The sequence below is a fragment of the Acidimicrobiales bacterium genome (genome assembly GCA_035316325.1).
Classification (GTDB): domain Bacteria; phylum Actinomycetota; class Acidimicrobiia; order Acidimicrobiales; family VFJN01; genus DASXTK01.
In genome coordinates, this window is record DATHJB010000229.1 from 1 (window position 1) to 49,134 (window position 49,134).

General features: G+C 72.9%; 48 protein-coding genes and 1 tRNA gene. 29 read left to right on the forward strand and 20 right to left on the reverse strand.

All coding sequences use genetic code 11. From position 1 onward, the window contains the following. Positions 1-270, forward strand: a 270-nt coding sequence (locus VK611_29675; GenBank protein ID HMG45540.1) for a hypothetical protein, incomplete at its 5' end; no start/stop codon positions are given. A 333-nt stretch (positions 271-603) separates the two neighbouring features. Here the strand turns inward: VK611_29675 and VK611_29680 are convergent. The 6 genes from VK611_29680 to VK611_29705 all read right to left on the reverse strand — a co-directional run bounded on the left by VK611_29680 (position 604) and on the right by VK611_29705 (position 4,467). Then, the gene (locus VK611_29680) at positions 604-1,404 is read right to left on the reverse strand and encodes a DUF2637 domain-containing protein (GenBank protein HMG45541.1); all 801 of its coding nucleotides are present in this window, start codon (positions 1,402-1,404) and stop codon (positions 604-606) included. After that, a complete protein-coding gene (locus VK611_29685; GenBank protein ID HMG45542.1) occupies positions 1,401-2,651 on the reverse strand; it encodes a tyrosine-type recombinase/integrase in 1,251 nt (416 codons plus the stop codon). The genes VK611_29680 and VK611_29685 overlap by 4 nt, the downstream gene beginning before the upstream one ends. Beyond that, entirely contained in the window at positions 2,648-2,908 is a 261-nt protein-coding gene (locus VK611_29690; GenBank protein ID HMG45543.1) for a hypothetical protein, read from the reverse strand. The genes VK611_29685 and VK611_29690 overlap by 4 nt, the downstream gene beginning before the upstream one ends. After that, entirely contained in the window at positions 2,905-3,303 is a 399-nt protein-coding gene (locus VK611_29695; GenBank protein ID HMG45544.1) for a hypothetical protein, read from the reverse strand. The genes VK611_29690 and VK611_29695 overlap by 4 nt, the downstream gene beginning before the upstream one ends. Before the next feature lie 163 nt (positions 3,304-3,466). Continuing rightward, positions 3,467-3,551, reverse strand: a tRNA-Leu gene (locus VK611_29700). A 34-nt stretch (positions 3,552-3,585) separates the two neighbouring features. Beyond that, on the reverse strand, positions 3,586-4,467 hold the full coding sequence (locus VK611_29705; protein HMG45545.1) for an EamA family transporter: 882 nt from the start codon (positions 4,465-4,467) through the stop codon (positions 3,586-3,588). Between the two features lie 29 nt (positions 4,468-4,496). On the opposite strand from VK611_29705, the gene VK611_29710 reads away from it, so the two are divergent. Both VK611_29710 and VK611_29715 read left to right on the forward strand, forming a co-directional pair. After that, positions 4,497-5,003 (forward strand): MarR family transcriptional regulator, encoded by a 507-nt coding sequence (locus tag VK611_29710; GenBank protein HMG45546.1) that lies wholly within the window; start codon positions 4,497-4,499, stop codon positions 5,001-5,003. A gap of 41 nt (positions 5,004-5,044) precedes the next feature. Then, positions 5,045-5,266, forward strand: coding sequence for an EF-hand domain-containing protein (locus VK611_29715; GenBank protein ID HMG45547.1), 222 nt, complete (start codon positions 5,045-5,047; stop codon positions 5,264-5,266). A gap of 3 nt (positions 5,267-5,269) precedes the next feature. Here the strand turns inward: VK611_29715 and VK611_29720 are convergent, their stop codons facing one another. Next, the gene (locus VK611_29720) at positions 5,270-6,220 is read right to left on the reverse strand and encodes an expansin EXLX1 family cellulose-binding protein (GenBank protein ID HMG45548.1); all 951 of its coding nucleotides are present in this window, start codon (positions 6,218-6,220) and stop codon (positions 5,270-5,272) included. A gap of 102 nt (positions 6,221-6,322) precedes the next feature. Here VK611_29720 and upp point away from each other — a divergent pair, with 102 nt between their 5' ends. Beyond that, the gene (gene upp / locus VK611_29725; protein HMG45549.1) at positions 6,323-6,946 is read left to right on the forward strand and encodes a uracil phosphoribosyltransferase; all 624 of its coding nucleotides are present in this window, start codon (positions 6,323-6,325) and stop codon (positions 6,944-6,946) included. 85 nt (positions 6,947-7,031) lie between these two features. On the opposite strand, the gene VK611_29730 is transcribed toward upp, so the two are convergent. After that, positions 7,032-8,699, reverse strand: coding sequence for a phospho-sugar mutase (locus VK611_29730; protein HMG45550.1), 1,668 nt, complete (start codon positions 8,697-8,699; stop codon positions 7,032-7,034). Next, entirely contained in the window at positions 8,696-9,529 is an 834-nt protein-coding gene (locus tag VK611_29735) for a purine-nucleoside phosphorylase (GenBank protein ID HMG45551.1), read from the reverse strand. Before VK611_29735 ends, VK611_29730 begins: the two co-directional genes overlap by 4 nt. A 225-nt stretch (positions 9,530-9,754) precedes the next feature. Here VK611_29735 and VK611_29740 point away from each other — a divergent pair, with 225 nt between their 5' ends. From VK611_29740 to VK611_29790, 11 genes are all read left to right on the forward strand, one after another. Further along, positions 9,755-10,912, forward strand: a complete 1,158-nt coding sequence (locus tag VK611_29740; protein ID HMG45552.1) for a BMP family ABC transporter substrate-binding protein — start codon at positions 9,755-9,757, stop codon at positions 10,910-10,912. Between the two features lie 167 nt (positions 10,913-11,079). Further along, positions 11,080-12,669, forward strand: coding sequence for an ABC transporter ATP-binding protein (locus VK611_29745; protein HMG45553.1), 1,590 nt, complete (start codon positions 11,080-11,082; stop codon positions 12,667-12,669). After that, the gene (locus VK611_29750; GenBank protein ID HMG45554.1) at positions 12,666-13,835 is read left to right on the forward strand and encodes an ABC transporter permease; all 1,170 of its coding nucleotides are present in this window, start codon (positions 12,666-12,668) and stop codon (positions 13,833-13,835) included. The genes VK611_29745 and VK611_29750 overlap by 4 nt, the downstream gene beginning before the upstream one ends. Further along, positions 13,832-15,145, forward strand: coding sequence for an ABC transporter permease (locus tag VK611_29755; GenBank protein ID HMG45555.1), 1,314 nt, complete (start codon positions 13,832-13,834; stop codon positions 15,143-15,145). Before VK611_29750 ends, VK611_29755 begins: the two co-directional genes overlap by 4 nt. Positions 15,146-15,205: 60 nt before the next feature. After that, on the forward strand, positions 15,206-15,577 hold the full coding sequence (locus tag VK611_29760; protein ID HMG45556.1) for a cytidine deaminase: 372 nt from the start codon (positions 15,206-15,208) through the stop codon (positions 15,575-15,577). Continuing rightward, on the forward strand, positions 15,577-16,866 hold the full coding sequence (locus tag VK611_29765) for a thymidine phosphorylase (protein ID HMG45557.1): 1,290 nt from the start codon (positions 15,577-15,579) through the stop codon (positions 16,864-16,866). The genes VK611_29760 and VK611_29765 overlap by 1 nt, the downstream gene beginning before the upstream one ends. Positions 16,867-16,933: 67 nt before the next feature. Continuing rightward, positions 16,934-18,013: an adenosine deaminase gene (locus VK611_29770; GenBank protein HMG45558.1), complete on the forward strand. Its 1,080-nt coding sequence runs from the start codon at positions 16,934-16,936 to the stop codon at positions 18,011-18,013. 19 nt (positions 18,014-18,032) lie between these two features. Next, positions 18,033-19,082, forward strand: a complete 1,050-nt coding sequence (locus tag VK611_29775; protein ID HMG45559.1) for a histone deacetylase family protein — start codon at positions 18,033-18,035, stop codon at positions 19,080-19,082. Positions 19,083-19,163: 81 nt separating this feature from the next. Further along, positions 19,164-20,090 carry a deoxyribose-phosphate aldolase gene (gene deoC / locus VK611_29780; GenBank protein ID HMG45560.1) on the forward strand — a complete coding sequence of 309 codons (927 nt, stop codon included), beginning with the start codon at positions 19,164-19,166 and terminating at the stop codon, positions 20,088-20,090. Positions 20,091-20,108: 18 nt separating this feature from the next. Further along, positions 20,109-21,548, forward strand: a complete 1,440-nt coding sequence (locus VK611_29785; GenBank protein ID HMG45561.1) for an aldehyde dehydrogenase family protein — start codon at positions 20,109-20,111, stop codon at positions 21,546-21,548. Continuing rightward, positions 21,541-22,431, forward strand: a complete 891-nt coding sequence (locus tag VK611_29790; protein HMG45562.1) for an aldehyde dehydrogenase family protein — start codon at positions 21,541-21,543, stop codon at positions 22,429-22,431. Before VK611_29785 ends, VK611_29790 begins: the two co-directional genes overlap by 8 nt. 78 nt (positions 22,432-22,509) lie before the next feature. On the opposite strand, the gene VK611_29795 is transcribed toward VK611_29790, so the two are convergent. From VK611_29795 to VK611_29810, 4 genes are read right to left on the reverse strand one after another with little or no spacing between them, the layout of a single operon-like run. Continuing rightward, complete coding sequence (locus VK611_29795; GenBank protein HMG45563.1) at positions 22,510-23,355, reverse strand: class I SAM-dependent methyltransferase; 846 nt, start codon at positions 23,353-23,355, stop codon at positions 22,510-22,512. A 41-nt stretch (positions 23,356-23,396) separates the two neighbouring features. Beyond that, a complete protein-coding gene (locus VK611_29800) occupies positions 23,397-23,840 on the reverse strand; it encodes a hypothetical protein (GenBank protein ID HMG45564.1) in 444 nt (147 codons plus the stop codon). 18 nt (positions 23,841-23,858) lie between these two features. Beyond that, entirely contained in the window at positions 23,859-25,016 is a 1,158-nt protein-coding gene (locus VK611_29805; protein ID HMG45565.1) for a hypothetical protein, read from the reverse strand. Between the two features lie 11 nt (positions 25,017-25,027). Beyond that, positions 25,028-26,068, reverse strand: coding sequence for an aminotransferase class V-fold PLP-dependent enzyme (locus tag VK611_29810; GenBank protein HMG45566.1), 1,041 nt, complete (start codon positions 26,066-26,068; stop codon positions 25,028-25,030). 98 nt (positions 26,069-26,166) lie between these two features. Here VK611_29810 and VK611_29815 point away from each other — a divergent pair, with 98 nt between their 5' ends. The 3 genes from VK611_29815 (at position 26,167) to VK611_29825 (ending at position 27,954) form a co-directional block, all read left to right on the forward strand. Beyond that, a complete protein-coding gene (locus tag VK611_29815; GenBank protein HMG45567.1) occupies positions 26,167-27,066 on the forward strand; it encodes a LysR substrate-binding domain-containing protein in 900 nt (299 codons plus the stop codon). Positions 27,067-27,100: 34 nt separating this feature from the next. Next, positions 27,101-27,277, forward strand: a complete 177-nt coding sequence (locus VK611_29820; protein ID HMG45568.1) for a CsbD family protein — start codon at positions 27,101-27,103, stop codon at positions 27,275-27,277. Between the two features lie 188 nt (positions 27,278-27,465). Beyond that, the gene (locus VK611_29825; protein HMG45569.1) at positions 27,466-27,954 is read left to right on the forward strand and encodes a 2,4'-dihydroxyacetophenone dioxygenase family protein; all 489 of its coding nucleotides are present in this window, start codon (positions 27,466-27,468) and stop codon (positions 27,952-27,954) included. 61 nt (positions 27,955-28,015) lie between these two features. On the opposite strand, the gene VK611_29830 is transcribed toward VK611_29825, so the two are convergent. Then, the gene (locus tag VK611_29830) at positions 28,016-29,185 is read right to left on the reverse strand and encodes a pyridoxal phosphate-dependent aminotransferase (GenBank protein HMG45570.1); all 1,170 of its coding nucleotides are present in this window, start codon (positions 29,183-29,185) and stop codon (positions 28,016-28,018) included. Then, on the reverse strand, positions 29,182-30,375 hold the full coding sequence (locus tag VK611_29835; protein ID HMG45571.1) for an amidase: 1,194 nt from the start codon (positions 30,373-30,375) through the stop codon (positions 29,182-29,184). The genes VK611_29830 and VK611_29835 overlap by 4 nt, the downstream gene beginning before the upstream one ends. 140 nt (positions 30,376-30,515) lie before the next feature. Between VK611_29835 and VK611_29840 the strand changes: the two genes are divergently transcribed. The 6 genes from VK611_29840 to VK611_29865 all read left to right on the forward strand — a co-directional run bounded on the left by VK611_29840 (position 30,516) and on the right by VK611_29865 (position 36,879). Beyond that, on the forward strand, positions 30,516-32,318 hold the full coding sequence (locus tag VK611_29840; protein HMG45572.1) for a carboxyl transferase domain-containing protein: 1,803 nt from the start codon (positions 30,516-30,518) through the stop codon (positions 32,316-32,318). 49 nt (positions 32,319-32,367) lie between these two features. Then, positions 32,368-33,360: an LPXTG cell wall anchor domain-containing protein gene (locus VK611_29845; GenBank protein HMG45573.1), complete on the forward strand. Its 993-nt coding sequence runs from the start codon at positions 32,368-32,370 to the stop codon at positions 33,358-33,360. A 44-nt stretch (positions 33,361-33,404) separates the two neighbouring features. Continuing rightward, positions 33,405-33,983, forward strand: a complete 579-nt coding sequence (locus VK611_29850) for an RDD family protein (protein ID HMG45574.1) — start codon at positions 33,405-33,407, stop codon at positions 33,981-33,983. 183 nt (positions 33,984-34,166) lie between these two features. Further along, a complete protein-coding gene (locus tag VK611_29855; GenBank protein HMG45575.1) occupies positions 34,167-34,751 on the forward strand; it encodes a hypothetical protein in 585 nt (194 codons plus the stop codon). Next, a complete protein-coding gene (locus tag VK611_29860; protein HMG45576.1) occupies positions 34,751-35,095 on the forward strand; it encodes a hypothetical protein in 345 nt (114 codons plus the stop codon). The genes VK611_29855 and VK611_29860 overlap by 1 nt, the downstream gene beginning before the upstream one ends. A 77-nt stretch (positions 35,096-35,172) precedes the next feature. Continuing rightward, the gene (locus VK611_29865) at positions 35,173-36,879 is read left to right on the forward strand and encodes a glycosyltransferase family 39 protein (protein HMG45577.1); all 1,707 of its coding nucleotides are present in this window, start codon (positions 35,173-35,175) and stop codon (positions 36,877-36,879) included. A 132-nt stretch (positions 36,880-37,011) separates the two neighbouring features. Here the strand turns inward: VK611_29865 and VK611_29870 are convergent, their stop codons facing one another. The 3 genes from VK611_29870 to VK611_29880 form a co-directional block, all read right to left on the reverse strand. Further along, a complete protein-coding gene (locus VK611_29870; protein ID HMG45578.1) occupies positions 37,012-38,943 on the reverse strand; it encodes an ATP-binding protein in 1,932 nt (643 codons plus the stop codon). Between the two features lie 95 nt (positions 38,944-39,038). Beyond that, on the reverse strand, positions 39,039-40,403 hold the full coding sequence (locus tag VK611_29875) for an aspartate aminotransferase family protein (GenBank protein ID HMG45579.1): 1,365 nt from the start codon (positions 40,401-40,403) through the stop codon (positions 39,039-39,041). Beyond that, positions 40,400-41,017 (reverse strand): TetR family transcriptional regulator, encoded by a 618-nt coding sequence (locus tag VK611_29880; protein ID HMG45580.1) that lies wholly within the window; start codon positions 41,015-41,017, stop codon positions 40,400-40,402. The genes VK611_29875 and VK611_29880 overlap by 4 nt, the downstream gene beginning before the upstream one ends. 85 nt (positions 41,018-41,102) lie before the next feature. On the opposite strand from VK611_29880, the gene VK611_29885 reads away from it, so the two are divergent. Together VK611_29885 and VK611_29890 are read left to right on the forward strand one after the other, a co-directional pair. Further along, the gene (locus VK611_29885; protein HMG45581.1) at positions 41,103-43,316 is read left to right on the forward strand and encodes an MMPL family transporter; all 2,214 of its coding nucleotides are present in this window, start codon (positions 41,103-41,105) and stop codon (positions 43,314-43,316) included. A gap of 18 nt (positions 43,317-43,334) precedes the next feature. Then, entirely contained in the window at positions 43,335-44,474 is a 1,140-nt protein-coding gene (locus tag VK611_29890; protein HMG45582.1) for a hypothetical protein, read from the forward strand. Positions 44,475-44,523: 49 nt separating this feature from the next. On the opposite strand, the gene VK611_29895 is transcribed toward VK611_29890, so the two are convergent. Both VK611_29895 and VK611_29900 read right to left on the reverse strand, forming a co-directional pair. Then, complete coding sequence (locus VK611_29895) at positions 44,524-45,060, reverse strand: 2OG-Fe(II) oxygenase family protein (GenBank protein HMG45583.1); 537 nt, start codon at positions 45,058-45,060, stop codon at positions 44,524-44,526. A 296-nt stretch (positions 45,061-45,356) separates the two neighbouring features. Further along, complete coding sequence (locus tag VK611_29900; GenBank protein ID HMG45584.1) at positions 45,357-46,178, reverse strand: VOC family protein; 822 nt, start codon at positions 46,176-46,178, stop codon at positions 45,357-45,359. Between the two features lie 105 nt (positions 46,179-46,283). Between VK611_29900 and VK611_29905 the strand changes: the two genes are divergently transcribed. The 3 genes from VK611_29905 to VK611_29915 all read left to right on the forward strand — a co-directional run. Continuing rightward, a complete protein-coding gene (locus tag VK611_29905) occupies positions 46,284-47,168 on the forward strand; it encodes a (2Fe-2S)-binding protein (protein HMG45585.1) in 885 nt (294 codons plus the stop codon). Then, positions 47,165-48,166, forward strand: a complete 1,002-nt coding sequence (locus VK611_29910) for an iron chelate uptake ABC transporter family permease subunit (protein ID HMG45586.1) — start codon at positions 47,165-47,167, stop codon at positions 48,164-48,166. Before VK611_29905 ends, VK611_29910 begins: the two co-directional genes overlap by 4 nt. Then, positions 48,163-49,134: iron chelate uptake ABC transporter family permease subunit (locus tag VK611_29915; GenBank protein HMG45587.1), on the forward strand; the 972-nt coding region annotated here is incomplete at its 3' end. The genes VK611_29910 and VK611_29915, both read left to right, overlap by 4 nt.

Consider the following 49,134-nt stretch of genomic DNA (forward strand, 5'->3'; position numbering starts at 1 on the left):
GATGTTGAGGTCTATGAGCAACCGTTAGTCAGCTCTGGTGGCGTCGCTCTATTGCTTGCAGGATTGGCGTATCTGCTACTGGTGAGACCGAATGGAGGTTGGCGCGCGCTCAATCACCAGCGAAAGAGTGGCCGGGTCTCAGAAGGGTCACGATGGCTCGATTTGACGACGCTCGAGAGAACCTGGTTCTACCTCGTACCGGGACTTGCCGCGGTCGGCCTGGTAGCGATACTGCTTGGTGTGTTCGCGCTCATCGTCGGCATCGAGTAGCAGCAGGCGGGAACGAAGGAGCGCCTCTCTGGCTCTGCCATTCACAGGGCAGGGCTAGCCCGGTGATGCCGCCGAAGACGGCGACAAGGCGCGACCGCGCCGGTCGGTCTCGATGTGATCTCCAGTGGGTCTCCTCCGGTCAGCGGACTTCGAGTACGCCTTTCATGCCCGCCTCGAAGTGTCCTGACAGGGGCAGAAGAACGCGTAGCGGCCGGGATCGAGGGTGACGTGGCCCGTCACCGTGCGCTGCTCGAAGGTCTTCACGCTCGACAACGGCGTCGGCTCAGCCGCAGCTCCTGATCCCTGGCATGTGTGAGGCGCAGGGTCGAGCGTCTATGTCCGGCGCTCTTCCGGGCTCGGGCGGTGGGGGAGTTGTTGCATGAGGAGCTCGTAGGAGACGGCGAGGCAGATGGGGGACCAGGCGGCGACGAGGCGGCCGATCAAGGTGGGTGGGGCGGCGGCGATGTTGGCGGCCAGGGAGGCGGTAGCGCCGAGCAGGAGAGCGGTCCACGTGAGGCTGCCGGCGGGGTGGCCGTCCCAGCGTCGGACGAGCATGTTGAGCGAGGCGACGAGCATCATGCCGTCGACCGACAGGGGCAGATACCAGGCGGCCTCGGGGTTGCCCGCCATCTCCACGACCGTGCGTTGGTGCTCGTAGGACGACCGGGCGGCACAGGCGGCGACAACGATGACGGCGGTAGTGGTGATCCAGCGGATGATCCGCCGGCTCCGCATCTCCTCCGGCATCCCCGTGGCAGCCGTCAGGCTCTCGCCGTTGCCGGGCGGCACTGCCGTGGCTGCCACATGGCTGCCATTGGGCTCGCCGTCGACGGAAGTGGCAGCGTCGTGGCTGCCGTTGCTGCCGGGCGGCGCTGCGGGCGCTGCGAGGGTGCTGCGGTCGTCGGCGGGTAGCGCTGCGATCGCTGCAGAGGCTTTGCCGTTGTCGGTCGAGCGGCATTCGGCGATGCGGTCGCGGCCCCAGCGGCCGGAACGACCGAACCAGCGGCCGAGCTCGGCGCCGGTGGGTGGCGTCCCGGTCGCGGCGGCCTGGCGGTAGGCATCGCGGGCGGCGGCCTGCAGCTCGGCCGGCGTCGCCTCGGCAGGGTCGAGGTCGAGCACCTCTTGCGCGATCACGCCGATGCCTCCTTGGGGTCATGGGCGATGACGTGGGCTTCGTGGTCGGCGATGGCTTCGGCCTTCTGCTCCATCGTCACGTGGACGTAGAAGTCGGTGGCCGACCGCCGGGAGGTGTGGCCGAGGACGGCACGGGTGACGGCCCGGCCGTAGCGGGCGTCGACGAAGGTGCCGAGGGCGTGGCGGTAGGAGTGCAATGAGACGTCGCCCTTGGCGAAGACCTGCGGTGCCGTGGCCCGGAGCCTCTCGAAGAGGTCCTCGATGCGCCGGCGCCCCGCCGCCCGGCCCAGCGGGTGCGCCGGGGTCGGCCGGGACCGCAGCAGGCCCTCCTCGCTGGTCAGCCATTCCGCCGACGACAGGTGCCCGGGACGCCGGTCCTCGACGTAGATAGCGAGGAGCGCGGCAAGCCCGGGCGGCAGCGGCATGGTGCGGGGCTTGTCGCCCTTGCCCCACACCTCGAGCTCGTTCCGTTCCAGGTCGAGGTCGCAGAGCCGGAGCCGGCACAGCTCGATCCGGCGCAGGCCGAGCCGCTCGGGGAGGGTGAGGGTGATCTCGTCGAGCAGCGGGTCCCGGCCGGTCGCCTTCGCCAGGTGGCGCAGCAGGACGGCCTCGTCTGGCTGTATCGGCCGGCGGTTCGGCTCCGCCCGCCCGGGCTTGGCGAGCCGCAGGGCGACGTTCTCGTCCGCCCAGCCCTTCTCCACGAAGTAGCCCCACAGGCTGCGGAACGCCCCAACCGCGTTCTCCTCCGCCGACCGCCCCGAGCGACGGCGCTCGTCTTCCCGGCGACCGGCGAGCACGTGCTTCGCGATGAGGTCCTTCAAGTCACCGGCCGTCAACACCCCGGGTGAGTCGTCCGCGTGGGCGGCGGCGAGGCGCCGGGTCCAGGTCTTGTAGGTGCGGCCGGTGCCTGCGGACATCAACGCCAGCGGCCCAGCCTCGTAGCTGGCGATGGCATCGGCCAGCGTGACCGACGGCAGCCGGAACTCGGGTGACCCGACGACGGCGGCGCAGCCTTCCCGGGAACGGAGGTAGTCGAGCACCCGGCCCACCAGCGCCGGGTCGACACCCGGCTCGGCGGTCAACACGTCGATCGCGAACCCCGGGTCCACAAGCGCGTCAGCGCCGCGGCCGCCGCCGGCCCGCTCGACCACACCCAAGGTGGCGACCAGGGCAGCGCCGAGATCGCCGAGGCTGGCCAGCTCCGGGCGGACCCGCTCGCAGACCGCAGCGAGGGTCGTGGTGCTCATAGCCCCACCCCCGGGCCCTCGCGCCGGCCGGCCCGGCGGGCTGCGGCGAGCAGATCGACGACACCGTCGACGGTCGGGTCGTCGGTCTCGGCCAGCCATGCCAGGATGCGACGGCCCTGCCGGGGCAGCTCTTCCGAGTCGATACCGCCGGCGTCCGACATGCGCCCCCGGGCCTCGGCCGCGAACGCAGCCAGAAGGGCGCGTCGCTCCTCCTCGGCCCGCGCCCAGAACTGCGCTGCCGGTCGGTCCGCGGTCATGGAGTCACCGCCTCGATGCGGCGGGCGTAGTCCTCGACCGGGACCACCACCACGCCGGCCGGGCGGGCCATCGGCATGGCCACCGCCTCGAACGACGCCGGGTCGTCGACGGCCAGCCACGCACGGGAGCGGCGGTCCAACACCACGCGGCCCCGGCGGTCGACCGTGGCGGTCGAGCGGTAGACGTGGCGGCCCAGGTCGGGCGGCTGGTCACCCGGTGCGCCCAGCCATGCCGCGGTCCCGAAGCCGGCGACCACGACGACCGGGCCGTCGAGGGGCAGCCAGTGCCGGATCCGGCCCAGGTGCAGGCGTCCCTGCCGTACCGGCATCCCCGCGGGCACCAACCCCGAGGCGTCCGGGGCCGGGGCCGACACGATCGTCGCCGCGGCGCTCACGAGAAGCTCCGCGAGACGCGCCGGAGGTACCGGCGAAGGGTCAACTGAACGGGATCCGGGCGCACGCATGGCACCCGGTGAACGTGCGAAGCGGCCCAAAGCTTGGGACACCGCTTCGACACGGGATTCTTGGGTTTCGACCCGCAACGACCCGAATACCCAGTGTCGGAGGGGGGACTTGAACCCCCACGTCCTTAACGGACACTAGGCCCTCAACCTAGCGCGTCTGCCAATTCCGCCACTCCGACGTGGCACCGGGATCTCCCGGAGGGAGTTGACACCCTAGCGCAGGGTGTCGGGGGCCCAATCATCGTTCGGGAGGGTGGCGCCGTAGGCGATGGCGGACAGGGCGAGGACGAAGCCGGTGAGCTGGAGGGGCGTCAGGGCCTCGTCGAGGACGAGCCAGCCGAGCACCGCACCGGTGACCGGGGCGGCCAGGCCCAGCAGCGGGGGAGCAGCGGCGGGCAGGCGGCGGACCCCCTGGAGCCACAGCACGTACGCCAGCCCGGTCCCCACCAGGCTGAGGTAGGCGAAGCCGGCGACGCTGCGTCCCGTGAACGCCGGCGGGGTTCCCTCCACCGCCAACGCCAACGGCACCAGCAGCAACCCGCCCAGCAGCAGCTGCCACGCCGTGGCGGCGAGGCGGTCGGCCGGCGCCGGAAAGCGCTTGGTCAGCACGATGGCCAGAGCGAACGACAGGTTGGCCCCACCCGCGGCCAGGAGTCCGACGGCGTCGAGCCCCGCACCGGGCTGCAGCACCACCAGCCCGACGCCCACGGCCGCGGCGACACCGACCGCCACGTCGAGAGGTCGCGGCCGCCGTTTGCTGATCAGCCACGACAGCGCCCCCACCAGCAGCGGCTGCAGCCCGCCGAACGCCGCCGCCACGCCCCCGGGCAGCCGGTACACGCCGACGATCAGCAGCGGGAAGAAGAGGCCGAAGTTGAACAGCGCCAGCAGTCCGGTCCGCACCCACTCGTCGCTACGGGGGCGCCGCCAGCCCGACGTCACGGTCCCTACCAGCAGCAGCACCAGCCCAGCCGGCACGACCCGCATCGCCGCCACCAGCAGGGGGCGGTCGTCGGGGAGCAGCTCGGTGACGATGACGTAGGTCGTGCCCCAGGAGATGGGGGCCAGGACGGTGGCTCCCGCGGTCCGCTTCACGTCGAATATCTTAACGTTAAGATATCTGCGTGCCACAGTCGCAACGACAACACGACGCCGTCGACCGGATCACGAGCCAGTGGCGCGACGTCCGACCCGACCTCGACCACTCGCCGGTCGAGGTGATCGGGCGGGTGTCCCGGCTGTCGAGGCTCGTCGATCGGCGCCTCGGTCAGAACTTCGCCCGCTTCGGCCTCCAGGACTGGATGTACGACGTGCTGGCCACGCTGCGCCGCTCCGGCGAGCCCTACGCCCTGACTGCCGGCGACCTGGTGCGCCAGACCATGGTCACCACCGGTGCCGTCACCCACCGCATCGACCGGCTCGAGGAGCGGGGTCTCGTGGAGCGCACGCAGACCGGCGACGACCGGCGCAAGGTCCTGGTCCGCCTCACCACCGAGGGGTTCGATCTGGTCGAGGCGGTGGTCGAGGCCCACCTGGCGACCGAGCGGGAGATCCTCACCGGGCTCGGCGTCCGACGGCAGCAGGAGCTGGCAGGGACGTTGCGCGACCTGCTGCTCGGGATGGGCGACTAGACCTTGGAGGCCTTGGAGCACGCCGGACAGGGAGGCTGGGAATGACCGACACCGAGAAGTACGCGGCCACGTTCGCGCTCGTCGACGGCGACAGCGACGGGCTGGTCAGCGTCGACGAGCTGCACCGGCTCATGCAGGTGCTGGGCCAGGAGGTCAGCGAGGAGAAGGCGGCCGCCATCCTGGCCGAGCTCGACGTCGACGGCGACGGCCGGGTCTCGCTCGAAGAGTTCGCGGCGTTCCTGGAGAGCGGGAGCCAGACCTAAGGGCTAGCGCGGCCAGGCCTGGCGGAGGCGGTCGAGGGGTCGCAACCGGCCGGGGCGGCGGCGACGGGTGTAGATCCGGGCGGCCACCGCGAGCGCGGCGAGGACGACGAACACCGAGGCCAGAGGACCGTCGTCGCTGCTCCGGCCCGCGGGTCGAGGCGGCGACGCGGGCGGGGCGGCGGCCGACTCCGAGGGCGGGGTCGTCGTGGTCGACGTCGACACCGAGGTGGACGTCGTGGAGGTCGTGGAGGTAGACGACGTCGAGCTCGGGGCAGGTGCCGGGACCGACGGCTGGTAGAGGCGGGCGACGGTGTGCCGGGTCGCGCCGGGCGCGAGAGGGACGTCGTAGACCGTCACCGACTGGTCGTAGACATCGGTGATGCGGAGGGTGAACGGACCGTCGCCGGGGCCCGGGCTCGACGCCTGCCACCAGTTGTCGGCCGTGTGGGTGAGCGACCGCCAGTCGCCCGAGCCCGACGTCGACAGCTCGACCGACCGCAACGGGTTGCCGTGGTCGAGCACCTGGAGCTGGAACCACCAGCGGGTCGCGCCCTCGCTGATCCGGATCGAGATCGGGTTCCGCAGCGCGGGGTTCCGCACGACCCGGTACGACACCGAGGCCCGCCCCGCCGACACGTCGGCGATCTGGGCGAACGCCTTGCGGGTCACGTCGACCAGCCCCTCCGAGCAGCGCCGGCAGTGGTCGGTGACCTTGACCCGCACCGACCCCTGGGGCCCAACGACGTCGAGGTAGGCACCGCACACGTCCGCGGTGCCGAACTCCGCCGACGAGATGCCCACGTGCAGGTTGTCGGGCGGTTCGCCGGGGAACGAGCAGGCGCCGCCGCCGGTCAGGTCGGTGAACGTGGCCGTCCCCTCCCGAGGGGAGATGTCGGCCGCCACCGCGCACGCGAGCAGCAAGAGGACGAGCAGACAGGTTCTCCGCCGAGACACGCGCGGACGGTAGTCAGCCCGGCCACTCCCCGAGGCCGAGTGGGGGCGATTTCTGGGGCGTACCTGTCCCGGTGGCCATGATCCGCGAGACTGCCGGGCCGTATGGACGTCACGATCGTCGACCACCCGCTGGCCGCCCGCCTGCTCACCCGCCTGCGAGACGAGAGCACCGACCGGGCCGCGTTCCGGCTCGCCGTCGACGAGCTGGCCGGCATGCTGGTCTACGAGGCCTGCCGCACCCTGCCGACCGAGCCGGTGGAGGTGCAGACGCCGCTCGGACCGGCGAGCGGGGTGCGCATCATCGAGCCGCCGCTGGTGGTGCCGGTGTTGCGCGCCGGCCTCGGCCTCCACGGCGCGGTGCTGCGGCTGCTGCCCGAGACCGACACGGCGTTCGTCGGGCTGTCCCGCAACGAGGAGACCTTCGAGCCGGAGCCCTACATGAACTCCGTGCCCGCCGACCTGGCCGGCCGCCCGGTGCTGCTGCTCGACCCCATGGTGGCGACCGGCGGCTCCCTGGCCCACGCCTGCCAGCTGCTCCGCGACCGGGGCGCCGGCCCGATGACCGGCGTCTGCGTGCTGGCGGCGCCCGAGGGCCTGCGCCACATGGAGGCGTCCGGCCTGGTGGAGCGCATCGTGACCGCCGCCGTCGACGACCACCTCAACGACCGGGCCTTCATCGTCCCCGGCCTGGGCGACGCCGGCGACCGCCTCTTCGGCACCGCGTAGCCGAAGCCGAAGCCGTAGCCGTCGGCGTCATCCGGCGAGGGCGTCGGCGTCGGACAGCGGGGGAGCGGCACCCGGACTTCAGCTGTCAACCGACCAGGGTGGCGGCCTCGGTCAGCAGGGTGTCGACGGTGGCGGTGGCCTGGGCGCGGGCGGTGGGGAGGTCGGTCGAGGGGTCGACGGGGACCACGGCTTCGGCGTAGCACTTGAGCTTCGGCTCGGTGCCGGACGGGCGGATGATGAGGCGGGCGCCGTCGGCTCGCAGGACCACGCCGTCGGTCGGGGGGAGGCGGTCGCCGCGCCGGAGGTCCTCCACCGCGGTGACGGGGCGGCCGGCGATCGTGGACGGTGGCGAGTCCGCCAGCCGGTCGACCACGTCGGCCCCCACGCCCGGGATCGAGCGCTGGCGGGTGGCGTGGACGCCCAGCTCGCGGGCCAGGTCGTCGAGCCGGTCGAGGACGCTGCGGCCCCGGACCCGCTCGTTGGCGACCAGCTCGGCGAACGCCAGGGCGGCGGTGATGCCGTCCTTGTCGCGCACCAGCGTCCCGACGCACGACCCCAGCGCCTCCTCGTAGCCGTACACGAACTGGAGGTTCGGCTGGGACAGCGCGGCTCGGGCGATCCACTTGAAGCCGGTCAGCGTCTCGGCGTGGTGGACGCCCCGGGCCTCGGCCAGCCGCCCGAGCTGCGACGACGAGACGATGGACGTCGCCACCAGCCGGTCCGGCCCCTCGCCCTGCCGCAGCAGCCAGTCGGCCAGCAGCACGCCGATCTCGTCGCCGGTGAGCGCCCGCCACCCGTCCCCCGCGTCCTGCGAGAGAGGGAGAGGAACGGCGACGGCGAGGCGGTCGGCGTCGGGGTCGTTGGCCAGGACGACGTCGGCGTCCTCGGCCCGGGCCAGGGCGAGCGCCAGGTCCAGCGCCCCGGGCTCCTCGGGGTTGGGGAAGGCGACGGTGGGGAAGTCCGGGTCGGGCTCGGCCTGCTCGGCCACCACGGCCGGCGCCGGGAACCCGGCCCGTTCGAACGCCGCCAGCACCACGTCCCGGCCGACCCCGTGCATCGGCGTGTAGACGACCCGCACGTCGCGAGCCCCGACCGGCACCCGCAGCGCCGTGGCCACCGCCCGCTCGACGTACACCGCTTGTAATTGCGACAGAACCGACCCGTTTCGGGCCTCTCCGGTCGCAATTTCGGTGAGAGGGCCGACGGCGGCGATGTGGGCGGCGATCTCGGCATCGGCCGGCGGCACGATCTGGGCCCCGTCGCCCAGGTACACCTTGTAGCCGTTGTCCCGGGGCGGGTTGTGGCTGGCGGTCACCTGGATGCCGGCGCAGCAGCCCAGGTGCAGGACCCCGAAGGCGACCAGCGGCGTCGGCACCGGCCGCTCGCACAGGAGCACCCGGAACCCGGCCCCCGCCAGCACCGATGCGGCCGCGGCGGCGAACGACGACGACTTGTGCCGGGCGTCGAACCCCACGATCACCGGCTCGCCCCCGTGCCCGGAGTCGACCAGGTAGGCCGCGAGCCCGGCGGTCGCCCGCAACACCACGGCCTCGTTCATCCGGCTGGGCCCGGCCCCCATCTCGCCCCGCAGCCCGGCCGTCCCGAACTCGAGCGGCCCGGAGAACCGGTCCCGCAGCTCCACGAGAGCGACGTCACCCGCAGCCAGCAACCCGTCCAGCTCGGCCCGCGTGTCGGCGTCGGGGTCCTCGTCCCGCCAGGCCCGGACGGCGGTGAGCAGCGACTCGTCGCTCACAGCCGGTCGACGATCTGGGCGAGGAGCGTCCCCATGCGTTCGGCGGCCGCCTTGCCCGCCTCGATCACTTCCTGGTGCGACAGGGGGGAACCGGAGAGGCCGGCGGCCAGGTTGGTGACCAGCGACAGGCCCAGCACCTCGAGGCCGAGGTGGCGGGCGGCGATCGTCTCCCACACCGTCGACATCCCCACCAGGTCGGCGCCCATGCCCCGCAGCATGCGGATCTCGGCCGGCGTCTCGTAGTGCGGTCCTGGCAGGGCGCCGTACACCCCCTCCTCCAGCGACGGGTCGACCGAGCGGGCCAGCGACCGCAACCGGGGCGAGTAGGCCTCGGTGAGGTCGACGAAGCGCGACGGCACGTCGTCGGGCAGCATCCCCGACAGCGGCGACGAGCCGGTGAGGTTGAGGTGGTCGGCGATCAGCACCGGCTGGCCCACCGCCAGGCCCTCCCGGATGCCGCCGGCGGCGTTGGTCAGCACCACGGTCCGGCACCCGGCGGCGGCGGCAGTCCGCACGGCGTGGACGACCGCCGAGGGCTTGTGCCCCTCGTAACCGTGCACCCGCCCGACGAACGCCAGCACCCGCATGCCGCCCGGCGACACGATCGAGCGCACCCCGCCGCCGTGGCCGGCGACGGTGGACGGCAGGAAGCCGGGGAGGCCGTCGGTGGCGATCTCGGCCGCCACCGAGCCGAGCCGGTCGGCGGCCGGCCGCCAGCCCGAGCCGAGCACCACCGCCACGTCGTGGCCCGTCACCCCGGTGGCGGCAGCGAGGGCCTTGGCGGCCTCGGCGGCCTGGGCGAACGGGTCGGTCGGCGGCGGAGACGTCACCAGGTGGAACCTACCGTCGGCCACTCGGGGCCCGCAGCGACCACTGCCGTCCTGACCGTTCTGACCGTTCTGCGGGCATACGGCCGCGTTCGGTGACGAATCGGTTACGGCGATGTCACAAGTGTGACCGTCTGGGCAGGCATTCCCTCGATCGACTGGGAAAAATGACTATGGTGCGCCGATGACTTCCCAGGTCATACGTTCCACGACAGGAGCTACGGACGGATGATTCTTCAACGGCGGTTCAAGGCGCTGGCCATCGTGCTGGCGCTCGCTGTCGTTGCTGCGGGATGCGGCGACGACGACGACGAGGCCAGCGACAGTGGCAGCGACACCACGGAGGACAGCGGCGGTTCGAGCGGGGAGGTGGAGGGCCCGCCGGCGGTCACGCTCGACGACGAGTGCGAGGCGGCGAAGGCTGACGGCGTCGAGGCCCCCGATGGCTTCCGCGTCAACCTCGTGACCGACATCGGCCGCGTCGACGACGGCACCTTCAACCAGTTCGCCTTCGAGGCGATGGAGGCGGCCAAGGACTGCTTCGGCTTCGAGACCAGCTACATCGAGACGGTCTCCGAGGCCGACTACGCCACGAACATCGCCACGACGCTCGACGCGTCGCCGAACGTGGTCATCACCAACGGCTTCCTGATCGCCACCGACACGCTGGCGGCGGCCGAGGCGAACCCCGACGTCGACTTCCTCGGCGTCGACCAGTTCCAGGAGGAGTTCCCCGAGAACTACATCGGGGTCCAGTTCCGTGAGGACCAGGGCGGCTACATGGCCGGTGTGCTGGCGGCCTCGCTCAGCGAGAGCGGCGTGATCGGCGTGGTCGGCGGCCGTGAGGACGTGCCCCCGGTCGTCCGCTTCGTGAACGCCTACGAGACCGGTGCGCAGTCGGTGAACCCCGACATCCGTGTGCTGTCGGTCTTCAACGAGTCGTTCACCACTCCCGACAAGGGCGCCTCCGACGCTGCCCAGTTCATCGGCGAGGGCGCCGACGTCATCTTCGGTGCCGGCGGCCAGACCGGCTCCGGTGGCATCGCCGCCGCTGCCGAGCAGGGCGTGTGGGCCATCGGCGTCGACCAGGACGAGTACTTCACCACCTTCAACGGTGGCGACGCTCCCGGGTCCGAGTTCCTGGCCACCTCGGCGGTGAAGCGGGTCGACCTGGCGGTCTTCCGCAACATCGTCGCCTCGATGACCGACGAGTTCGCCGGCGGCCTCTACACCCTCGAGGCTGCGAACGACGGCATCACCTACGCACCCTTCCACGACGCCGAGCTGCCCGAAGAGGCCGTCGCGGCGCTGGAGGAGGCCCGGGCCGGACTGTCGGACGGGTCGATCGACACGGGCGTCGACCCGGTCACCGGCCTGCCCCTCTGACGGCTACAGCCACGAAGGCGAAGTGACGTGACGGTGCGGGCCCGCGACGCTGCTCAGCAGCTCCGGGCCCGCGCCTCCGTCGCGTCACCGGTCGTCGCCACCGGCTCGGCCGCACCGGACGCGGCCGCCATGGGTGTCGGCGCCCGCGGTACGAGCGGGAGCCCCCCATGACCAGCCTCGCCACCGACCCGCCCGCCGCCGAGGTCGCCGACGTCGTCCTCGAGGCGCGGGGCGTCACCAAGCGCTTCCCCGGGGTGCTCGCCAACGACGCCGTCGACCTGACGCTGCGCCGGGGCGAGGTCCACTGCCTGCTCGGCGAGAACGGCGCCGGCAAGTCGACGCTGATGAACGTGATCTTCGGGCTCTACCAGCCCGATGCCGGCGAGCTGCTGGTCGAGGGCGAGCCGGTGCGGTTCCGCAGCTCCGCCGACGCCATCGCCCACGGCATCGGCATGGTCCACCAGCACTTCCAGCTGGTGCAGGCCTTCACCGTGGCCGAGAACGTGATCCTGGGCGAGGAGCTGCGCCGGGGGCCGCTGCTCGACCTCGACGAGGCCCGCAAGCGCATCGCCGCCCTGAGCACCGACTTCGGCATCTCGGTCGACCCCGGCGCCAAGGTCGAGGACCTCTCGGTCGGCCAGCAGCAGCGGGTCGAGCTGCTCAAGGCGCTGTACCGGGACGCCTCGATCCTCATCCTCGACGAGCCCACCGCCGTCCTGACACCGGGCGAGGTCGACGAGTTCTTCGGTGTCGTGCGGAGCCTCACCGAGCAGGGCAAGTCGATCATCTTCATCACGCACAAGCTGCGTGAGGTGCTGGCGGTGGCCGACCGGATCACCGTGATCCGCCGCGGCAAGGTCGTCGGCTCGGCCGACCCCGACGAGGCGACGCCGGCCACGCTGGCCTCCCTGATGGTCGGCCGCGAGATCATCCTGTCGATCGACAAGGAGCCGGCCACCCCGGGCGACGCCACGCTGCAGATCCGGAACCTCGACGTCGCCGACGACCGCGGTTACACGGCCGTCACCGACCTCTCCTTCGACGTGCGGGCCGGCGAGATCTTCGGCGTCGCCGGCGTGGAGGGCAACGGTCAGCGGGAGCTGGTCGAGGCCATCACCGGCATGCGGCCCAAGCTGGGCGGGACGGTGGAGCTCGACGGCGTCGACATCACCGGCGCCAGCCCCCGCCAGGTCGACGAGCTCGGGGTCGGCCACGTGCCCGAGGACCGCAACAAGCACGGTGTCGTCGACTCGTTCACCATCGCCGACAACCTGGTGCTCAACACGTTCGGGCGCAAGCCGTTCGCCCGTCGCTTCATCCGCCAGACCCGCAAGATCGACGAGCAGGCCCGCGACCTGGTCGAGCGCTACGACGTGCGGACGCCGGGCATCCACGTACCGGTGGGGACGCTGTCGGGCGGCAACCAGCAGAAGGTGATCATCGCCCGCGAGCTGTCGGGCGAGCCGCGCCTGCTGGTGGTCGCGCAGCCGACCCGGGGGCTCGACGTCGGGTCGATCGAGTTCATCCACAACCGCATCGTCGAGATGCGCGACGCGGGCGCCGCCGTGCTCCTCGTGTCGGCCGAGCTCGACGAGATCTTCACCTTGTCCGACCGCATCGGCGTGCTGTTCCGCGGGCGCCTGGTGGGCGACTTCCCGCGGGCCGAGGCCTCGCGCGACACAGTGGGGTACCTGATGGCCAGCGGTCACGACGACGCCCAGGGGCCGGACGAAGCCGACGGGGCGGGGGAGTCGTGACGACCACCACGACCGAGACCCCTCCGAGGCCGCCGGGCCGCTCGGCGGTCGACTTCCTGCGTGGCTACTTCAGCCTGCAGCCGATCCTCGTCCCCATCTGCGCCATCCTCCTGGCGGTGCTGGTCGGCGGGGTGATCATCCTGCTGGTCGGCGAGAACCCGTTCACCGCCTACTGGGCGCTGCTGCGGGGCATGTTCGGCAGCGGCGACCGGGTGGCCGCCTCGCTCGGGCGCTCGACGCCGTTCATCGGCGCCGCCCTGGCCGTCGCCTTCGCCTTCCGGGCCGGCCTGTTCAACATCGGGGTGGAGGGCCAGCTGCTCGTGGGGGCGACGGTGGCCGCCTGGGTCGGCACCTGGGACGTGGTGCACGACCTGCCCGGGCTCCTCGCCATCCTGGCCGTGCTGGTGGCCGGGGCCGTGGGCGGCGGGCTCTACGGGCTGATCCCCGGCCTCCTCAAGGTGCGGACGGGCGCCCACGAGGTGATCACCACGATCATGCTCAACAACATCGCCCTCCTGCTGATCCGCTGGATCGTCAACTCGACCGACCCGGTGATCCTGCGTGACCAGGGGGCGTCGGTCGCCCGCAGCGCCACCATCGCCGAGGGCGCCCGCCTGCCCCGGCTGGTCGACAGCCAGCCGCCGCTCCACGTCGGGTTCCTGATCATGCTGGGGCTGTGCGTGTTCGTGTGGTTCGTGCTGCAGCGCACCACCAACGGGTTCGAGATCCGGATGGTGGGAGCCAACCCGCACGCCGCCCACTACGCCGGCGTCGGGGTCAGCCTCGTGATCGTCTCGGTGATGGCGACGGCCGGTGGGTTCGCCGGGCTCGCCGGGGCCGGTGAGATCAGCGGCACGTCGCACTTCCTCAGCCCCGGGGTGTTCCTCGCCATCGGCTTCGACTCCATCGCCATCGCCCTGCTGGCCCGGGCCAACCCGTTCGCCGTGGTCCCGGCCGCCGTGCTCTGGGGGTCGATGCTGGCGGGCGCCCCGCTCATGCAGCAGGAGACCGGGCTGTCGATCGACATCGTGCGCATCGTCCAGGCGCTGGTGCTGCTGTTCGTGGCGGCCGACGTGATCGTGCGCACGGTCTTCCGCATCCGCTCCAAGGTCGAGGGCGGCTTCGACGAGCCGACGCTCGGCACCCAGTGGGGCGGCGTGGCATGAGCGCCGTGACGCTGGCACCGGCGGTGCGGCGCCGCACTCGGGGACTCGACCGGTTCCAGACCATCGCCGTCCTGTTCGGGCTGCTGGGCGTGGTGCTCGTCGGCTACGTCACACCGAACCTCGAGCGGACCAGCAAGGCCTTCACGCTGGAGATGCCGCCCGACCCGGCGCAGGTGTCGTTCTCGCCGCGCACGATCATCGCCGCCATCGGCACGTACTACGTGCTGGCCGCGGTGGCGACCCTGGTGCTCGGGCGCTCGGCCCGGTGGGAGCGCTACACCCGGGCGGCGCTGGGCGTCGCCGCGGTGCTGGTGGCGCCGCTCGTCGTCATCCTGTCGCTGGCGCTGTCCGAGGCGCCGTCGACCAACCTGGTGCAGCTCGTCGTCGAGTCGCTGCGGCTCGGCACGCCGATCGCCCTCGGGGCCATGGCGGGGCTGTGGTGCGAGCGCTCCGGCGTCGTCAACATCGGCATCGAGGGGATGATGCTGGGGGCTGCCGGCGTCGGCTTCACGGTGTACGCCGTGCTCGGCGACGCCCAGGACTCGACCTGGCTGTGGATCGGCATCCTCGCCGCCGTGCTGACCGGGGGCCTGATCGCGGCGTTGCACGCCCTGGTGTCGGTCACGTTCCGGGTCGACCAGATCATCTCCGGTGTGGTGATCAACCTGCTGGCCCTGGGGCTCACCAGCTTCCTGCGCTCCCAGGTGATCGTGCCCAAGGGCATCTCGACCGGCATCAGCACGTCGGAGCTGTCGATCCCGCTGCTGTCGGAGATCCCGATCGTCGGCGACCAGCTCTTCACCAACAAGCCCATCTTCTTCTCGATGTTCGTGATCGTGGCGGCGACGTGGTTCGTGATGTTCCGGACGCCCTGGGGGCTGCGGGTGCGGTCGGTCGGCGAGAACCCCCACGCCGCCGAGACGCTGGGCATCGACGTCATCAAGATCCGCTACCAGGCGGTGATCCTGGGCGGCCTGATCGCCGGGCTCGCCGGGGCGTGGTTCTCGATGGAGGGCCAGGGCGGCTTCCAGGACAACATGACCAACGGGGCCGGCTTCATCGCCCTGGCGGCTTTGATCTTCGGGCGCTGGCGGCCGTGGAGCGCCTTCGCCGGGGCCATGCTGTTCGGCTTCACCCGGGCGCTGGGCACCCGCCTGCAGATCCTCGACGTCTCCGTCGGCGACTTCTCGATCCCGAGCGAGTTCTGGCAGGCGCTGCCCTACGTGGTGACGATCATCGTCGTCGCGGGCGCCGTGGGTCGGTCGGTCGCTCCCGCCGCGGTGGGCCAGCCGTACGAACGCCCCCGATGACCGTCGTTCTGTCTTCGCTGGTCCGGCTATTCCGGGCTCAGCGAAGACAGAATGCAGCGCATGCCGTGGGATGAGCTGTTGGCGGCCGCCGTCGAGGTGCGGGATCGGGCCTATGCGCCCTACTCGGGGTTCCGGGTGGGGGCCGCCGGGCTGGTGGACGACGGGCGGGTCGTGGTGGGGTGCAACGTGGAGAACGCCTCCTACGGGGTGACGCTCTGCGCCGAGTGCGGGCTGGTGTCGGCACTGCACGCGTCGGGCGGGGGACGGCTGGTCGCCCTGGCCTGCTGCGGGCCCGACGGCGAGTACCTGGCGCCGTGCGGGCGCTGCCGGCAGGTGCTGTTCGAGGCCGGTGGTGCGGGTCTGCTGGTGAACGAGCGGCCGATGTCCGAATGGCTGCCGGACGCCTTCGGGCCGTCGAACCTGGAGGACTGATGGCGACCGACGTGCTCGACGTGATCCGCACCAAGCGCGACGGCGGCGTGCTCAGCGACGAGCAGATCCGCTTCTTCGTGGAGGGCTACACGGTCGGGACGATCGCCGACGAGCAGGCCGCGGCGCTGTGCATGGCGATCCTGCTGCGCGACATGGAGCCGACCGAGCTGGCCGTGTGGACGCAGGCGATGATCGACTCCGGCGACCGGCTCGACCTCTCGTCGGTCGACCGGCCGACCGTCGACAAGCACTCGACCGGGGGCGTGGGCGACAAGGTGTCGCTGGTGCTGGCGCCGCTGGTGGCGGCGTGCGGGGCGGCGGTGCCGCAGCTGTCGGGCCGGGGGCTGGGCCACACGGGCGGCACGCTCGACAAGCTGGAGGCGATCCCCGGGTGGCGGGCGACGCTGTCGAACGCGGAGGTGGTCGCCCAGCTGGGGTCGGTGGGGGCCGTGATCTGCGCCGCCAGCGACACGCTGTGCCCGGCCGACCGCAAGCTCTACGCCCTGCGCGACGTGACCGCCACCGTCGAGGCGATCCCGCTGATCGCGTCGTCGATCATGTCGAAGAAGATCGCCGAGGGCACCTCCGCGCTGGTGCTGGACGTGAAGGTCGGCTCGGGGGCGTTCCTGCCGGAGATCGACCGGGCCCGGCGGCTGGCGGAGACGATGGTGGGGTTGGGTCAGGCCCACGGGGTCCGCACGGTGGCGTTGATCACCGACATGGACACGCCTCTCGGTCTCGCGTGCGGGCACGGCCTGGAGGTCACGGAGTCGGTGGCGACGCTGCGGGGCGGGGGTCCGTCCGACCTCGTGGAGGTGACGCTGGCCATGGCCCGGGAGATGCTGTCGCTGTCGGGCCTCTCCGGTGCGGTCGACGCGGTCGATCCGGCGGAGGTGCTGGCGTCGGGTGCGGCGCTGCCGGTGTGGGACGCCATGATCCGGGCCCAGGACGGCGACCCGGACGCCGAGCTGCCGGTCGCCGCGGTGCAGCACGAGGTCGTCGCTCCGGCGTCGGGGTACCTGCGACGGCTCGACGCCCGGGCCGTCGGCGTCGCCGCCTGGCGCCTGGGCGCAGGGCGGTCCCGCAAGGAGGACCCGGTGTCGCCGACGGCCGGCGCCGTCTGCCTCCACAAGCCCGGCGACCGGGTCGAGGCGGGGGAGCCGCTGCTGGTGCTCCACGCCGACGACGCCGACCGCCTCCCGGCCGCGCTCGCCGCCCTGGAAGGCGGGGTCGAGATCGGTCCCGAACCGCCCACTCAGCGTCCCCTGGTGGTGGAACGCATCGGTTAGCCCGTACCAACCACCCCGCCGCCGCCCCAAGCGGTCTCGGCTGCGCCGAGGCGAGCTATTTTATGCCATGGCTACTCGTCCCACCTCTGAGCAGATCCTGCGGGCGCCGAAGGTGCTGCTGCACGACCACCTCGACGGGGGCCTGAGGGTGGGCACGGTGATCGAGTTGGCGCGGGAGGCCGGCCACACCCTGCCGACGAGCGACCCCGACGACCTGGCCGCCTGGTTCACTGCGGGCGCCTACCGCCACGACCTCGACCTCTACCTGGAGACGTTCGAGCACACCGTCGGCGTGATGCAGACCAAGGACGCCCTGGTGCGGACCGCCGCCGAGTGCGCCGAGGACCTGGCCGCCGACGGTGTCGTCTACGCCGAGGTGCGCTTCGCCCCCGAGCTCCACCTCGACGGCGGCCTGTCGCTCGACGAGGTGGTCGACGCCGTGCAGGAGGGGTTCCGGCAGGGGAGCGCCGGGCGGCCGATCACCGTCGGCACCCTGCTCACGGCCATGCGCCACGCCGCCAACTCCATCGAGATCGCCCACCTGGCCCTGCGGCACCGGGAGGTGGGCGTCGTCGGGTTCGACATCGCCGGCTCGGAGGCCGGGAACCCGCCCACCCGGCACCTGGCGGCGTTCCAGGAGATCGCCAAGGCCAGCCACCACATCACGATCCACGCCGGCGAGGCGTTCGGGCTGCCGTCGATCTGGGAGGCCCTGCACCTGTGCGGTGCCGAGCGGTTGGGGCACGGGGTGCGCATCGTCGACGACATCACGATCGGCGACGACGGCCGGGCTCACCTCGGCCACCTGGCCAGCTTCGTGCGCGACCGGCGGGTGCCGCTGGAGATGTGCCCCACGTCGAACGTCCACACCGGGGTGGCCGACTCCGTGGCCGAGCACCCCATCGGCCTCCTCACCCGCCTCCGCTTCCGGGTGACGGTCAACACCGACAACCGCCTCATGTCGAACATCACCCTCAGCGAGGAGTTCGAGAAGCTGGTCGACGCGTTCGGCTACGGCTGGGACGAGATCGAGTGGCTCACCCTCAACGCGATGAAGTCCGCCTTCTGGCCTTTCGAAGACCGCCTCCGCCTCATCAACGGCCAGATAAAGCCCGGCTACGCGGCGTTGCGCGCCGAAGCCCTGTAGTCGGCCGGAGGTCCTGACGGTGCGGACGTGGTGGTCGCCGGTGCACCGTGAGCACCGCCCTGACGTCGAGGTGAGCGACGGGCACGTGGTGGCCCACCCGGAGGTGCCGGCACGGGCCGACGCCGTGCTGGCCGCGGTGCGCGCCGCCGGCTTGGGGCCGGTCGAGGAGGTGGCGGTCGACGAGGCGGAGGTGCGGGCCGCGGCGGCCGGGGTGCACGACCCGGAGCTGGTCGACTTCCTGGCCGGGGCGTGGGCAGCCTGGCAGGCGGCGGGGCGCGACTGGCAGGCACTGCCGATCGTGTGGCCCGTCGCCGGCCTTGCCTTCGGCGACGGGAGCCCGCGGCCCCGCAGCGTCGACGGCCTCCTCGCCTCCTGGTGCTTCGACGCCGCGACGCCGGTCGGGCACGGCACCTGGCCCGCCGCCGTGGCGTCGGCGGCATGCGCCCTGGCCGCGGCCGACACCGTGGCGGGCGACACCGGAAGCCCGGCCTTCGCGCTTTGCCGCCCACCCGGCCACCACGCCGCGCCCGGTGCGTTCGGCGGCTACTGCTACCTGAACAACGCCGCGCTCGCCGCCCAGCGGCTGCGTCTGCGGGGCGCCGCCCGGGTCGCGGTGCTCGACGTCGACTACCACCACGGCAACGGCACCCAGGCCGTCTTCTGGGAGCGGTCCGACGTGCTCACCGTGTCGCTCCACGCCGACCCGCGCGACGAGTACCCCTACTTCAGCGGCCATGCGGCCGAGACCGGTGCCGGCCCGGGGGAGGGCACCAACGTCAACCTGCCGCTCGCACTGGGCACGGACTGGAACGCGTGGTCCGCCGCCCTCGACGCCGGCCTGGCCGCGGTGACCGCCCATCGGGCGGAGGCGCTGGTCGTCGCGCTGGGCGTCGACACCTACGAGGGCGACCCCATCTCCCAGTTCCGCCTGGCGTCGCGCCACTACCCGCGGATCGGCGCCCGCATCGCCGCCCTGGGGCTCCCCACGGTGGTGGTGCTGGAGGGCGGCTACGCGGTCGACGCCATCGGCGCCAACGTGGTCGGCGTGCTCACGGGGTTGTCGGGCTGACCACCGGGGTGGCGGGCCGGACCCGGTACGGGGTCAGGTTGGGGTCAGTAGCCTGCGGGGGTGGTTGTGACCCTGGGAGCGGTGGCTGACGTGACCTCGACGAACGAGGCGTTGCGGAGGTTCCTGCACGGGTTGCCGGGGGTGGATCAGGTGGGGGCGGACGCCCGGGCAGCGGGCTTGGGGACCCGGTCGATCAAGTCCACGGCCAAGGCGTTCGCGCTCGATCTGGCGGTGCGGATGGTGGATCTCACCACCCTGGAGGGGGCCGACACGGCGGGCAAGGTCCGGGCGCTCTGTGCCAAGGCGCGGCGGCCCGATCCGAGCGATCCCGGCTGCCCGAGCGTGGCGGCGGTGTGCGTCTACGGGGATCTGGCGCCCATCGCGGTGGAGAGCCTGAGGGGATCGGGCGTCGCGACAGCGGCGGTGGCGACGGCGTTCCCCTCCGGGAGGGCGTCGCTGGAGGTGAAGCTGGCGGACACGAAGGCGGCGGTGGCGGCGGGCGTGCAGGAGATCGACATGGTGATCGACCGGGGGGCCTTCCTCTCGGGCCGGTACCTCGACGTGCACGACGAGATCGTCGCCGTGAAGGAGGCCTGCGGGCCCGCCCACCTCAAGGTCATCCTCGAGACCGGCGAGCTGGTCACCTACGACAACGTCCGCCGGGCGTCCTGGCTGGCGATGCTGGCCGGCGCCGACTTCGTCAAGACGTCCACCGGCAAGGTCCAGCCGGCCGCCACCCTCCCCGTCACGCTGGTGATGCTGGAGGCCGTGCGAGACTTCCACGCCACCACCGGCCGTGCCGTCGGGGTGAAGGCCGCCGGCGGCATCCGCTCCGCCAAGGACGCCATCCGCTACCTGGTGGTGGTCAACGAGACCGTCGGCGACGACTGGCTCACCCCCGAGCGCTTCCGGTTCGGCGCCTCCACCCTGCTCAACGACCTGCTCATGCAACGCCAGAAGCTGGCCACCGGCCACTACGCCGGCCCCGACTACTTCACGCTCGACTGAAGACTGAAGCCGACCGCCATGCCCGCCATGTTCGAGTACGCACCCGCCCCCGAGTCCCGGGCCGTCGTCGACATCAAGCCCGCCTACGGGCTGTTCATCGACGGCGAGCTCGTCGACTCGCTCGACGGCACCCCCTTCAAGTCCGTCAACCCCGCCACCGAAGAGGTGCTGACCGAGGTCGTCGCGGCTGGTCCCCAGGACGTCGACCGGGCCGTCGCCGCCGCCCGCCGCGCCTACGACGACGTGTGGTCGCAGCTGCCCGGCCGGGAACGGGCCAAGTACCTGTTCCGCATCGCCCGCCTCGTCCAGGAGCGCAGCCGGGAGCTGGCGGTCCTCGAGAGCATCGACAACGGCAAGCCGATCCGGGAGAGCCGCGACGTCGACCTCCCCCTGGTGGCGGCCCACTTCTTCTACTACGCCGGCTGGGCCGACAAGCTGGGCTACGCCGGCTTCGGCGTCGATCCCAAGCCGCTGGGCGTCGCCGGCCAGGTGATCCCCTGGAACTTCCCGCTGCTGATGCTGGCGTGGAAGATCGCCCCCGCCCTGGCCACCGGGAACACCGTGGTCCTCAAGCCGGCCGAGACCACGCCCCTCACGGCCCTGGCGTTCGCGGAGATCTGCCAGCAGGCCGACCTGCCGCCCGGCGTCGTCAACATCATCACCGGCGCCGGCGACACCGGGAGGGCCCTGGTGGAGCACGCCGGGGTCGACAAGGTGGCCTTCACCGGGTCGACCGAGGTGGGCCGGGCCATCGCCAAGTCGGTCGCCGGCACCCGCAAGAAGCTGACCCTGGAGCTGGGCGGCAAGGCGGCCAACGTCGTCTTCGAGGACGCCCCGCTCGACCAGGCCGTCGAGGGCATCGTCAACGGCATCTTCTTCAACCAGGGTCACGTGTGCTGCGCCGGGAGCCGCCTGCTGGTGCAGGAGTCGGTGGCCGACGAGGTGCTCGCCAGCCTCAAGCGCCGCCTCGGCACCCTCCGCCTGGGCGACCCGCTCGACAAGAACACCGACATCGGCGCCATCAACAGCGCCGAGCAGCTGGCCAAGATCCGCATGCTCTCGGAGGTCGGCGAGCAGGAGGGCGCCGAGCGCTGGACGGCGCCGTGCGAGCTGCCCGACCGGGGCTTCTGGTTCCCGCCCACGGTGTTCACCGGCGTGACGCAGGCCCACCGCATCGCCCGGGAGGAGGTGTTCGGCCCGGTGCTGTCGGTCCTGACCTTCCGCACCCCGGCCGAGGCGGTCGAGAAGGCCAACAACACCCCGTACGGCCTGTCCGCAGGCGTGTGGACCGAGAAGGGCAGCCGCATCCTCTGGATGGCCCAGAAGCTCCGGGCCGGGGTGGTGTGGGCCAACACCTTCAACCGCTTCGACCCGACGAGCCCGTTCGGCGGCTACAAGGAGTCCGGCTACGGCCGCGAGGGCGGGCGCCACGGCCTGGGGGGCTACCTCGATGTCTGATCCCACGCCCACGCCCACCGCCCGCAGCGAGATCCGCAAGACCTACAAGCTCTACGTGGGCGGGGCGTTCCCCCGGTCGGAGTCGGGGCGGACCTACGAGGTGCGCTCGGCCGACGGCTCCCGGTTCCTGGCCAACGCCGCCCTCGCCTCCCGGAAGGACGCCCGCGACGCCGTGGTCGCCGCCCGCAAGGCCTTCGGCGGCTGGTCGGGCGCGACGGCCTACAACCGGGGCCAGGTGCTCTACCGGGTGGCCGAGATGCTGGAGGGGCGGCGGGCCCAGTTCGTCGCCGAGGTGGTCGACGCGGAGGGCGTGAAGAAGTCGGCGGCCGGCGCCCAGGTGGACGCCGCGATCGACCGCTGGGTCTGGTACGCCGGCTGGAGCGACAAGCTCGCCCAGGTGGCGGGCTCGTCCAACCCGGTCGCCGGGCCCTACTTCGACTTCTCCGTGCCCGAGCCGACGGGCGTCGTCGCCGTGGTGGCGCCGCCGACGTCGAGCCTCCTGGGCCTGGTGTCGGTGGTGGCGCCGGTGATCGTGGGCGGCAACACCTGCGTGGTGCTGGCGTCGGAGGACAAGCCGTTGCCGGCGGTGACGTTGGGCGAGGTGATGGCCACGTCCGACCTGCCCGGGGGCGTCGTCAACCTGCTGACCGGCAACGTGGCCGAGGTCGCCCCGTGGCTGGCGTCGCACATGGACGTCAACGGGCTCGACCTCGGCGGCGTCGCCGACACCCGGCTGGCGACCGACCTCGAGGTCGCCGCCGCCGAGAACCTCAAGCGGGTCCGCCGCCCGGTCGCCGACCCCGACTGGTCCGCCGACCCCGGCCTCGCCCCCATGCTCGCCTTCCTGGAGACCAAGACCGTCTGGCACCCGGTCGGCCTCTGACCGTCACCCCAGCCGAAATCTCGACAGAGACGGCGCCATAGCGACCGTTCCTGTCGAAATTTCGCTGTGATCGGCGGGTCAGCTTGCCTTCACCACGTCCCACACCAGCACCGCGGGGAGGTCGACGTAGGCCGCCAGGGTCGCCGAGGGGATGTGGCGGAAGGCCCGGCGCTTGTGCTCCACGTCGGTGGCGGTGAGCTCCGGCTCGACGCAGTCGTGCACCTGCAGGCCCGCGGCCCGGAACGCCCGCAGGTAGTCGGCGTGCGTATGGGCGTGCTCCCGGACGAACCCCCGGGCACCCGAGGCGTCCGAGAACGGCGCGTGCCACCCCAGGTGGGCCTGGAACGGGTGCAGCATCGACAACACGGCGTGCCCGCCCGGCCGCAGCACCCGGCCGATCTCCCCGACAGGCTCCGCCAGCGACGGCGGGTGGGCCAGGGCCAGGCCGCACACCACCAGGTCGACCGCGGCGTCGCCCAGCGGCAGCGCCCGCAGGTCGCCCTCCAGGAACCGGGCCTTGGGCACCCGGTCCCGCGCCGCCCGCAGCATCCCCGGGCTCAGGTCCACACCCACCACGTCGTGGCCCAGCTCGACCAGCCGCCGGGCGTGGCGACCGGTGCCGCACGCGGCGTCGAGGGCAGGCCCGGGCGGCAGATCCTCCACCAGCGACCAGACCACCGGCTCCTCGATCCCGATCACGAGGTTGCCGGGCTCGTCGTAGACCTCGGCCCAGGCGTCGTAGCCGGTGCGGACGTCGGACTCGGTTGTGGCCTCGCCGCCGTCGACGGCGGGATCGTCGAGCAGCCGCCGCACCTCGGCCAACCGGTCGTCGGCGGCCGAGTCGTCGCCGTCGTAGAGGTGCCGCAGCAGCGCCAGCCCCTCCACACCCACCAGCAGCTCCCTCAACCGCACATGTCGAGTCACCCGGGCGACGCTACCCAGGCCCCGGGAGCGTCCCGGGGGATTTACGAGAGCGAGACCGGGGCGCCGGACGCGTCGACCGCGGTGACCTCCCGCACGTCGGTGGGGGAGCCGCCGAGCGACACCACCGCCAGCAGCTCGAACGCCGCCTCCGAGGCGGCGGTGCCCGGCGGGACCCGGAAGGTGGCGCCGTCGCCGTCCTCGTCGAGGTCCCAGCCCCGCCCGGTCAGCGCCCTGGCGACGTTGTGCCGCCGCGACCGGGTGAGCTCCGAGTAGCGGAGGCTCAGCACCGTGTGCCCACTCTGCCGGCCGGTCACCACCACCCGGTGCCAGCCCTCGGGGGCCGAGACGGTGGCGGCCACGTCGCCGCCCGACTCGATCGCATGGTGCCGCACGGCGTCCACCACGTCGGCCGCGATGCCGACCGCGTCGAAATCACTCAGGTCGAGGGCAACAGGCGTCGGCTCGGTGGGCTCGGTGGCGGACATGGACGCGAGCCTGCCACGTCATTCCAAGGTCGAGTTGACGACCGCCGGGTCGGACGCCCCAAGGAAGAAGATCCCGGGGAAGGTCTCGAACCCGTCGCTGGGATTGCGGCGCAGCACCGACCCCTCGATCCGCATGGTGCCGCTGCGGTCGTTGCTCACGAAGAAGACCGCCCCGCCGCCCTCGTTGGCGTGGTTGTCCTCGATGCGAGTCCCCACCAGGTCCACCGTGAAGAGGTTGCCGTCGAGGTAGATGGCGCCGCCGCTGCCGCCTCCCGGAGTTCCACCCCGGGCCGGGTTGGCGCCCGAGCCCACGGCGTCGTTGCCGGTGAAGACCGAGTCGTAGACCTCCCACGACACGCCGATCGAGCTGAGCGCCCCGCCGTTGGAGCACACGCCGCCCTCGAACGTGCTGCTCGTGACGTACACCGGCAGCCCCTGCGACTGGCTGAGCACCCGGACGGCGGCACCGCCCAGGTCGGGGCCGGTCTCGTCGCAGCGGTTGCCGACGAACCGCGAGCCCACGATCTTCAGCCGCCCACCCCGCACGAGGATGGCGCCGCCGCCCCCGCCCTCGATCGCATCGCCTGTGGAGCTCCCGTCGGCGAACGTGAGGTTCTGGACGGTGAGGCGGGGGTGGTCCTGGTCCTGGCAGTGCGAGGTGGTCCACACCTGGGCCTCGTCGCAGGTGTTCATGTAGAGGATCCGACGCTGGCCGCCGCCGCTGAGCGTCACCCGGCCACCGCCGTCGAGCACGATCTCCGGCCCGGCGTCGTTGCGGACCTTGGCGGTGGCATCCATGGTGATCGTCACCGGGTCGGGGCCGCAGTCGAACGTGACGATCCCGCCGGCGGCAACGGCGTCGACCACGGCGGTCGACGTGCAGCCGGCCGCCGAACCGTCGCCGATCACGCGGTCGGGATTCGAGGTGTCGACCGCCAGGGCCGCGACGGGGATGCCGATGCGGCTGCCGTTGCCCGTCGGCGCCGGCGGTGGGGGAGGCGGGGCGGTGGTCGTGGTCGGCGGGGCCGCGGTCGTCGTGATGGTCGGGGCGACGGTGGCCGTGGTGGAGGTCGGCCTGGTCAGGGCCGCCCGTCCCCGGGCCTCGGAGGACGACGACGAGCACGCGGCGGCCAGCAACGCCACGCCGACGACGATCGTCTTCCCCCAGCTCCCCACCGAGGGGCAGGCTACGCCGCCCGCGAGGCCGCCGACGTGAGGACCTCGAGCGCCCGGTCGACGTCGGCGTCGTCGTTGTGGAGGTGGCACGACAAGCGCAGCCGCCCGGCCCGGACCGAGGCGATGACGCCGGCCGCCTGCAGCCGCTCGGCCACCGACAGCGGCTGGTCGACGGCGAGGATCGCAGAGGGCCCCGGCGGTAGTCCCAGGCCGGCCCGCAGCCGGTCGGCCAGGCGGACGTCGTGGGCGTGGATCACGTCGATCCCCACGTCGGTCAGCAGCTCCAGCGCCAGCGCCTGCCCCAGCCACGCCGCCCACGCGGGCGACACGTCGAAGCGCCGGGCGTCCGGCGCCAGCCGCAGTGGGCCGCCGTAGCACGACTCCCACGGCGAGTCACCGGCGAACCAGCCCGCCGCCGTCGGTCGCAGCAGTCCGAGCGCCTCCTCGGTCCCGGTCAGGAACGCCGTGCCCCGCGACGCCAGCAGCCACTTGTAGCCGCCGCACACCAGCCAGTCGGCGTCGTGACACCCCTCGAGCGGCAGCCAGCCGGCGGCCTGGGTGGCGTCGAGCAGCACCCGCGCCCCGACCGAGTGGGCGGCGTCGAGCAGCCGCCGGGGGTCGGTCACCGCCCCGTCCGCCGACTGCACCACCGAGGTGGCCACCAGGTCGACCCCGGGCTCGACCGAGTCGATCAGCCGGTCGAGCGGCACCAGCCGCACGTCGAGGTCACCGCGGGCCAGGAAGGGCCACAGGACCGACGTGAACTCGCCCTCGGGGGCCAGCACCGTGGTCCGGGGAGGGACTGCGGTGGCGACGAGGCCCACGAGCTGCGACACCTGCCCGCCGACGGCCACCCGCCCGGCCGGCACGCCCACCAGGCGGCCGAACAGCTCGCGGGACCGGGCGATGGCGGCGTCGACCTCGTAGGGGTCGAACCGGCCCTCGAGCCGGGCCTGCTCGGCGGCGATGGTCCGCTCGGCGACGACCCGGGGTGCGAGGCCGTAGGTGGCGGTGTTGAGGTAGGTGGTGGCAGGGGCGAACAGGGATCTCACGTCGTCCAGCGTGCAGCCGGAAGGACCACAAGACAAGACCTGGATGTTCTTGGCATCCCCCAAAGAACCTTTGGGTCACCGCGCTATCGTCCATCACCATGATCGGCACCAACCGGCTGCGGGTGCTCCAGCAGGTGGCCCGCACGGGCTCGCTGGCGGGCGCGGCCCGGGAGCTCTCGTACACGCAGCCGGCGGTGGCCCACCACGTCGCCGAGCTGGAGCGGGAGATGGGCACGCCGCTGGTGGTGCGCCACGGCCGCGGCGTGCGGCTCACCGAGGCGGGCCGGGCGCTGGCCGCCCACGCCGACGCCGTGCTGTCGCGCCTCGCCGCCGCCCAGGAGGAGGTCGCCGCCATCGCCGGGCTGCGGGCCGGGCGGGTGCGGGTCGCCGCCTACCCCACCGCGGCGGCGACGCTCGTGCCCCGGGGCCTGGCCGCCCTCCGCCAGGAGTTCCCCCAGGTGGAGGCCTCGCTCCTAGAGCTGGAGCCGCCAGAGGCCCTGGCTGCGCTGCGGGCCGGCGACGTCGACCTGGCGATCACCTTCCGCTACACCGAGTCGAACCCCGAGCCCGAGCGGGATCTCGTGGCCACCTCCCTGGGCGACGACCCGATCGACGTCGTCGTGCCCGCCGGACATCGGGCTGCGGGCCGCAAGCGCCACCGCCTCCGGGACCTGGCCGAGGAGACGTGGGTCGCCGGCTGCGACCGCTGCCGCGCCCACCTCGTCGACACCTGCGAACGGGCCGGCTTCACCCCCGCCATCGCGTTCACCACCGACGACTTCGTCACCCAGCAGGCCCTCGTCGCCGCCGGGCTGGCGGTGGCCGCCATGCCCCGGTCGACGCTCGGCGCCCACGCCGACCCGGGTCTGCGGGCGGCCCCGTGCCCCGAGCTGCGCCGGCGTCGGATGGAGGTGGTGGTGGCGGGCGACCCCATCCCTCCCGCCGTCGCCGCCCTGCGCGACCGGCTGCGACGGATCGGCGTCGACGACGACGGGTAGACGTGTCGTACACCCGAACGATGGGAGCTCTGCCATGGGACAAGGCGACGCTGACGAGCTGAAGGGCCGGGCGAAGGAAGCCCTCGGCGACCTGACGGACGACGAGGGCCTCGAGCGCGAGGGCAAGGTCGACCGGGCCACCGGCGGCATCAAGGAGAAGATCGGCGATCTCGTCGACAAGGTGCGCGACCTCGTCCAGCGCCGGTCGTAGCGACCTGACGCAAACGTCACCCAAGCCGGCAGGGTCGTCCGACGACTACGGTGGGCGGTAGTCGTAGGGATCGCAGAACGGCGACCGACGCACGGGGGAGTACACGAGTGGTCGGCCGTTCAGCGGGCCGCTTGCTGCCGGGGGCCAGCGGCCCGCCTTCGCTCGTTCACCCCCGGAGGAGGGCCGCTGTGACCACGACCGAGACGACCGACACCGCCCCGACCGCCATCCACCGCGGCGAGAAGGAGCTCCCGTTCGTCGACCTCGGCGACGGCTCCACCCTGCAGCTCCTGCGGGTCGACCTGGCCAACGGCGTCTGGGTGATCCGCAACCAGTTCGTCCCCGGCACCACCGTCGCCACCCACAAGCACACCGGACACGTCGACGCCTTCACCCAGTCGGGCGCGTGGCACTACCTGGAGAGCCCCGAGGCGGTGAACGTGGCGGGGTCGTACCTCTACGAGCCGGCCGGGTCGGTGCACACGCTGCACGTCCCCGAAGCCAACACCGAGCCCACCGACGTCTGGTTCACCATCCACGGCGCCAACCTCAACCTCGACGCAGACGGCAACGTCGAGATGGTCATCGACGCCCACCTGATCCTGCCCTTCTACCAGGCCATGTGCGCCGCCCAGCACGGCATCGACGACCCGCCCGTCGTGGTCATCCGGTCCTGACCCACCGAAACCTCGACACAGCTGGCGCCCTGGCGACCACTCCTGTCGAGGTTTCGGTCGGTCAGGTGAGCCCCGCCAGGCGCTCGGCGGCCTCGGTGAGCACCTCGAGGCGCTTGCAGAAGGCGAAGCGCACGAGGTGCCGGCCCCGCTCCTGGTCGGCGTAGAACACCTGGTTGGGCACGGCGACCACCCCGCAGCGCTCCGGCAGCGCGCGGCAGAACGCCATGCCGTCGTCACTGCCCAGCGGGCGGATGTCGGCGGTCACGAAGTAGGTGCCGCCCGGCGGGTGGACGGTGAACCCGGCCTCCCGGAGGCCCGCGCACAGCACGTCGCGCTTGGCCTGGAGGTCGGCGGCGAGGCCCGCGAAGGCGGCGTCGTCGAGGCCTAGGCCGGTGACGACCGCATGCTGGAACGGCGCCGCGTTCACGTAGGTGAGGAACTGCTTGGCCGTCCGCACCGCGGCCACCAGCTCGGGTCGGCCGCACGCCCAGCCCACCTTCCAGCCGGTGAACGAGAACGTCTTCCCGGCCGACGAGATCGTGAGCGTGCGCTCGGCCATCCCCGGCAGCGTGGCCAGCGGGCGGTGGACGCGGCCGTCGAACGTGATGTGCTCGTACACCTCGTCGGTGACGGCGATCAGGTCGTGGGTGACGCAGAGGCGGGCGATCGCCGCCAGCTCGTCGTCGGTGAACACCTTGCCGGTGGGGTTGTGGGGCGAGTTGAGCAGCAGCAGCCGGGTGCGGGGGGTGACCGCGGCGGCCAGGGCGTCGACGTCGACGGGGTAGTCGGGCGGCTCGAGCGTGACCACCCGCAGGCGGGCGCCGGCCATGTTCGCCCCGGCGTCGTAGGCGTCGTAGGTGGGCTCGAAGGTGAGCACCTCGTCGCCGGTCTCGCACAGGGCCAGGAACGTCGCCGCCAGGGCCTCGGTGGCGCCGGCGGTGATCAGCACCTCGCTCTCGGGGTCGACGTCGATGCCCCAGAACCGCTTCTGGTGCTGGGCGACGGCGGTGCGCAGCTCGGGGATGCCGGGGCCGGGCGGGTACTGGTTGTGCCCGGCGCGGATGGCGGCGATCGCGGCCTCGGACACCTCGGCGGGGCCGTCGTAGTCGGGGAAGCCCTGCCCCAGGTTGATCGACCCGGTGCGGGCGGCCAGCGCCGACATCTCGGCGAAGATCGTGGTGCCGAAGCCCTGCAGGCGCGACGAGAGGTACGGGAGCCGTCGTGACGTCATGGCTCCGAGGTTGCCAGCTCTTCGACCGCGGCGGCCACGGCCAGGGTCCGGGAGTCGGTGGCCGCGAGCACCTGGAGGCCGACGGGCAGCGTCCCCGACGGGACCGGCACGCTGGCCGCCGGCGTCCCGACGACGTTCGCGAGCCGGGTGTTGCTCACCAGGACGGCCGGGAGCGTCGGCTCGGCGCGGGCAGCGTCGATCGTGGGGGCGAGCACCGGCACCGTGGGGCCGACGACGGCGTCGACACCGTCGAGCACCACCGCCACCTCGGACCTCAGCGCCTCGGCTTCGGTGAGCGCGGCGCGGTGGGCCTCGGCGGTGACGTCGGCACCGAGCCGCAGACGGGCGAGCACGTCGGCGCCCAGCTCGTCCGGGTGGTCCTCCCACAGGGCCCGGTGGAGGGCGGCGGCCTCGGCGAACATGATCGCCGTCGTCGCCTCCTGCACCCGCTCCCGACCGGGCCAGGTCACGTCGACCAGCTCCCAGCCGGCGTCGCTCAACGCCGCGAGGACCCGGTCGACGGCGGCGGCGATCGGCGTATCGGCCACCGCCAGCGCCGTCCGGTCGACGCCCAGGCGGCCCGGGGTGGCCGACCGGCTGTGGTCGCCGGTGAGGGCGTGGTGGCCGGCGGTGACGGCGGCGACGGTCGGGCCCAGCAGCCCGACGTGGTCGAGGGTCGTCGACAGGGCCAGCACACCGTCGGTGGGGTAGCGCCCGTAGGTCGGCTTGAAGCCGACGACGCCGCACAGCGCCGCCGGGATCCGGATGGAGCCGCCGGTGTCGGTGCCGATCGCCAGGTCGCAGCTGCCGTCGGCCACGGCGACCGCGGAGCCCGAGCTCGACCCGCCGGGGATCCGGGTCGGGTCGTGGGGGTTGGGTGAGAAGCCCACCTGGTCGTTGATCCCGCTGACCCCGAAGGCGATCTCGTGCAGCCCGACGATGCCGGACACCTCGGCCCCGGCGGCCCGGAGGCGGGCGACGATCGCCGCGTCCCGGGGCTCGGGTGGCGCGTCGGCCCGGGCCCGGGTGCCCGCCCGCAACGGCGACCCGGCCACCGCCACCAGGTCCTTCACCGCCAGGCGCACTCCGTCGAGCCGCCCGGCCCGCGCCGGGAAGAGGGGTGCCGGCGACCCGGCGGTCACGGCCACGTCGGGCGGCGGATTGATCGACAGCTCCTCCAGCGATCGCACCGCGGCAACCTACAACCCGAGTCCTCTGTGGTCGCCAAACCGGGCCCGAGTTGGTTGTTGTGGTACGGAGACCGATCACAAACGACTCAAGAGTCCGTGAGCGACCACAAAAGACTCGGGTGCGGCTAGAACCGTGCGGCATGGGAGAGGTGCGCGCACATGTGCAGGGGACCGTGGTGCGGGTGCCGGCGGTGCCGGGCAGCGCCGTGCGGGCGGACAGCGCCGTCGTGGTGATCGAGTCGATGAAGATGGAGTACGTCGTCGAGGCGGGGCTCGCCGGCACGGTCGACCGGGTCGACGTGGCCGACGGCGACGCCGTGAAGGTCGGCGACCTGCTCGCCACCGTCGCTCCCGGCGACCACACCGCGCCGGCCGCCGCCGACGCGACCGGCGCCACCGACGCCGAGCGGGCTGGCCTCGCCGAGGTCGTCGAGCGGCACCGCCTCGGCCTCGACACCGCCCGCCCCGACGCCGTGGCCAAGCGTCGCCGCACCGGGCAGCGGACCGCCCGCGAGAACCTGGACGACCTGGTCGACCCCGGCAGCTTCGTCGAGTACGGGCCGCTGGCGATCGCCGCCCAGCGTCGCCGCCGCGAGCTGCAGGACCTCGTCGAGCGCACGCCGGCCGACGGGCTGGTGGCCGGGGTCGGCACCGTCGACGGCCGCCCGACCGCCGTCCTGTCGTACGACTACACGGTGCTGGCCGGCACCCAGGGCTTCCAGAACCACCGCAAGAAGGACCGCCTGTTCGACGTCATCGAGCGCCAGCGCCTGCCGGTGGTGTTCCTCGCCGAGGGCGGCGGCGGCCGGCCCGGCGACACCGACGCCCCCGGCGTGTCCGGCCTCGACTGCCTGGCGTTCGCCCTCTGGGGTGGCCTCAGCGGGCTGGTGCCGCTGGTCGGCATCGCGTCGGGTCGCTGCTTCGCCGGCAACGCCGCCATCCTCGGTTGCTGCGACGTGGTGATCGCCACCGAGGGCACCAACATCGGCATGGGCGGCCCGGCGATGGTGGAGGGCGGCGGCCTGGGCGTGTTCGCCCCCGAGGACATCGGCCCCATGGAGGTGCAGGTGCCCAACGGCGTGGTCGACGTGGCGGTGGCCGACGAGGCCGAGGCCGTCCGGGTGGCCAGGCGTTACCTGTCGTACTTCTCCGGCGACGTGCAGGCCGAGTGGTCCCGAGCCCCCCAGCAGGACCTGCGCGCCGTCATCCCCGAGAACCGCCGTCAGACCTACGACGTGCGGACCGTGGTCGAGACGTTGGCCGACACCGGCTCGGTGCTGGAGCTGCGCCGCCACTTCGGCCTCGGCATGGTGACGGCGCTGGCCCGGGTGGAGGGCCGGCCGCTGGGCATCGTCGCCAACAACCCGCTGCACCTGGCCGGCGCCATCGACGCCGACGGTGCCGACAAGGCCGCCCGGTTCCTCCAGCTCTGCGACGCCTACGACCTGCCGGTGCTGTTCCTGTGCGACACGCCCGGGATCATGGTCGGCCCCGACGCCGAGCGGACCGCCCTCGTGCGCCACGTCAGCCGCCTGTTCGTGGTCGGCGCCAGCATCACGGTCCCGTTCGGCACGATCATCCTGCGCAAGGGCTACGGCCTCGGTGCCCAGACGATGGCGGGCGGGAGCTTCAAGTCGCCGCTGTTCTGCGTCGCCTGGCCGACCGGCGAGTTCGGCGGCATGGGCCTCGAGGGCGCCGTGCGGCTCGGCTTCCGCAAGGAGCTGGCCGCGATCGCCGACGAGGCCGAGCGGGAGCAGGCGTTCGAGCGGATGGTCGCCGGCGCCTACGAGCACGGGAAGGCGGTCAACGTGGCGTCGCACTTCGAGATCGACGACGTGATCGACCCGGCCGACAGCCGCCGTTGGATCGCCACGACGTTCGCCGCCGCGCCCCCGCCGCCGCCCCGCACCGGCAAGAAGCGCCCCTGCATCGACACCTGGTGACTGGCTGATCCACCACTGTGTGTGGTTCGGGGACTACGTTGCGGCCGTCGTGTCGAAGCTCGCGCTCCTCCTCCCGGTTGCCGTCACCGCCCTGCTGGCCACTGCCACCGGCGTCCAGGGCCAGGCGATCCCGTCGGCCTACGCCCAATGGTCCGTCGGCGGGACCCCGCCGAGCTCCACGGGAACGCTCGCCGTCCCCACCACCGAGGTCCCCAACGCGACCTTCCAGACCAACAGCGACAGCCCGCAGGTCCCGAGCGGTGCGTCGGCGTACCTGGGCGCGAGCACGCCGTTCGGCACCGAGTTCGGCAGCTCGCAGAACCGGCCGTACCTGAACCTGCGCACGGTGGGCGTCAACCCGTCGACCACGACGTTCACGTTCGGCGCCCCCACGCCCGCGTCGGGCTGGGGCTTCGCCTTCGGCGACATCGACGCCGACGCGGTGCGGATCGAGGCGTTCGACGCCGGCGGAGCACCCGTCCCTGCGGCCGCTCTCGGCTTCCGGGGCACGTTCAACTACTGCAACAACACGCCGACGCCCTGCGGCCCCGGCACCCACACGGACGTGCCGACGTGGAACCCGGTCACGTCGACGCTGGTCGGCTCCGGCCCGGACACGTCGGGTGCGGCCGGCTGGTTCATGCCGACGGCGTCGTTCACCACGCTGCGCCTCACGTTCAGCCGGCTCAGCGGCTCGCCGATCATGCAGATGTGGGTGGCCGGCCACGTCCCGCCGCCGCCGACGACCACGACGAGCACGTCGACGTCGACCAGCACCACCACGACGACGTGCCCCTGCACCACGTCGACCACCATGCCGACGTCCACCTCCAGCTCCAGCTCCACGACACCGACGACCGCCCCCTCGACGTCGAGCACCCCGCCCCCGCCCCCGCCGGCACCGCCCACCACCGCGCCCGGTCCCCGGCTGGCCGACACCGGCGCCGAGTCGGGCGTCCTCGCCCTGATCGGCGTGGCGCTCCTGGGCCTCGGCGTGCTCGTCGCCCGCATCTCGAAGCGGCGCACCCGACCCGCCGACTGACACCCGCACGGTCCGCACGGCGCGAACGTGCAACCATGCGGACCATGGTGGCTGGGAGCGGTCCGCTGCGGCGGATCGCGGCGCGGGGGATCGACGAGGCGCTCGTCCTCGTGATCCAGGTGGCGTTCCTGGTGCCGGCCGTGGTGCTGAGCTCCACGGAGGGCGCCGACCACCGCCGTGAGGAGCTGGCGGTCACCGCCTTCTGCCTCGTGTTCATGGGCTGGTTCGTGGGCGTCTGCTACGAGGTGTCGTCGAACCAACTGGCGGGCACGCCGGGCAAGCGACAGATGCAGCTGCGGGTGTTCGCCGCCGGGACCCGCGACGTGCTGTCGCTGCAGGCCTCGATCGTCCGCTGGGCGCTGGTGAACGGCGCCCAGCCGCTCGTGTGGTGCGCGGTGGGGGTCGTCGTCGTCGACTCGACGCCCGTGCGGGCCACCCTCGCCGGTCTGACGGCGGCGTCGCTGCTGTGGCGGGCCGTCCTGCTCGTCTCGGTCGTGCGCAGCGGGGGAGCGACCGGCCTCCACGATCGGCTGGTCGGATCGCACGTGGTCGCCGCCCTCCCGCACGAGGCCGCCGCGGCGGCCTCCGACGAGACCGGGATGGTGGCCGGCGCCGCCCACTAGGTTGCGTGTCCCGAGTCGTGAGTCCGGTGATGATTTCGGCGGAGGCTGGGCGTCGCGGCAAGCCGGGTCGGCCCAGCAGGATGCGACGCAGGCAGGGTGGGGCCCCTGGTGAGGAGGAGGACGCAGTGAGCGGCGTTCAGACCCGTCGAAATCGCAGCATGACTTGCGACTCGGGACACTGACGTGCGGGCGAGCGGGTGGTTCGGCCGGGTGATCCTGGCCGGCGCGGCGACGGTGCTGGTGGCGTGCGTCGGGTCGGTGACGCGGGACGACCTCCAGGAGGAGGTGGAGTCGCGGGGCGGCGGCCTCAGCCAGGAGGTGCTGCTCGACGCGGTCGCCGCCGTGGCCGACGACCAGGGCGAGGCCACCCCCCGGCTGCGGTCGGTCAGCGTGGTGGCGTCGCACGTGGCGCTGGAGGTCATGGTCCCGGGCACGACCGAGGACCTCGACGCCTACGACTTCGGCACCAGCGGCATGTTCGGCGGGAGGGGACTCGACGGGCCGGAGCCGGTGGCCCGGTCGTCGACCGAGGAGTCGCTGGAGTCGACGGTGTTCACCGCGGAGGCCGCCGGCCTGCGCCGCTTCGACGCGATGGTCGACGCGGCACTCGAGGAGGCCGACCTGGCCAGGGGCCATGCCTCGGGGGCGACGATCGCCCGGCCGGCCGCGGGCACCGACCCGCAGACGACGATCACGGTCTCCGATCGGCGACGCACGGTCTCGGTCACCTTCGGTCCCGACGCCGTCGTCGTGGGGGTCCAGCGCTGATGTGGCTGCGGTTCTTCCTCATCTGGCTGGCGGTGCTCGTCGGCGTGGCCGTGGCGATCCTGGTGGTGCTGTCGATCGGGCTGGTCGTGTACCCGGGCGCCATGCGGTGGACGGCGCCCGTGCTCTGCCCCGACGGGCAGTCCGACTCGTACGTGGTCCGCACGACCGTCGATGGCGCCGAGGGCACCAGCACCAGCTTCAGCCTCTTCTGCCTCGGTGAGCGGGGCGACTTCACCGAGGTGGGCAGCTGGCGCCCGCTCGGGATCCTCTTCGCGATGACGTACGGGGCGGTGCTGGCTCTGATCGCGGTGGGCCTCGCCATCGCCCACGTCGTGCGCCGCTGACTGTTCGCCGTTCGGTCGCAGGGTGGGCGACCGGCGGCCATTCGGGCGTAACCGGGGCTTCCTAACGTCCGGGACCGATGTCCGTGTTGTCGCTGGCGACCCCCGCGCCGGCCGACGTTCCCTCCGTCGAGACCCCGGCGCCGCGGCGCGACGGCGGCGACGACACCGGGCGCCGTGCCCTGCTGCTGGTGCTGGCCGCGCTGGTGGTCGGGTTGGGGCTTCGGGTCGCCATCGGGCTGACCGACGACGCCCCCTCGGTGGACGAGACCGCCTACCTGCGCTCGGGCCTGTCGCTCGCCGACGGCGACGGCTACGAGCGCGACGGCCACGCCGAGCTGCACTTCCCGCCGCTGGTGCCGGCTCTGCTGGGGGCCGCCAGCCACCTGGTGGACGACCCGCACACCGGCACCGTGTGGCTGACGATCCTCGCCGGCACCGCGCTGGTGGTGGTCCTCACGCTGCTCGCCCACCGCCTGGCCGGCCCGAAGGCCGCGGTCGCCACCGCCTGGGTCGCCGCCCTGGCGCCCGGCCTGGCCACCACCCCCGCCGCCCGCGGCGCCGGCTCCGAGGCCGAGTACACCCTGCTCGTGGTGTCGGCCGCGTACCTGGTGGTGGCGGCGTCCCGACGCGAGGGGCCTGCTCAGCTGGCCCGCTTCGCGGGCGGGGGACTGTGCGTCGGCCTGGCCTACCTGACCCGCCCCGAGGGGTTGTTCGCAGCGGCCCCGCTGGGCGTCGCGGTGCTGGTCGTGGCGGCGCGCGCCGGTGGCGGCCGCCGTCTCCGGGCCGGGGCGCTCGCCGCGGCCGTGTTCGCCCTGCCCCTGGCCGTGTGCGTGGTGCCGTACGCCTCGTTCCTGCACACCCACACCGGGAGGTGGGAGCTCACCGCCAAGACGCAGGACGCCTCCATCGAGGCGTGGCACGCCGTCGCCCGCAGCGACCGCCGGGCCCGTGACGAGGTGCTCTACGCCCTCGACGACTCGGGCCTCCACATCCAGGACGACCGGACGCCGCTCACCGGCCTCGCCGAGGACGACCCGGCGGGCTACGCCGGCATCCTCGGCACCAACGTCGTGTCGTTGGGGAAGAACGTGGGCGGTTGGTGGCTGCTGCCGCTGCCGGTGTGGGTGCTGGCGGTCGCCGGCGCCTGGCGCGCCCGCCGGCAGCGGGGGACCCAGCTGCTGGCGATCGTGGCGCTGCTGCCGGTCGGCACGGCCCTGGCCTTCTTCGTGCAGCCCCGCTACCTGATCGTGACCGCGGCGGTCGCCGTCGTCATGGCCGGAACCACGGTGCCGACCCTGCCGCGCCGCGCCCGCGGTCCCACGATGGCGGTGCTGCTGGTGCTGTTGGCGGCGTCGTCGCTGGGGGCGTTCTACGGCGCCGGCGGCTGGTGGCACCCGGGCGACCACCTCGACCAGCGCCGGGCGGGGGAGTGGCTGGCGGCCCACACCGACCCCGACGACCGGGTGATGACCCGCAGCATGGTGGCCGCCTACTACGCCGAGCGGCCGACGATGGCGATCCCGTACGCCGACTTCGACGAGATCATGGCCTACGCCCGCCACTACGGCGCCCACTACCTGGTGGTCGACTGGTACACGGCCGGCCGGCTGCGGCCCCAGCTGGCCCACCTGCAGGACGACGACCGGCCGCCCGGCCTCCGCCTGGTCCACGAGGAGACCGCCGAGGGCCGCACCACCCGCATCTTCACCCTCGATCCGGTACCGCCCCCGCCCCCGCCGGGCGAGGAGGCCCCCGCCCTCGGCTTCATGGGCGACGCGACCTAGAACGTGCGCGGACAGGTCCACCTTGTCTCGTGTTGCGGTGCTGCGTTGCCGGGAGCCTCGCTGTTGAGGTGGTACTCGGCCGCCAAATGCCGGACTCGTGGGCTGTGCCTTGCGCCGTATCCGCTCGGCTCCTCAGAACATCGGCACCGAGATGGCCGGCTCGGCCTCGACCATGAGGGGTGTCGGCAGGTGGACGACCGCCGTGATGCCGCCGCCCTGGGAGGCGTAGAGGGTGACGCCGATGCCGTGGCGGGCGGCGAGGTGGCCGGCGACGTAGTGGCCCAGGTACTTCGACGGGGCGATCGTGAACGACTCCGCCCCCCGCAGCCGCCGGTTGGCCCGGTCCAGCTCCTCCGGCCGCATGCCCAGGCCGGCGTCGATCACGGCGAGCATGTAGCCGCCGCCCTCGACGTCCGAGCGGCGCCCGCCGCGCACCTCGACGGCCTGGTCCGGCGGTGAGTAGATCAGCGCGTTGTCGATCAGCTCGGCGAGCAGGTGGGCGAGGTCGGCAGCGGCCATGCCCAGCACCAGCGCGGGTTCGACGCCGCGGTCGACCACCCGCTGGTAGTCCTCGACCTCGCCCAGCGCGGCGCGGATCACGTCGTTGACCCGCACCGGCCCCGACCACGTCCGTGGCGGGTCGATCCCCGCCAGCAGCAGCAGCGACTCGGCGTTGCGGCGCATCCTCGTCGCCAGGTGGTCGAGCCGGAACAGGTTCGACAGGATGTCCGGGTCGGTCTCGTTGGCCTCGAGCTCGGTGATGAAGTTGAGCTGGCGCGACAGCAGGTTCTGGTTGCGGCGCCCGAGGTTGACGAACGAGTCGGCGATGTTGCGGCGCAGCACGGCCTGCTCGAACGCCAGGCTGAGCGCCGAGTCCTGCACGGTGTTGAGGGCGTCGGCGACGTCGGCCACCTCGTCGCTGGTCTCCACCGCCACGGAGTCCACCTCCGGCACCACCACGTCGTCGCCCAGCGGCGTGTCCAGGATCCCGACGACCGCCTCGGGCAGCCGGTGGTTGGCCATGTCGGTGGCCTGCCGGGTGAGCGCCCGCAGTGGCCCGGTGATCGACCGCGACACCACCCACGTCGCCACCGCCGCGGCCACCACGGCGATCAGGGCCAGCGCCCGCAGCAGCGCCACCCGGCGGTCGGCGGCGCTCACCAGCGTGTCGGCCTCGTCGACCAGCTGCCGCGACACCATGTCACGGCGCCCCATGTAGGAGTCCTCGACGGGAACGCTGGCGACCCCCAGCACCGCGGTGATGTCGACCCGACCCTGGATGGCCTCGTCGGTGGCGGCCAGCACCTCGGCGGCGAACGCCGCCAGGTTGCGACTCTCGGGGCTGTCGTCGGCGTACGGCCCCTGCGCCTCGGTGAGGGTGCGGTCGTGGCGCCGGAACTCGTTCGCCCCGGCCGCGATCTTCCGGATGTCGGGGCGTTCGATGCCGCCGTTGAGCTCGCCCTGGAGGACGTCGCGCAGGACGGTCGCCACCACCTCCATCTGCCGCGAGCTGACGTCGATGAGCTCGACGCCCTCCCGCAGCGTGGAGTCGTCGATGGCCAGCGCCAGCCGGGTGTTGCCGTCGTGGAACGGGTCGATCAGCTCGGCGTAGCGGTTGAAGATCGTGTCGGCGAAGTTGTTGTTCTCGAGGCCGCGGGGCGCGGTGAAGGCGTCGATGTCGGCGCGCAGCGCCTGGAGATCGCCCAGCCCCTCGAGCGCGGGACCGTAGGCCTGGGCCACCGCGCCGCCCTTGCTGGCGACGTCCCGCTGGAACTCGGCGATGGCGGCGTCGGTGCGCCGGCGGGTCTCCTCGTAGCCGGTCACCTGCAGCGCCACCACGGACTCCTGGCCGATGAGCTCGACCGAGGACCAGTTGCGCTCGTCCTGCAGCCCCGACATGAGCCCCGACGGACCGATCACGGCGGTCGCCATCGCCGTCTGGTCGCGCACCTCCTGCGCCGCCGCCGTGGTGCCCAGCACCTCGATCACGATGACGGTCAACAGCCCCAGCATCGGCACCGCGAGGGCGCCGACGAGCTTGAAACGAATGGGTATTCGGCGCATTTCGACCCCAGCCTCAATGCCTGCGCTGCACTTTTCGACGGGGCATCTTCGCGGATCGAGCACCGGGCATGCCCAGTCGGTGCGTCTAGCGGGGATTACGCGCGGTATCGCTGTGCCGCGGCGGTCAGCGTCGTCCGCAGGGCCGCCTCGATCTCGTCGAAGTGCGACGGGCCGCACACCAGCGGTGGCGCCAGCTGCACGACGGGGTAGCCGCCGCGGTCGTCGGCGCGGCACAGCAGCCCGGCCTCGGCGAGGCGCCCGGGGAGGAAGCTGCGCAGCAGCGACTCACGCTCCTCCGGGGTGAAGTTCTCCTTCGTCGCCTGGTCGCGCACCAGCTCGATCGCCTGGAAGTAGCCGGCGCCCCGCACCTCGCCGACGATGGGGATGTCGGCCAGGCCCTCCAGCCGGGCCCGCAGGTCGGCCTCGTGGCGGCGGACGTTGCCGAGCACGTCCTCGGTCTCGAAGACGTCGAGGTTGGCCAGCGCGACGGCGCAGCTCACCGGGTGGCCGGCGAACGTGAAGCCGTGGTTGAAGGTGGCCGTGCCCTCGAGGAACGGCTCGGCCAGGCGGTCGCTGGCCAGCATCGCCCCGAGCGGCGAGTAGCCCGAGGTGAGGCCCTTGGCGCAGGTGATGATGTCGGGCTGGTAGCCGTAGCGCTCGGCGCCGAACATGTGGCCGAGGCGACCGAAGGCGCAGATCACCTCGTCGGACACCAGCAGCACCCCGTAGCGGTCGCAGATCTCGCGCGCCCGGACGAAGTAGCCGTCGGCCGGCACCAGGCAGCCGCCGGCGTTCTGCACCGGCTCGAGGAACACGGCGGCCACGGTCTCGGGCCCCTCCCGCAGGATGGCGTCCTCGATGTCGTCGGCGCACGACAGCGTGCAGGCGGATGCGTGCGAGCAGAGCCGGCAGCGGTAGCGGTTCGTGTTGGCCACCTTGGCGGTGCCGGGCACGAGCGGCTCGAACGGCACCTTGAGGGCCGGGAGGCCGGTGATCGACAGCGCTCCCATCGACGTGCCGTGGTAGGCGATCGTGCGGCTGATCGCCTTGGAGCGCAGCGGCTGGCCGATCGCCCGGAAGTACTGGCGCGCCAGCTTCCACGCCGACTCGACCGCCTCCGACCCGCCGCTGGTGAAGAACACCCGGTTGAGGTCACCGGGGGTCAGGTCGGCCAGGCGGGCGGCCAGGGTGACGGCGGTGGGGTGGGCGTAGCCCCACAGCGGGAAGTAGGCGAGCTGGGTGGCCTGGCGGGCGGCGGCCTCGGCCAGCTCGGTGCGGCCGTAGCCGATCTGCACGGTGAACAGGCCGGAGAGCCCGTCGAGGTAGCGGGTGCCGTGCTCGTCCCACACGTAGGCGCCCTCGCCCTTCACGATCACCGGCACCTCGGCGTCGGCGTAGGCCCCCAGCCGGGAGAAGTGCATCCAGAGGTTGCGTCGCGCCTGCTCCTGGAGCTCGCTCACGGCTGGACGGGCTGGTCGATGCCGTTGGAGAGCAGGTTGCACGCCTCGTCGATCATCTCCAGGAGGGTCTCCGGAGGGCTGTTCTCCGCGAGCCAGCGGCTGACGACGGTCCAGATGGTGTTGCCCACCACGGAGGCGACGACGTGGGCACGGAGGTCGTCCTTGGCGATGCCCATGCGTTCGGCGAAGTCGGCGGCCATGTCGTCGTGGTGCTCGTTGAAGTGCTCCCGGGCGGTGGCCTGGAGGCTGGGGGTGCAGAGCATCACCCGCATCTGCCGGACGAACGCCGGGTCCTCGGCGATGACCGCCGCCAGCGTGGTGCGGATCACCTGGCGGGTGGCCTCGACCGGGCCCTCCTCGGGTGGGCGGTCGCTGAGCCGGTTGCCGAACTCGTCGTCCGAGTCGTCCTTGGGTGCCATGACCACGTCGACCTTGGAGTCGAAGTAGCGGAAGAACGTGCGGGGCGACACGTCGGCCGCCTCGGCGATCTCCTCGATGGTGGTGGCGTCGTAGCCCTTGCGCTCGAACAGCTCGAGGGCCGCGGCGATGATCGCCTCGCGCGTCTGGGCCTTCTTGCGTTCCCGCAGCCCGGGCACGCTGCACCCTGGAGTCATGCTCTTCATGATGGCCTGTTTCCCGGCTATGGCGTGTCATATGTCATAGGTTGACAACTGGCAGTCTATGCCACAATGTCTTCCCATGACACTCCTCCTCTACCGACTGGGTCGCGGCGCGGTCCGCCGGCGGCGACTCGTGGTCGTCGTCTGGGTGGTCGCCGCGATCGGCATCCTCGTCCTCGGCCAGGCCGCAGGGGGAGAGTCCAGCGACGAGTTCAGCGTCCCCGGCGTCGAGTCCCAGAGGGCGCTCGACGTGCTCGAAGACGACTTCCCGGCGGCAGCCGGCACCTCCGCCCAGCTGGTGTTCGCCGCCGACGAGGGCAGCACGCTCACCTCGCCCGACGTTGCCGCCGTGGTGGCCACGGCCCTCTCCGACGTGGCCGCCCAGCCCGACGTGGGCGGGGTGGGCGAGCTGCAGCTCTCGCCCGACGGGACCGTCGGGCTCGCCGACGTCCAGTACGCCGTGCCGTCCGACGACATCCGCGAGGCCGCCTTCGGTCGCCTGGAGGGCGTGGCCGAGGCCGCCGACGACTCGGGCCTCGTCACCCTGGAGCTGGGCGGCGAGCTGCCCAGCGAGGCCTCCGGGGCCGAGCCCGGTGGCGAGGAGCTGATCGGCCTGGCGGTCGCCATGGTGGTGCTGCTGGTGGCCTTCGGGTCGGTGGTGGCGATGGGGTTGCCCATCGGCGTCGCCCTGGTGGGCCTGCTCGCCAGCGTGGGGCTCATCACGGTCGCGTCGGCGGTGGTCGACGTGTCGAACGTGGCGCCCACGCTCGCCTCGATGATCGGCCTCGGCGTGGGCATCGACTACGCCCTGTTCATCGTCACCCGCCACCGCGAGAACCTGCACAAGGGCATGTCCGTGGAGGAGGCGGTGGGCCGGGCGATCGCCACCTCGGGCTCGGCCGTGCTGTTCGCCGGGATCACCGTGGTGATCGCCATCACCGGCCTGGCCATCGCCGGCATCCCCGCCGTCACGGTGATGGGCCTGATGTCCGGGCTCACCGTGGCGGTCATGGTCGCCGTGGCGCTCACGTTGCTGCCGGCCCTGCTCGGGTTCGCCGGGCACAAGGTGAACGCCCTGCGCCTGCCCGGGATGCGGGCCTCGACCGGGCTCGTCGAGAGCGGCCGCGAGTCGCTGTGGCACCGCTGGGGCCGGCAGGTGTCGGCCCACCCCTGGCGCTACCTGACGCTCGGCATGGTGGTGCTCGGCCTGGCCAGCGCCCCCGTGCTGAGCCTGCGGCTGGGCTGGCCCGACAACGGCAGCCAGTCGGAGGAGCTGACCACACGTCGGGCCTACGACCTGCTGGCCGACGGCTTCGGCGACGGCTTCAACGGCCCGCTCGTGCTGTCGGTGGAGCTCGGCTCGGGCGAGGGTTCCTCCGCCGCGGTGCTCGACGGGCTGTCCGCAGCCGTCGACGCCGACCCGGGTGTCGAGGCGGTGGCGCCGCCCCGGCTCAACGACGACGGCACCGCGGCCGTGCTGCGAGTGATCCCCACCACGTCGCCCCAGGACGAGGCGACCAACGACCTCATCCACCGGCTGCGCGACGACGTCGTGCCGGAGGCGCTGGCCTCCGCGGGCGTTGCGGCCGACAGCGCCACCGCGGTCCACATCGGCGGGGCGACGGCGAGCTTCATCGACCTGTCGGAGAAGATCCAGGGCCGGCTGCTCTGGTTCATCGGGGCCGTGATCCTGCTGTCGGTGCTGCTGCTGATGGTGGTGTTCCGGTCGATCGCGGTGCCGCTGAAGGCCGCGGTCATGAACCTGCTGTCGATCGGCGCGGCCTACGGCGTGATCGTGGCCGTGTTCCAGTGGGGTTGGGGGCGCAGCCTGTTCGGCGTCGAGGAGTCGATACCGATCGTGTCGTTCCTGCCGATGATGCTGTTCGCCATCCTGTTCGGCCTGTCCATGGACTACGAGGTGTTCCTGCTCTCCCGGGTGCGGGAGGAGTACCTGGCCCGCCGCGACAGCGACAGCGCGGTCATCGAGGGCATCGCGGCGACAGGCCGGGTCATCACGTCGGCGGCGCTGATCATGATCAGCGTGTTCGCCGCCTTCGCCCTGGGCGACGACCCCACGATCAAGATGTTCGGTCTGGGCCTGGCCACGGCCGTGCTGGTCGACGCCACCATCGTCCGGATGGTGCTGGTGCCCGCCACCATGCGCCTGCTCGGCGACTGGAACTGGTGGCTGCCGAGCTGGCTCGACCGGATCCTGCCCACCTTCGACCTGGAGGGCGGCACGAGCGAGCCGGCCGAGGAGGAGGACAGCCGCGAACCGGTCCTCGTCGGCTAGCCCACTAGCGTCGCCCGGATGTGGCGACGACTCGGACTCGTGACTGCTCTGCTGCTGCCGCTGGCGGCCTGCTCCTCCGACGACGACGACGGGGGCGGCGGGCTGCCGGGCGGCGGTGGTAGCGACGGGGTGGAGGCCATGTTGGGCACGCTGCCGGTCCCGTCGTCCGCGGAGGAGGACGGGACCCTGACGGTGGCGTACGGCGACCTCGCCCGGGCGGCCCGGCTGGCGGGCGTCGAGCTGCCGGACTCACCCGACGCCGCCGCCTTCGACGACCAGATGGACGTGATCAGCACCATCACCGGGCAGGTGCTGGAGGGCGACAGCGAGCGGACGCCGGTGGCCGTCATGCCGCCGGAGGTCGCCCACATCGAGGAGATGGTCGGCCTCGAGGAGTTCGTCGACGACGTCGGCTGGAGCGTGTTCGACGTGCGGAGCTTCGTCGAGCTGCAGGCGCCGCCGAACAGCGTGACCGTGATGGACGGCGGCTTCGACGAGGACCGGATCACCGAGGCCCTCGGCGAGCCCGACGACGGGGTGTGGATCGCCGGCGACCCCGAGGTGCAGACGAACCTCGACGAGCGGACGCCCGCCCGGCCGCTGGGCGAGCCGCAGTGGCTGTCGCTCGACGACGACCGGCTGGTGATCACCCGCTCCGCCGAGGAGATGGACGCCGCGCGCGGCGACGGGTCCGGCACTCCGACCGTGGCCGACGACGAGGTGATGGTGTCGCTGGCGCAGGCCGTCGACGACGCCGACGCCTACTCGGCCCTGCTGTACCGGGGCACCCTGTCGTTGGACCTCGCGTCGAGCCTGGGGTCGCCCGAGCAGCTCGAGGCGGCGTGCACCGATGCGCTGCAGGAGCCGTTCACCGGGGTTGCCGGGGCCATCGCCGACGACGACGGCCCGGTGGTGGTGATCGCCTACGTGCACGAGTCCGCGGAGGCCGCCGAGGCCAACGCCGAAACGCTGCAGGATCTGGTGGCGGAGGGCCGGTCCCTGCAGTCGGGCGAGCCGTGGAGCGAGCAGCTCGAGATCGACTCGGTGGAGACCGACGGCCCGGTCATGACGGCCCGCCTGCGCCCGGTGAGGCCCGGCTACGCCGCGATCTGGCACCGGCTGCTCCTCCAGCGGGACAACCTGGTCACCCACTGCTGACCCAGCCCCGAAACCTCGACCAGACCCGAAACTTCGACAGGAACGGCTGCTATGGCGCCACTTCTGTCGAAGTTTCGTCGCTGGCCGCGAGGTCCGGGAACACCCGGGCCACCTTGCCCATGACGTAGTCCCCGTAGGTGCTCCCGGCGGCACCGACCACCGCGTCCCACGAGGGGTCGAGGAAGAACGGGAACGACAGCCGCTCCGCGTCACTCCCGTTCCGCACCCGGTGGGCGGTCGACCGGTACCGGCCACCGCTCAGCCGCTCCAGCATGTCGCCGAGGTTGCACACGAAGCTCCCCGGTCGGGGCGGCGCGTCGACCCAGCCCCTCGGGGTGCGCACCTGGAGTGCGGGGTTGCCGTCCTGGGCGAGCAGGGTGAGCAGGCCGTAGTCGGTGTGCTCACCGACGCCCCAGCGTTCCTCGGAGGGTTGTGCCGGCGGGTAGCGGAAGATGCGGAAGAGCACCAGCGGGTCGTCGGTGAGGTGGTGGTCGGCGAACCAGTCGGCCGGGTGGCCGAGCCCGAGGGCCATGCCTCGCAGGATGGCCCGGCCGAGGGTGGTCATGGCGTCGAGGAAGGCCAGCACCGTGTCGCGGAGCTCGGCGGGGGAACCACCCGCGCCACGCGCGGCCGGCCCGGGCCATGGCGATGCGGGCCTTCTCGGGCTCGGGCAGGGCGAAGAACTCCCGGGCCGCGGCGTCGAGGCGTCGGAGCAGCTCGGGCTCGACGCCGTGGCCGACCACGTAGAAGAAGCCGACGTCGCGGCACGCCCGGTCGATGGCGCCGGCGACGTCGCCCACGTCGCCGGGCCGCCCCAGCAGGGGCCCGACGTCGATCTCCGGCAACCCCGACATGCCGGTCAGGGTACGAGCGTCGGAAGCCTCAGCGCAGGGTCTGGCCGAGGCCGATGAGGTTGCCCTCGCTGTCGTGGAACCAGGCGGCCCGCTCGCCGATGCCGCCGTCGGAGGGGTAGTTCCCGCTGACCTCGGCGATGCCGTCGACGGTCTCGAGCCCGGGCACGTCGTAGTCCTCGAACACGACGCCTCGGCCGCGCAGCTCGGCGACCGTCGCCTCGATGTCGTCGACGACCCAGCCCATCTGGGTGGCCTGGCCCGACGCCGCTCCCGTCGAGGCGAACAGCGAGAACACCGTGTCGCCGCAGCGGTAGCGCAGGCCGCCGGGCCGCTCCTCGACCGGCTCGAGGCCGAGCTTCTCGGCGTAGAACGCCCGCGCCCGGTCGAGGTCCTGCGCCGGCAGCCGGGAGGCGGCCTTGCCCCGTCCCAGCGCGCCGGTGCCCGACGACGCCGGCTCCGACGCCGACTCCGACGTGGGCCGCTTCCGGCCCCGGCTCGAGTAGTACTCGTCGCTCAGCTCGATGAGCTGCAGGCAGTTGCCGTCCGGGTCGAGCGCGGTGGCGAACCACGCCTGGCCCCGCCACTCGGGCTCGACCAGCAGCGTGGCGCCGGCTTCGGCGAGGCGGCGCGCGGTGGCGCGGGCGTCGTCCACGTGGAAGTTCAGGATCACGCGGTCGGGCTCGGGGTTGCGGTCGGCGACGTCGTCACGCCCGTCGACGAGCACCGCCACGCCGCCGAACTGCAGGAACCCGTCGGCGTCGGGCTCGACGTCGAACACCTCGCCATACCAGGCCTTGAGCCGGTCGGGGTCGGTGCTGGCCAGCAGCATGCTGCCCAAAGATCCAGTCACGATGATCCTCTCCTCTCGGACGTCCTCGAGGTTCAGACCGTCGGCGGCCCGGAAAGTCATCGCAGGTTGACTTATGCCTGTGTCTTAGGCAAGCCTAACAACGTGATGACCGGGGAGCGACCGCTGGCAGCCGTGCTCGCACGGCTCGACGCGGTCGATCCCTGGTGCGGCTACTCGATGGCGACGCCGCAGGGCGCCGGTTGGCACCGCCTCGACGAGGTGGTCGCCGACGACCGGCTCGTCGCCTCGTGGCTGGCGGGCCTGCGCGCCCGGACCACCAAGGGGTGCAGCGACGTCGCCGGCTCGTACCTCGCGTCGTGGCTGGGGTCCCTTCTGGCCGGGCCCGTCGCCACGCAACTGGTGGGCGAGCGACGGGCGTGGCGGCTCGCGCCCCGCTCGCTCGCCGTCCGGCGCCACGAGGGCGGCTGGTTCGACGCCGTCGCCGTGGCGCCCCAACCCCTGCTGGTCCTGCCGGGCGACCCGCTCGCCACCCATCCCGACGTCGCGGTGGTGGTCGACGAGGCGACGTTGCGGGACCGGGTCGCCGACGACCTCGTCGCCCTGCTCAACCCCGTGTTCGCCCACATCCGGGCCCACGCGTCGTTCGGGCTGGGCGGCATGTGGGGCACGGTCGCCGACGCCGTGGCCGACCAGGTCGTCCAGTACTCGGCCGCCGTCGCGGCCAGCAACGGCAACGACGACGACCGTGACGATGACGGTGACGGCGACGACGCCGAGGCGTCCTGGCCCCGGGTCGCGGCCCTCATCGACGCCCTGGCGGCCCGGGCGCCGCGACTCCGCGTCCGTCCCTCGCTCGTGGCGGTGGGCTGGTCGGGTGGCGTGGCCCACCGCACGGCCCGGGGCACCTGCTGCCTCTACTACAAGCTCTCGGGCGACGACTGGTGTGCCAACTGCCCGAAGCGTGCCGCCGCCGATCGTGAGTGCCGCTGGGTCGCCGACCTGGAGGCCCGGCAGCTGGCGGCCACATGAAGCTCCGCTGGGGGCGGGGCGCCGGGCTGGTCGTCGCCGCCGGGGCGCTGGCGCTGGTGGCGCTGAGCTCGGTGGCGTTCGGGTCGAAGCCGCTCGGCTTCGGCACCGTCGTCGACGCCCTCCTCCACTTCGACGGGTCGAACGACCACCTCGTCGTGCGCAGCCTCCGGGTGCCGCGCACGCTGATCGGCATCGGGGTCGGTGCCGCACTGGGTCTGGCCGGGGCGGTGATGCAGGGCGTGACCCGCAACCCCCTGGCCGACCCGGGCATCCTCGGCATCGAGGCCGGCGCCGGCCTCGGCGTGGTGGTGGCGATCCACACCTTCAGCGTGGGGTCGCTGTCGACCTACGTGTGGTTCGCGTTCCTCGGTGCCGGGGTGGCCGCGGTGGTGGTGTACCTGCTCGGCTCGGCGGGCCGGGGCGGGGCGACCCCGGTGAAGCTGGCCCTGGCGGGCGCGGCGCTCACGGCGCTGCTCTCCTCGATCACCTCCGCGATCCTGCTGCTCGACGTCACCAGCCTCGACCAGTACCGCTTCTGGGTGGTCGGCTCGATCGCCGGCCGCGACGGCGAGGTGCTCCGCCAGGTGCTGCCCTACCTGCTGGTGGGCGCGGTGCTGGCGTTCGCGTCGGCCCGGCTCCTCAACACGCTGGCGCTGGGCGACGACGTGGCCCGGTCCCTGGGGGCGCGGGTGCGGCTGGGCCGGGCCGTCGCCGCCCTGGCGGTGATCCTGCTGTGCGGCGCCGCCACCGCCGCGGCCGGCCCGATCGGCTTCGTGGGCCTCACCGTGCCCCACGTCGCCCGCGCCATCACCGGCCCCGACTACCGCTGGATCCTGCCGTGGTCGCTGCTGCTGGGGCCGACGCTGCTGCTGTCGGCCGACGTGCTGGGCCGGGTGCTGGCCCGCCCGGGAGAGCTGCAGGTGGGGATCGTGACCGCCGTCATCGGGACGCCGTTCTTCGTGGCCCTCGTCCGCCGCCGGAACCTGGCGGCGCTGTGACGGCCACCGCGACGGCGCCGGCGACCACGGCCGCTGTCCCGCTCCCCGGTCGGGCCGTCCGGGTGCGGCTGCTGGGCCTCCGGTTGTCGACCCGGGTCGACACGCGGGCCGTGATCGTCACCCTGGGGTTGGCGGGTGGGGCGCTGGCGGTGTTCGTGCGGTCGCTGACGGTCGGCGACTACCCGCTGCCGGTGGCCGACGTGGTGCGCAGCCTGCTGGGCGGCAGCGACGCCGGCACCGACTTCGTGGTCCGTACGCTGCGCCTGCCCCGGGGCCTCACGGGCCTGCTGGTGGGTGCCGCCTTCGGGATGTCGGGGGCGATCTTCCAGCGCCTGGTGCGCAACCCGCTGGCCAGCCCCGACGTGGTGGGCGTCAACGCCGGCGCCGCCTTCGCGGCGGCGTTCGTGGTGATCAACCTGCACGGCACGACCCTGCAGGTGACGGGTGGGGCGCTGGCGGGCGCTCTCGCCAGCTCGCTGGTGGTCTACGCGCTGGCCTACCGGCGGGGGATCGCCGGCTACCGGCTGGTGCTCGTCGGCATCGGCGTCACGTCGGCCCTGGTGGCGGCCACCCAGTACCTGATGACCCGGGGCGAGATCTTCGAGGTGCAGCGGGCGGTCGTGTGGATCACCGGCAGCCTCAACGGCCGGAGCTGGGACCACGTGCGGCCGGTCTCGTGGGCGCTGGCCGTGCTGGTGCCCCTGGCCCTGGTGCTGGCCCGGCAGCTGCGGCTGCTCGACCTGGGCGACGACCTGGCCCGCGGCCTGGGCGTCCGGGTGGAGCGGACCCGGGCGGCGCTGTTCCTGGTCGGGGTGTGCCTGGCGGCGACGGCCACCGCGGCCGCCGGTCCGATCGGGTTCGTGGCGTTGGCTGCCCCGCAGATCGCCCGCCGGATGGTGGGTGGCGGTTCGATCGGCCTGCTGCCCTCCGCGATGTGCGGCGCGCAGCTGATGGTGGCGGCCGACCTG

Bases quoted from the DNA above. Each gene is read 5' to 3' on its own strand.
- upp (HMG45549.1), top strand. From the start codon at position 6,323: ATGGACGTCACGATCGTCGACCACCCGCTGGCCGCCCGCCTGCTCACC.
- VK611_29785 (HMG45561.1), top strand. From the start codon at position 20,109: ATGCCCGCCATGTTCGAGTACGCACCCGCCCCCGAGTCCCGGGCCGTC.
- VK611_29830 (HMG45570.1), bottom strand. From the start codon at position 29,185: ATGACGTCACGACGGCTCCCGTACCTCTCGTCGCGCCTGCAGGGCTTC.
- VK611_29910 (HMG45586.1), top strand. From the start codon at position 47,165: ATGAAGCTCCGCTGGGGGCGGGGCGCCGGGCTGGTCGTCGCCGCCGGG.
- VK611_29790 (HMG45562.1), top strand. From the start codon at position 21,541: ATGTCTGATCCCACGCCCACGCCCACCGCCCGCAGCGAGATCCGCAAG.
- VK611_29820 (HMG45568.1), top strand. From the start codon at position 27,101: ATGGGACAAGGCGACGCTGACGAGCTGAAGGGCCGGGCGAAGGAAGCC.
- VK611_29755 (HMG45555.1), top strand. From the start codon at position 13,832: ATGAGCGCCGTGACGCTGGCACCGGCGGTGCGGCGCCGCACTCGGGGA.
- VK611_29690 (HMG45543.1), bottom strand. From the start codon at position 2,908: ATGACCGCGGACCGACCGGCAGCGCAGTTCTGGGCGCGGGCCGAGGAG.
- VK611_29905 (HMG45585.1), top strand. From the start codon at position 46,284: ATGACCGGGGAGCGACCGCTGGCAGCCGTGCTCGCACGGCTCGACGCG.
- VK611_29685 (HMG45542.1), bottom strand. From the start codon at position 2,651: ATGAGCACCACGACCCTCGCTGCGGTCTGCGAGCGGGTCCGCCCGGAG.
- VK611_29760 (HMG45556.1), top strand. From the start codon at position 15,206: ATGCCGTGGGATGAGCTGTTGGCGGCCGCCGTCGAGGTGCGGGATCGG.
- VK611_29765 (HMG45557.1), top strand. From the start codon at position 15,577: ATGGCGACCGACGTGCTCGACGTGATCCGCACCAAGCGCGACGGCGGC.
- VK611_29885 (HMG45581.1), top strand. From the start codon at position 41,103: ATGACACTCCTCCTCTACCGACTGGGTCGCGGCGCGGTCCGCCGGCGG.
- VK611_29740 (HMG45552.1), top strand. From the start codon at position 9,755: ATGATTCTTCAACGGCGGTTCAAGGCGCTGGCCATCGTGCTGGCGCTC.
- VK611_29870 (HMG45578.1), bottom strand. From the start codon at position 38,943: ATGCGCCGAATACCCATTCGTTTCAAGCTCGTCGGCGCCCTCGCGGTG.
- VK611_29850 (HMG45574.1), top strand. From the start codon at position 33,405: ATGGTGGCTGGGAGCGGTCCGCTGCGGCGGATCGCGGCGCGGGGGATC.
- VK611_29865 (HMG45577.1), top strand. From the start codon at position 35,173: ATGTCCGTGTTGTCGCTGGCGACCCCCGCGCCGGCCGACGTTCCCTCC.
- VK611_29815 (HMG45567.1), top strand. From the start codon at position 26,167: ATGATCGGCACCAACCGGCTGCGGGTGCTCCAGCAGGTGGCCCGCACG.
- VK611_29890 (HMG45582.1), top strand. From the start codon at position 43,335: ATGTGGCGACGACTCGGACTCGTGACTGCTCTGCTGCTGCCGCTGGCG.
- VK611_29770 (HMG45558.1), top strand. From the start codon at position 16,934: ATGGCTACTCGTCCCACCTCTGAGCAGATCCTGCGGGCGCCGAAGGTG.
- VK611_29715 (HMG45547.1), top strand. From the start codon at position 5,045: ATGACCGACACCGAGAAGTACGCGGCCACGTTCGCGCTCGTCGACGGC.
- VK611_29860 (HMG45576.1), top strand. From the start codon at position 34,751: ATGTGGCTGCGGTTCTTCCTCATCTGGCTGGCGGTGCTCGTCGGCGTG.
- VK611_29800 (HMG45564.1), bottom strand. From the start codon at position 23,840: ATGTCCGCCACCGAGCCCACCGAGCCGACGCCTGTTGCCCTCGACCTG.
- VK611_29840 (HMG45572.1), top strand. From the start codon at position 30,516: ATGGGAGAGGTGCGCGCACATGTGCAGGGGACCGTGGTGCGGGTGCCG.
- VK611_29745 (HMG45553.1), top strand. From the start codon at position 11,080: ATGACCAGCCTCGCCACCGACCCGCCCGCCGCCGAGGTCGCCGACGTC.
- VK611_29880 (HMG45580.1), bottom strand. From the start codon at position 41,017: ATGACTCCAGGGTGCAGCGTGCCCGGGCTGCGGGAACGCAAGAAGGCC.